55 protein-coding genes (2 of these 55 only partly in view) are annotated in these 54,864 nt (G+C 72.1%); 23 read left to right on the forward strand and 32 right to left on the reverse strand.

The genetic code is table 11. From position 1 onward, the window contains the following. The 4 genes from ACFQRI_RS15720 to ACFQRI_RS15735 all read left to right on the forward strand — a co-directional run. Positions 1 to 780: the 3' portion of an MFS transporter gene (locus ACFQRI_RS15720; RefSeq protein WP_380669144.1), read on the forward strand. 399 nt of this gene lie to the left of the window's left edge; the window shows 780 of its 1,179 coding nt (coding positions 400–1,179); its start codon lies beyond the left edge, outside the window; the stop codon is at positions 778 to 780. 608 nt (positions 781 to 1,388) lie between these two features. Further along, positions 1,389 to 1,709, forward strand: a complete 321-nt coding sequence (locus ACFQRI_RS27120) for a hypothetical protein (RefSeq protein WP_417750622.1) — start codon at positions 1,389 to 1,391, stop codon at positions 1,707 to 1,709. A 170-nt stretch (positions 1,710 to 1,879) separates the two neighbouring features. Next, positions 1,880 to 2,677: an Rv0361 family membrane protein gene (locus ACFQRI_RS15730; RefSeq protein ID WP_380669148.1), complete on the forward strand. Its 798-nt coding sequence runs from the start codon at positions 1,880 to 1,882 to the stop codon at positions 2,675 to 2,677. An 82-nt stretch (positions 2,678 to 2,759) separates the two neighbouring features. Next, on the forward strand, positions 2,760 to 3,461 hold the full coding sequence (locus ACFQRI_RS15735; protein WP_380669150.1) for a hypothetical protein: 702 nt from the start codon (positions 2,760 to 2,762) through the stop codon (positions 3,459 to 3,461). Positions 3,462 to 3,566: 105 nt separating this feature from the next. Here ACFQRI_RS15735 and ACFQRI_RS15740 read toward each other — a convergent pair whose 3' ends face one another. From ACFQRI_RS15740 to ACFQRI_RS15760, 5 genes are all read right to left on the reverse strand, one after another. Continuing rightward, positions 3,567 to 5,924: an ATP-binding cassette domain-containing protein gene (locus ACFQRI_RS15740; RefSeq protein ID WP_380669152.1), complete on the reverse strand. Its 2,358-nt coding sequence runs from the start codon at positions 5,922 to 5,924 to the stop codon at positions 3,567 to 3,569. Between the two features lie 62 nt (positions 5,925 to 5,986). Further along, the gene (locus ACFQRI_RS15745; protein WP_380669154.1) at positions 5,987 to 6,397 is read right to left on the reverse strand and encodes a VOC family protein; all 411 of its coding nucleotides are present in this window, start codon (positions 6,395 to 6,397) and stop codon (positions 5,987 to 5,989) included. 10 nt (positions 6,398 to 6,407) lie between these two features. Beyond that, positions 6,408 to 6,845: a helix-turn-helix transcriptional regulator gene (locus ACFQRI_RS15750; RefSeq protein ID WP_380669156.1), complete on the reverse strand. Its 438-nt coding sequence runs from the start codon at positions 6,843 to 6,845 to the stop codon at positions 6,408 to 6,410. Between the two features lie 34 nt (positions 6,846 to 6,879). After that, complete coding sequence (locus ACFQRI_RS15755; RefSeq protein ID WP_380669158.1) at positions 6,880 to 7,521, reverse strand: MBL fold metallo-hydrolase; 642 nt, start codon at positions 7,519 to 7,521, stop codon at positions 6,880 to 6,882. A gap of 57 nt (positions 7,522 to 7,578) precedes the next feature. Beyond that, entirely contained in the window at positions 7,579 to 8,247 is a 669-nt protein-coding gene (locus ACFQRI_RS15760) for a haloacid dehalogenase type II (protein WP_380669160.1), read from the reverse strand. A gap of 207 nt (positions 8,248 to 8,454) precedes the next feature. Between ACFQRI_RS15760 and ACFQRI_RS15765 the strand changes: the two genes are divergently transcribed. Then, positions 8,455 to 9,960 carry a long-chain-fatty-acid--CoA ligase gene (locus ACFQRI_RS15765; protein ID WP_380669162.1) on the forward strand — a complete coding sequence of 502 codons (1,506 nt, stop codon included), beginning with the start codon at positions 8,455 to 8,457 and terminating at the stop codon, positions 9,958 to 9,960. Between the two features lie 53 nt (positions 9,961 to 10,013). Here ACFQRI_RS15765 and ACFQRI_RS15770 read toward each other — a convergent pair whose 3' ends face one another. Both ACFQRI_RS15770 and ACFQRI_RS15775 read right to left on the reverse strand, forming a co-directional pair. Then, complete coding sequence (locus tag ACFQRI_RS15770; RefSeq protein ID WP_380669164.1) at positions 10,014 to 10,661, reverse strand: TetR/AcrR family transcriptional regulator; 648 nt, start codon at positions 10,659 to 10,661, stop codon at positions 10,014 to 10,016. Between the two features lie 211 nt (positions 10,662 to 10,872). Next, positions 10,873 to 11,763, reverse strand: a complete 891-nt coding sequence (locus ACFQRI_RS15775) for a CPBP family intramembrane glutamic endopeptidase (RefSeq protein WP_380669166.1) — start codon at positions 11,761 to 11,763, stop codon at positions 10,873 to 10,875. Between the two features lie 205 nt (positions 11,764 to 11,968). On the opposite strand from ACFQRI_RS15775, the gene ACFQRI_RS15780 reads away from it, so the two are divergent. Next, a complete protein-coding gene (locus ACFQRI_RS15780; protein WP_380669168.1) occupies positions 11,969 to 13,201 on the forward strand; it encodes a glycosyltransferase in 1,233 nt (410 codons plus the stop codon). Positions 13,202 to 13,347: 146 nt separating this feature from the next. On the opposite strand, the gene ACFQRI_RS15785 is transcribed toward ACFQRI_RS15780, so the two are convergent. The 6 genes from ACFQRI_RS15785 to ACFQRI_RS15810 all read right to left on the reverse strand — a co-directional run bounded on the left by ACFQRI_RS15785 (position 13,348) and on the right by ACFQRI_RS15810 (position 16,644). Then, positions 13,348 to 13,725, reverse strand: a complete 378-nt coding sequence (locus tag ACFQRI_RS15785; RefSeq protein ID WP_380669170.1) for a hypothetical protein — start codon at positions 13,723 to 13,725, stop codon at positions 13,348 to 13,350. A gap of 56 nt (positions 13,726 to 13,781) precedes the next feature. Beyond that, positions 13,782 to 14,411, reverse strand: coding sequence for a DUF6346 domain-containing protein (locus ACFQRI_RS15790; RefSeq protein ID WP_380669172.1), 630 nt, complete (start codon positions 14,409 to 14,411; stop codon positions 13,782 to 13,784). A 33-nt stretch (positions 14,412 to 14,444) separates the two neighbouring features. Further along, entirely contained in the window at positions 14,445 to 15,518 is a 1,074-nt protein-coding gene (locus ACFQRI_RS15795) for a WXG100 family type VII secretion target (RefSeq protein WP_380669173.1), read from the reverse strand. Beyond that, positions 15,508 to 15,819, reverse strand: coding sequence for a type VII secretion target (locus ACFQRI_RS15800; protein WP_380669174.1), 312 nt, complete (start codon positions 15,817 to 15,819; stop codon positions 15,508 to 15,510). Before ACFQRI_RS15800 ends, ACFQRI_RS15795 begins: the two co-directional genes overlap by 11 nt. Beyond that, a complete protein-coding gene (locus ACFQRI_RS15805) occupies positions 15,816 to 16,277 on the reverse strand; it encodes a YbaB/EbfC family nucleoid-associated protein (RefSeq protein WP_380669176.1) in 462 nt (153 codons plus the stop codon). Before ACFQRI_RS15805 ends, ACFQRI_RS15800 begins: the two co-directional genes overlap by 4 nt. A 94-nt stretch (positions 16,278 to 16,371) precedes the next feature. Continuing rightward, positions 16,372 to 16,644 (reverse strand): hypothetical protein, encoded by a 273-nt coding sequence (locus ACFQRI_RS15810; protein WP_380669178.1) that lies wholly within the window; start codon positions 16,642 to 16,644, stop codon positions 16,372 to 16,374. 396 nt (positions 16,645 to 17,040) lie between these two features. Between ACFQRI_RS15810 and ACFQRI_RS15815 the strand changes: the two genes are divergently transcribed. Beyond that, a complete protein-coding gene (locus tag ACFQRI_RS15815; protein WP_380669180.1) occupies positions 17,041 to 18,201 on the forward strand; it encodes an LLM class flavin-dependent oxidoreductase in 1,161 nt (386 codons plus the stop codon). Positions 18,202 to 18,253: 52 nt separating this feature from the next. On the opposite strand, the gene ACFQRI_RS15820 is transcribed toward ACFQRI_RS15815, so the two are convergent. Then, complete coding sequence (locus tag ACFQRI_RS15820) at positions 18,254 to 18,637, reverse strand: isomerase (RefSeq protein ID WP_380669181.1); 384 nt, start codon at positions 18,635 to 18,637, stop codon at positions 18,254 to 18,256. A 112-nt stretch (positions 18,638 to 18,749) separates the two neighbouring features. Here ACFQRI_RS15820 and ACFQRI_RS15825 point away from each other — a divergent pair, with 112 nt between their 5' ends. Together ACFQRI_RS15825 and ACFQRI_RS15830 are read left to right on the forward strand one after the other, a co-directional pair. Further along, a complete protein-coding gene (locus ACFQRI_RS15825) occupies positions 18,750 to 19,526 on the forward strand; it encodes a helix-turn-helix domain-containing protein (protein ID WP_380669183.1) in 777 nt (258 codons plus the stop codon). 353 nt (positions 19,527 to 19,879) lie between these two features. Beyond that, positions 19,880 to 20,404, forward strand: a complete 525-nt coding sequence (locus ACFQRI_RS15830; protein WP_380669186.1) for an NAD(P)H-dependent oxidoreductase — start codon at positions 19,880 to 19,882, stop codon at positions 20,402 to 20,404. Between the two features lie 10 nt (positions 20,405 to 20,414). On the opposite strand, the gene ACFQRI_RS15835 is transcribed toward ACFQRI_RS15830, so the two are convergent. From ACFQRI_RS15835 to ACFQRI_RS15850, 4 genes are all read right to left on the reverse strand, one after another. Continuing rightward, positions 20,415 to 20,798, reverse strand: coding sequence for an SdpI family protein (locus ACFQRI_RS15835; RefSeq protein ID WP_380669188.1), 384 nt, complete (start codon positions 20,796 to 20,798; stop codon positions 20,415 to 20,417). 282 nt (positions 20,799 to 21,080) lie between these two features. Further along, positions 21,081 to 22,406 carry a wax ester/triacylglycerol synthase domain-containing protein gene (locus ACFQRI_RS15840; protein ID WP_380669190.1) on the reverse strand — a complete coding sequence of 442 codons (1,326 nt, stop codon included), beginning with the start codon at positions 22,404 to 22,406 and terminating at the stop codon, positions 21,081 to 21,083. A 150-nt stretch (positions 22,407 to 22,556) separates the two neighbouring features. Next, positions 22,557 to 22,763, reverse strand: a complete 207-nt coding sequence (locus ACFQRI_RS15845) for a DUF397 domain-containing protein (protein ID WP_380669192.1) — start codon at positions 22,761 to 22,763, stop codon at positions 22,557 to 22,559. A 15-nt stretch (positions 22,764 to 22,778) separates the two neighbouring features. Beyond that, the gene (locus ACFQRI_RS15850) at positions 22,779 to 23,633 is read right to left on the reverse strand and encodes a helix-turn-helix domain-containing protein (protein ID WP_380669194.1); all 855 of its coding nucleotides are present in this window, start codon (positions 23,631 to 23,633) and stop codon (positions 22,779 to 22,781) included. A gap of 206 nt (positions 23,634 to 23,839) precedes the next feature. Between ACFQRI_RS15850 and ACFQRI_RS15855 the strand changes: the two genes are divergently transcribed. Continuing rightward, entirely contained in the window at positions 23,840 to 24,067 is a 228-nt protein-coding gene (locus tag ACFQRI_RS15855) for a hypothetical protein (RefSeq protein ID WP_380669196.1), read from the forward strand. A gap of 82 nt (positions 24,068 to 24,149) precedes the next feature. Here ACFQRI_RS15855 and kynU read toward each other — a convergent pair whose 3' ends face one another. From kynU to ACFQRI_RS15875, 4 genes are all read right to left on the reverse strand, one after another. After that, the gene (gene kynU / locus ACFQRI_RS15860; protein WP_380669198.1) at positions 24,150 to 25,361 is read right to left on the reverse strand and encodes a kynureninase; all 1,212 of its coding nucleotides are present in this window, start codon (positions 25,359 to 25,361) and stop codon (positions 24,150 to 24,152) included. Continuing rightward, entirely contained in the window at positions 25,361 to 26,215 is an 855-nt protein-coding gene (locus tag ACFQRI_RS15865; RefSeq protein WP_380669200.1) for a tryptophan 2,3-dioxygenase, read from the reverse strand. Before ACFQRI_RS15865 ends, kynU begins: the two co-directional genes overlap by 1 nt. Positions 26,216 to 26,304: 89 nt before the next feature. Next, a complete protein-coding gene (locus tag ACFQRI_RS15870) occupies positions 26,305 to 26,691 on the reverse strand; it encodes a YchJ family protein (RefSeq protein WP_380669393.1) in 387 nt (128 codons plus the stop codon). A gap of 55 nt (positions 26,692 to 26,746) precedes the next feature. After that, complete coding sequence (locus ACFQRI_RS15875) at positions 26,747 to 28,282, reverse strand: acyl-CoA synthetase (RefSeq protein ID WP_380669202.1); 1,536 nt, start codon at positions 28,280 to 28,282, stop codon at positions 26,747 to 26,749. A 135-nt stretch (positions 28,283 to 28,417) separates the two neighbouring features. Here ACFQRI_RS15875 and ACFQRI_RS15880 point away from each other — a divergent pair, with 135 nt between their 5' ends. The 8 genes from ACFQRI_RS15880 (at position 28,418) to ACFQRI_RS15915 (ending at position 38,545) form a co-directional block, all read left to right on the forward strand. Beyond that, on the forward strand, positions 28,418 to 29,209 hold the full coding sequence (locus tag ACFQRI_RS15880) for a TIGR03084 family metal-binding protein (RefSeq protein WP_380669204.1): 792 nt from the start codon (positions 28,418 to 28,420) through the stop codon (positions 29,207 to 29,209). Next, entirely contained in the window at positions 29,206 to 30,939 is a 1,734-nt protein-coding gene (locus tag ACFQRI_RS15885) for an acyclic terpene utilization AtuA family protein (protein WP_380669206.1), read from the forward strand. Before ACFQRI_RS15880 ends, ACFQRI_RS15885 begins: the two co-directional genes overlap by 4 nt. Further along, a complete protein-coding gene (locus tag ACFQRI_RS15890; RefSeq protein WP_380669207.1) occupies positions 30,936 to 32,084 on the forward strand; it encodes an acyl-CoA dehydrogenase family protein in 1,149 nt (382 codons plus the stop codon). The genes ACFQRI_RS15885 and ACFQRI_RS15890 overlap by 4 nt, the downstream gene beginning before the upstream one ends. Next, the gene (locus ACFQRI_RS15895) at positions 32,081 to 33,679 is read left to right on the forward strand and encodes an acyl-CoA carboxylase subunit beta (RefSeq protein ID WP_380669209.1); all 1,599 of its coding nucleotides are present in this window, start codon (positions 32,081 to 32,083) and stop codon (positions 33,677 to 33,679) included. Before ACFQRI_RS15890 ends, ACFQRI_RS15895 begins: the two co-directional genes overlap by 4 nt. Positions 33,680 to 33,686: 7 nt before the next feature. After that, entirely contained in the window at positions 33,687 to 35,672 is a 1,986-nt protein-coding gene (locus tag ACFQRI_RS15900; RefSeq protein WP_380669211.1) for an ATP-binding protein, read from the forward strand. A 27-nt stretch (positions 35,673 to 35,699) separates the two neighbouring features. Then, complete coding sequence (locus ACFQRI_RS15905; RefSeq protein ID WP_380669213.1) at positions 35,700 to 36,860, forward strand: acyl-CoA dehydrogenase family protein; 1,161 nt, start codon at positions 35,700 to 35,702, stop codon at positions 36,858 to 36,860. 276 nt (positions 36,861 to 37,136) lie between these two features. Next, complete coding sequence (locus ACFQRI_RS15910; RefSeq protein ID WP_380669215.1) at positions 37,137 to 37,943, forward strand: enoyl-CoA hydratase family protein; 807 nt, start codon at positions 37,137 to 37,139, stop codon at positions 37,941 to 37,943. Next, positions 37,940 to 38,545, forward strand: coding sequence for a TetR/AcrR family transcriptional regulator (locus tag ACFQRI_RS15915; protein WP_380669217.1), 606 nt, complete (start codon positions 37,940 to 37,942; stop codon positions 38,543 to 38,545). Before ACFQRI_RS15910 ends, ACFQRI_RS15915 begins: the two co-directional genes overlap by 4 nt. A gap of 38 nt (positions 38,546 to 38,583) precedes the next feature. On the opposite strand, the gene ACFQRI_RS15920 is transcribed toward ACFQRI_RS15915, so the two are convergent. Continuing rightward, the gene (locus ACFQRI_RS15920) at positions 38,584 to 39,522 is read right to left on the reverse strand and encodes a hypothetical protein (protein ID WP_380669219.1); all 939 of its coding nucleotides are present in this window, start codon (positions 39,520 to 39,522) and stop codon (positions 38,584 to 38,586) included. Between the two features lie 422 nt (positions 39,523 to 39,944). Between ACFQRI_RS15920 and ACFQRI_RS15925 the strand changes: the two genes are divergently transcribed. Continuing rightward, entirely contained in the window at positions 39,945 to 40,535 is a 591-nt protein-coding gene (locus ACFQRI_RS15925) for a class I SAM-dependent methyltransferase (protein ID WP_380669221.1), read from the forward strand. A 42-nt stretch (positions 40,536 to 40,577) separates the two neighbouring features. Here the strand turns inward: ACFQRI_RS15925 and ACFQRI_RS15930 are convergent, their stop codons facing one another. The 5 genes from ACFQRI_RS15930 to ACFQRI_RS15950 form a co-directional block, all read right to left on the reverse strand. Beyond that, complete coding sequence (locus ACFQRI_RS15930; protein ID WP_380669223.1) at positions 40,578 to 40,787, reverse strand: DUF2795 domain-containing protein; 210 nt, start codon at positions 40,785 to 40,787, stop codon at positions 40,578 to 40,580. Between the two features lie 12 nt (positions 40,788 to 40,799). Further along, positions 40,800 to 41,141 (reverse strand): DUF8129 domain-containing protein, encoded by a 342-nt coding sequence (locus ACFQRI_RS15935; RefSeq protein WP_380669225.1) that lies wholly within the window; start codon positions 41,139 to 41,141, stop codon positions 40,800 to 40,802. 147 nt (positions 41,142 to 41,288) lie between these two features. Further along, the gene (locus ACFQRI_RS15940; RefSeq protein ID WP_380669227.1) at positions 41,289 to 42,155 is read right to left on the reverse strand and encodes an SDR family oxidoreductase; all 867 of its coding nucleotides are present in this window, start codon (positions 42,153 to 42,155) and stop codon (positions 41,289 to 41,291) included. A gap of 89 nt (positions 42,156 to 42,244) precedes the next feature. Continuing rightward, complete coding sequence (locus ACFQRI_RS15945) at positions 42,245 to 43,480, reverse strand: family 1 glycosylhydrolase (protein WP_380669229.1); 1,236 nt, start codon at positions 43,478 to 43,480, stop codon at positions 42,245 to 42,247. Positions 43,481 to 43,511: 31 nt separating this feature from the next. Next, complete coding sequence (locus ACFQRI_RS15950; RefSeq protein WP_380669231.1) at positions 43,512 to 44,843, reverse strand: MFS transporter; 1,332 nt, start codon at positions 44,841 to 44,843, stop codon at positions 43,512 to 43,514. Positions 44,844 to 44,949: 106 nt separating this feature from the next. Between ACFQRI_RS15950 and ACFQRI_RS15955 the strand changes: the two genes are divergently transcribed. Beyond that, positions 44,950 to 45,597 (forward strand): TetR family transcriptional regulator, encoded by a 648-nt coding sequence (locus tag ACFQRI_RS15955; protein WP_380669233.1) that lies wholly within the window; start codon positions 44,950 to 44,952, stop codon positions 45,595 to 45,597. Between the two features lie 139 nt (positions 45,598 to 45,736). Here the strand turns inward: ACFQRI_RS15955 and ACFQRI_RS15960 are convergent, their stop codons facing one another. Then, positions 45,737 to 48,307 carry a family 78 glycoside hydrolase catalytic domain gene (locus ACFQRI_RS15960; RefSeq protein WP_380669235.1) on the reverse strand — a complete coding sequence of 857 codons (2,571 nt, stop codon included), beginning with the start codon at positions 48,305 to 48,307 and terminating at the stop codon, positions 45,737 to 45,739. Positions 48,308 to 48,632: 325 nt separating this feature from the next. Here ACFQRI_RS15960 and ACFQRI_RS15965 point away from each other — a divergent pair, with 325 nt between their 5' ends. Next, positions 48,633 to 49,907 carry an MFS transporter gene (locus ACFQRI_RS15965; protein WP_380669237.1) on the forward strand — a complete coding sequence of 425 codons (1,275 nt, stop codon included), beginning with the start codon at positions 48,633 to 48,635 and terminating at the stop codon, positions 49,905 to 49,907. 132 nt (positions 49,908 to 50,039) lie between these two features. Here ACFQRI_RS15965 and ACFQRI_RS15970 read toward each other — a convergent pair whose 3' ends face one another. The 3 genes from ACFQRI_RS15970 to ACFQRI_RS15980 all read right to left on the reverse strand — a co-directional run bounded on the left by ACFQRI_RS15970 (position 50,040) and on the right by ACFQRI_RS15980 (position 52,838). After that, complete coding sequence (locus ACFQRI_RS15970) at positions 50,040 to 50,915, reverse strand: LysR family transcriptional regulator (RefSeq protein WP_380669239.1); 876 nt, start codon at positions 50,913 to 50,915, stop codon at positions 50,040 to 50,042. A gap of 82 nt (positions 50,916 to 50,997) precedes the next feature. Beyond that, the gene (locus tag ACFQRI_RS15975) at positions 50,998 to 51,753 is read right to left on the reverse strand and encodes an SDR family oxidoreductase (RefSeq protein WP_380669241.1); all 756 of its coding nucleotides are present in this window, start codon (positions 51,751 to 51,753) and stop codon (positions 50,998 to 51,000) included. 182 nt (positions 51,754 to 51,935) lie between these two features. Then, positions 51,936 to 52,838 carry a LysR family transcriptional regulator gene (locus ACFQRI_RS15980; RefSeq protein ID WP_380669243.1) on the reverse strand — a complete coding sequence of 301 codons (903 nt, stop codon included), beginning with the start codon at positions 52,836 to 52,838 and terminating at the stop codon, positions 51,936 to 51,938. A gap of 140 nt (positions 52,839 to 52,978) precedes the next feature. Here ACFQRI_RS15980 and ACFQRI_RS15985 point away from each other — a divergent pair, with 140 nt between their 5' ends. Continuing rightward, positions 52,979 to 54,292 (forward strand): MFS transporter, encoded by a 1,314-nt coding sequence (locus ACFQRI_RS15985; protein WP_380669245.1) that lies wholly within the window; start codon positions 52,979 to 52,981, stop codon positions 54,290 to 54,292. 345 nt (positions 54,293 to 54,637) lie between these two features. Beyond that, positions 54,638 to 54,864, forward strand: the start of a protein-coding gene (locus ACFQRI_RS15990) for an MFS transporter (protein WP_380669247.1). It continues 1,018 nt past the right edge of the window; the window shows 227 of its 1,245 coding nt (coding positions 1–227); its start codon is at positions 54,638 to 54,640; the stop codon falls past the right edge of the window.

Consider the following 54,864-nt stretch of genomic DNA (forward strand, 5'->3'; position numbering starts at 1 on the left):
GAGCGCGATCTCGGGCGCACGATCATGCCGCGGTTCCACGCCGGGTTCAGCTTCGGGACGGTGCTCGGAGCGGGCACCGGCGCGGCCGCCGCGGCGGGCGGTCTCCCGCTGCAGCTGCACCTGGCGGCGGTCGCGGTCGTGATCGCGACGGGCCCGGCGCTGGTGTCCTCGGCGCTGCCGCCCGCGCAGGACGCCGAGGAGAAGTCCTCCGGTAGGGCCTGGCGGGCCTGGGCCGAGCCGCGAACCCTGCTCGTGGGGCTGATGGTGCTGGCCATGGCGCTCACCGAGGGCACGGCCAACGACTGGCTCACCGTCGCCCTGGTCGACGGCTACGAGCTCCCGCACTGGCTCGGCGCGGTCGGCTTCGCGGTGTTCCTCAGCGCGATGACCGCGGGGCGGATCGCCGGAACGCACCTGCTGGACCGCTTCGGCCGCGCCAAGGTGCTGTGGACGACGATGGGCACCGCCGGGTGCGGCGTGCTGCTGGTGGTCTTCGGCGGTTGGCCCCTGGCCCTGCTGGGGGCGGCGATCTGGGGAATCGGCGCGTCCCTCGGCTTCCCGGTGGGCATGAGCGCGGCGGCCGACGACGCCGAGCGCGCGGCGGCCAGGGTGAGCGTGGTGTCCACGATCGGTTACACCGCCTTCCTGGCCGGTCCGCCGCTGCTGGGGTACTTGGGCAACCACGTGGGAACCCTGCACGCGCTGCTGGCCGTGGTCGTTCTGCTGGTTCCTTCCGCGCTCGCCGTTCCGGCGGCCAGGCCGGTCGGGACCCGGGAGTGAACAACGCGCGTCTGGGGAGACATGCCGGAACACGTGGTCATCAGCGGGGGCGGCACAGCGGGCACCGCAGCGGCCCTGGCCCTGCGCACCGCCGGGATCCCGGTCGCGGTGCTGGAGAGCAGGCCGCCCGAGCGCGGCGAGGGCTCGGTGATGCGGCTCAACCCGAACGGGATGGACGGGCTGCGGGCGGTGGACGCCCACCAGCCGATCATCGGAGCGTCCTCCCCGCTGGTGCGCCGCCGGATCGACCCGGAGGCGCCGGCGCCCGAGCGCGTCGGCCCCCGCACGGTCCACGGCTTCGCCTCGCGGCCGGGCTGCGAACCCCCGCCGCCGGAGGTGCTGCGCGCCCAGGTGCGGGCGAAGGCGTTCTTCGCCGCGACCCGGGAATCGGTTCCGGCGGGTGCTTCTGGTTCACCAGTCTGCCCGCACCGCAGCGCACCGAGGCGCGCGACGTCGAGCGGCTGCGCGCCGAGCTGGTCGAGCTCTACGCCGGCGACGGCGGGATCGCCGGGAGGGGGTGGCCAACTCCGAGATTCGACGACCACGCCCTGCACAGCCTGCCGCGCTGGCACGACGGGCATCGGATCGTCATCGGTGACGCACTGCACGTGGCGCCGCCGGCCTCCGAGCAGGGCGCGGCGCTGGCGGTGGAGGACGGCGTGGAGCTGGCCCGCTGCCTGCGCGACCTCCCGGCGGGCGAGGCGCTGGCCGCCTTCGAGCGCTTGCGCCGCGAGCGGGTGGAGGCCGTGGTCGCGGCCGGTCGGGCGGGCACCAGCCGCGCGCACCAGCCGGCGCTGGCCAAGCGGCTGCGCGAGCTGCGGAGCAAGGCCGGGCGGCTGATCGACTGGCAGCGCCGTCCCCCGACCGGTGGAGGTTGGACCTGCGATCACCACATCGAGTGGAACGAGAAGGCATCCGAATCGGGATGATCTTCGTCGGACCCTTCGGACATCCCGTTCGAAACCACCCCGCGGCCGAGGTGTTCAGGAGCGATCGAGGAGGTCACAGGCCGGTTGCGGTGTCGGCCTGTCTTGGACGACATGAGAGTGTTCGCGTACACGTGGAACGAACACAGCCGTGTCAACCCAGGAAGGTGTTCATGACCTCTCCGAACGAGCCCGGTCGCGACGACGCTGATCAGCGCGACGGGCAGGACTCCGCCGCCTCGACTCCCGCGGAGGAGCAGGCGCAGGCGCAGCCGGCCGCGGAGACGCCGGAGCAGGCCGAAGGGGCCGAGACGGCCTCCGCGGAGCGGTCCGGGGACACCGAGGCGGCAACCGAGCAGGAGGCGGGCGCGGACGCGACGCAGGGCGAGGAGCCCGCGGAGCAGGACCGGGCGGCCGACGAGGCCGAGACCTCCGCCGAGCAGACCGAGGTCGCGGCCGCCGCGGCGGCCCCCTCCGCCCAGCCCGCCGAGGGCCACGAGCAGGCCTCCGGCCTCGGCGAGGAGCTGGCCAGCGACGCGCCGAAGAAAAAGAAGACCGGCCTGCTCATCGGCGCGATCGCCGCAGGCGTGCTGGTGCTGGCTGCCGCCGGCGTCGGCGCCTACATGCTGTTTGCCGGCCCCTCGGCGCAGAACGTCGCGGAGAGCTACGCCGAGGTGACCAACCGGGAGACCCAGGACCCCGCCAGCGTCAACGTCGACGACTACAAGCCGCTGGTGTGCAACAAGGTCATGCCGCAGATCGAGCAGATCCAGAAGACCAAGGAAGCCTTCCTCAAGCAGGCCAAGCCGCAGGACCTGGAGATGCTCAAGCAGGTCAAGACCTCGGTCAAGAACGTCCAGGCCGACGGGGACAAGGGCAAGGTCGTGCTGGAGCAGACCGTGCCCGGCCAGCAGCCGCAGCAGCTCAACCTGAGCCTGGTCAAGGAGGACGGCTGGAAGCTCTGCGCGTGAGCGATCTCTCGTCGACCCCGGGCGCCGGCTAGAGTTGATCTCCGGTTGGCGCCCGGCGCGACCGTTCTGCAAGCTGGGAGCCATGGTGATGCGACTGCCCGGCCCCGCCGAGGTGCTCGGCGTGGCGAAGTCCGCGGTGGGGTGGGCGACCGGCTCGGCGGCGGCCGCTGCTGCGGTGCCCGGCCGCGTCCTCGGCGTGCTCGACGAGGTCGAGGCGCTGGTCGGCCGGGTCAGCGGGGCCGTTGACCGGGTGGAGGCCGTGGTCGAGCGCGCCGAGCGCGCGGCCGCGGGTGCCGAGTCCACCGTCGCGCAGGCCCGCGCGGTCGCCGACGAGGCCGAGGTCGCCGTGGTCGACGCGCGCAAGGTGGCCGCCGAGGCCGCGGGCGTGGTCGGCGGCGCTCGCGCGATCAGCGACGAGGCGAGCAAGACCGTGGCGAGCGCCCAGCGCACCGCGGGTACCGCCGACGAGCTGCTGGAGACCTACGCACCCACGGCCAAGCGCGCCGCGCCGCTGCTGGAGCGCTTCGTCGAGGAGCTCTCCGAGGCCGAGGTCGACGCGGCGATCAAGCTGGTCGACGAGCTCCCGGTGCTCACCGAGCACGTCCGCACCGACGTGCTGCCGATCCTGCACACCCTGGACCGGGTGGGGCCGGAGATCCACGAGCTGCTCGAGGTCACCTACGACGTGCGGCGGGCGCTGATCGGCATCCCCGGCTTCCAGTACTTCCGCCGCCGCGGCTCGACCCGCGTCGCCGAGCCGCGAGAACCCGAGATCGAGCAGTAGCCGCCCACCCCGGCTCAACCCCAACCGTCCGTTTCGGCGCGGCAGCGGCTGACGCGCGCCCGGTGCCGAAACCGGGATCGACCGGGCGTGGCCGGGGTCGCGGGATCACGCGCCGACGTAGTCGGCCAGGTGCTCGCCGGTGAGGGTGGAGCGCTGGGCCACCAGGTCGGCCGGGGTGCCCTCGAAGACCACCCGGCCGCCGTCGTGGCCGGCGCCGGGGCCGAGGTCGATGATCCAGTCGGCGTGCGCCATGACCGCCTGGTGGTGCTCGACCACGATCACCGACTTCCCGGCGTCCACCAGCCGGTCCAGCAGTCCCAGCAGCTGTTCCACGTCGGCCAGGTGCAGCCCGGTGGTGGGCTCGTCGAGGACGTAGATCCCGCCCTTCTCGCCCATCCGCGTGGCCAGCTTGAGCCGCTGCCGCTCGCCACCGGAGAGCGTGGTCAGCGGCTGGCCCAGGTGCAGGTAGCCCAGCCCGACGTCGTCGAGGTTGCGCAGGACCTTGTGCGCCGCAGGGGTTCTCGCCTCGCCCTCGCCGAAGAACGCCGCGGCCTCGGCCACCGACATCGCCAGCACCTCGCTGATGTCCTGACCGCCGAGCCGGTGCTCCAGCACCTCGGCCTGGAACCGCTTGCCCTCGCACTCCGGGCAGGTGGTGGCCATGCTTTCCATGATCCCCAGGTCGGTGAAGATGACGCCGTTGCCGTTGCAGTTCGGGCAGGCGCCCTCCGAATTGGAGCTGAACAGGGCCGGTTTCACCCCGTTGGCCTTGGCGAACGCCTTGCGGATCGGGTCGAGCAGGCCGGTGTAGGTCGCGGGGTTGCTGCGCCGCGAGCCGCGGATGGCCGACTGGTCGATGGAGACCACGCCCTCGCCGGCGGGGATCGAGCCGTGCACCAGCGAGCTCTTGCCGGAGCCGGCGACGCCGGTGACCACGGTGAGCACGCCCAGCGGCACGTCGACGTCGACGTCGCGCAGGTTGTTCGCGCTCGCCCCGCGGATCTGCAGCGACCCGGTGGCCTCGCGCACCGCGTCCTTGAGCGCGGCCCGGTCGTCGAGGTGCTGGCCGGTGGTGGTGTCGCTGCTGCGCAGTCCGTCCACGGTGCCCTCGAAGCACACCGCACCGCCGTCGGCCCCGGCTCCCGGGCCGAGGTCGACGACGTGGTCGGCGATCGCGATCATCTCCGGCTTGTGCTCCACGACCAGCACCGTGTTGCCCTTGTCGCGCAGCCGCAGCAGCAGGTCGTTCATCCGCTGGATGTCGTGCGGGTGCAACCCGATGGTCGGCTCGTCGAAGACGTAGGTGACGTCGGTCAGCGAGGAGCCCAGGTGCCGGATCATCTTGGTGCGCTGCGCCTCCCCGCCGGAGAGCGTGCCGGCCGGGCGGTCCAGCGACAGGTAGCCCAGGCCGATCTCGACGAAGGAGTCCAGGGTGTGCCGCAACTTGGCCAGCAGCGGCTCCACCTCGGGCTTGTCCAGGCCGCCGACCCACTCGGCGAGGTCGCTGATCTGCATCGCGCAGCAGTCGGCGATGTTGTGCCCGTCGATCTTCGACGAGCGGGCCTCGGCGCTGAGCCGGGTTCCGCCGCACTCGGGGCAGTCGGTGAGCGTGATCGCGCGGTCGACGAAGGCGCGGATGTGCGACTGCATCGACTCGCGGTCCTTCGCCAGCATCGTCTTCTGGACCTTCGGGATGATCCCCTCGTAGGTGAGGTTGATGCCCTCCACCTTGATCTTGGTGGGTTCGCGGTGCAGCAGGTCGTGCAGCTCGCGCTCGGTGAACTCGCGGATCGGCTTGTCCATGTCGAAGTAGCCGGAACCGGCGAAGATCCGGCCGTACCAGCCGTCCATGCTGTAGCCGGGGACCGTCAGCGCGCCCTCGTTGAGCGACTTCGAGTCGTCGTAGAGCGCGCTGAGGTCGAAATCGCTGCTCTGGCCGCGTCCTTCGCACGCGGGGCACATGCCGCCGACGATGCTGAACTCGCGCCGCTCCTTGACCGTCTGCCCGCCCTTCTCGAACTTCACCGCGCCCGCGCCGCTGATCGAGGCCACGTTGAACGAGAACGCCTGCGGCGAGCCGATGTGCGGATCGCCGATCCGGCTGAACAGGATGCGCAGCATCGCGTTGGCGTCGGTGGCGGTTCCCACGGTGGACCGCGCGTCGCCGCCCATCCGCTCCTGGTCGACGATGATCGCGGTGGTCAGCCCGTCGAGCAGGTCGACGTCGGGGCGGGCCAGGTTGGGCATGAAGCCCTGCAGGAAGGCGCTGTAGGTCTCGTTGATCATCCGCTGCGACTCGGCGGCGATCGTGGAGAACACCAGCGAGGACTTCCCGGAGCCGGAGACCCCGGTGAACGCGGTCAGCCGGCGCTTGGGCAGCTCCACGCTGATGTCGGCGAGGTTGTTCTCCCGCGCCCCCTGCACGCGGATCAGGTCGTGGCTGTCGGCGACGTGGGTGGCCATTCGGTTCTCCTCGGCTCGGGGCGCGGTCCGCGCGGTACGTCCCAATCGCAGTCTGCCAGCGCTCACCGACGCTGCTGGACGCGCAGCAGGTTGCCCGCGGGGTCGCGCACCGCGAAGTCCCGAACGCCCCACGGCTGGTCGGCCGGCTCCTGGACCACGTCGGCCCCGTTCCCCTGGACCCGGTCGAACGTGGCGTCGACGTCGGAGGTGGCCAGCAGGAGACCGGCGTAGGTGCCCTTGGCCATCATCTCGGAGATGACGCGGCGCTCCTCGTCGGTGATCCCGGGGTCGGCGGCCGGTGGTTGGAGCACGATCGACGTCTCGGGTTGGCCGGGCGGGCCCACGGTGATCCACCGCATGTCCTCGTGGCCGACGTCGAGCCGGACCTCGAAGCCGAGCACGTCGCGGTAGAACGCCACGGCGGCCTCCGGGTCGTCGTGGGGCAGGAAGCTCGAGCTGATGCTGATGTCCATGCCGTCGAGACTAGGAGCGCTGGCCGGACCGCGCTTCTCGATTCCTGACCGGTCGCGTCGCGGCCTTGACCAGGCACGAGGGCACCCCGGCCAGGTCGCGCGCGCGTTGCCGGTAGGCGCTCGGCGACATGCCGACGAGCTCGCTGAAGCGCGTGGAGAACGTGCCCAGCGAGCCGCACCCGACCTCGAAGCACACCTCGGTGACGCCGAGGTCCCCGCGCCGCAGCAGCGTCATCGCCCGCTCGATGCGCCGGGTCATCAGGTAGGAGTAGGGCGATTCGCCGTAGGCGGCCTTGAACTGCCTGCTCAGGTGCCCGGCGGACATGTGCGCTCCGCGGGCCAGGGCCTCCACGTCCAGCGGTTGCCGGTACTCCCGGTCGATGCGGTCGCGCACCCGGCGCAGGCGGGCGAGCTCGCGCAGCCGCGCGCCCTCCGATGAGCTGGTCACGCCCGCATCCTGCCACGGGATGCGGGCGGGCGGGTCAGTTCGGCGCCGCGCTGAGCAGCTCGTCGAGGGCCTCCTGCGCGCAGTCGGCCCACGGGCGGTCGAGCTCGGTCACCCCGGTCTCGCCGGCGAACGCGCTGGAGATGACCACGTCCGGGGTCAGCGCGGACAGCTGCCGCAACGTGGCGGCCAGCGAGTCCCGGTCGGAGTGCCCGGGCAGGTAGCCGGCGAACCAGTTGCCCTCGGCGGCGCGCACGATCGTGTCGCCGGTGAACAGGTAGGTCTTCCCGTCGGCCGAGGGCACCAGGAAGCAGGCGCTGCCGGGCGTGTGCCCGGGGGTGGGGATCACCTCGAAGCCGTGCTCGCTCTGCTGCCGGTCGAACGTGCCGTCGACCGCGCAGGTCTTCCCGGCGAGCGGCGCCTCGGTCGCGCTGATGTGCAGCGCCGAGCCGAACCGCTCCTTGATCGCGCGCAGCGAGGGCCCGATCTCGTCCTGGTGGCTGAGGTACTGGTGGTCGACCCCGCCGAGCTCGGCCAGCGCGTCGTGCTCGGCGGGCAGCGAGGTGTTGTAGAACAGCACGTTGCCGTCCGGTCCGGACCACAGGTACGCGCGGGTGTTGAGTCCGGGAGCGGGGTGCTCGGCCTCGGTCTCCCAGAGATCTTGCCTGATCTTGCGCATCTTCGACCTCCTCGGGTGGTTGCGGAACCGAGGCTAGGAGTTCGACTTAACTCGAAGTCAAGGCAGCGCCAGCAACCCGCGCGCCACCTCGACGAGGTCGTCGCCGACGACGTCCGCAGGAGCGAAGATCCTGCCGTAGCCGCCTTCGAGGCGGCGCGCCCAGCCGGTGGTCAGGCCCGCCCGCTTGGCGCCGTGGCAGTCCCAGGCGTGCACGGCGACCAGCGCGACGTCCTCGGCGGGGAGCCCGAGCCGGTCCAGGGCGTGCCGGTAGACCCGGGCGGGCGGTTTCCAGCTGGAGACCTCGGCGGTGGCGATGACCTGCTCGACGTGCGAGTCGAGTCCGCTGCGCGCCAGGAAGGCCTCGGTCGTGGCCGCGGCCCCGTTGGTCAGGCACGCCACCCGCACGCCGGACTCGCGCAGCATCCGCATCGCGGGTTCGGCGTCGCGGTGGGAGGGCAGGTCGGCGAACCCGGCGAGCACGTGCGCCACGTCGTCGTCGGAGGCGCGGTGCCCGCTCACCAGGCGCAGCGCCTCGCCGGCCGCGACCGGGAACGGCGCGTAATCGCCCGTGGCCGACAGCGCGAACCCGCACATCAGGGTCCGGGCGAACCACTCCCGCACGGCTCCGGCCGGTAGCCCGACCTCCTCGAAGCGCTCGCCCAGCGGTTCCAGCGAGATCAGCGTCTCGACCACGTCGAAGGCCACGGCGGCGGGGAGCTTGGCCATGCGGGCCCCCTCCGATCGGTCCGGCCGGCCACCGGCCGAGGGTAGCCGCTCGTCAGCGGCGGCTCGACCCGGCGAGCGGTGCGCCGCCGGTGCGGACCGCGCTCGGCTGAACCGGTGCGGTCTTGTGCGCCACGTCACGCGTGCGTACTCTGCCGGAGGCATACCGACTGGTCGGTACCAGATGTTCCCCGAGTTGACGGAGTGGGCATGGGATTCAACCTGGCGACGATGCTGCGGGAATCCGCGACCGAGCAGCCCGAGGCGCCGTTGTTGCACTTCGGCGCGCGCACCTTCGACTACCGGGAGGTCGACGCGCTCAGCGGGCGGGTGGCGGCCGGGTTGCGGGCCGCCGGGCTGCGGCCCGGGGACAAGGTCGCGGTGCAACTGCCCAACGTTCCGGAGTTCGTCTTCGCCTACTTCGGCATCCTCAAGGCCGGGATGGTCATGGTCCCGCTGAACCCGCTGCTGACGGCGCGGGAGATCGCCTACCACCTCGCCGACAGCGAGGCCGAGCTGCTGGTGACCTTCGAGCCCTTCGCCGAGGAAGCCGTCCGGGCGGCCGGCTCGGAGGTGCCCGTGCACGCCGTGCACCAGGGCGCGGAGCCGCCGGAGGGGACGAAGTCCTTCGAGCAGCTGTGCGCCGACGAGGGCACCGGCGAGATCGCCGCGGTGGACGCCGGCGACACCGCGGTGCTGCTCTACACCAGCGGCACGACAGGGCAGCCCAAGGGCGCCGAGCTGACCCACTTCGAGCTGTTCATGGCCTGCACGGTCGGGGGTGAGCGGTTCGGCGTGTCCCGCGAGGACGTCAGCGTCGTGGTGCTGCCGCTGTTCCACGTGTTCGGGCTGGTGACCGTGCTCGGCCCGGTGATCCGGTTCGGCGCTTCGGCGGTGCTGCTGCCCAAGTTCGACGCCGGGGCCGTGCTGGACGCCGTCGAGGCGCACCGCTGCACCATCTTCTCCGGCGTGCCGACGATGTACTTCGCCCTGCTCGGCCAGGAGCTCGACGGCCGCGACCTGTCGTCGCTGCGCGCGGGGATCTCCGGGGGCGCGGCGATGCCGGAGGAGGTGCTGCGGGAGTTCGAGCGGAAGGTGCCCAACATCGTGGTGCTGGAGGGCTACGGCCTGTCCGAGACCGCGGCGGTGGCGACGTTCAACTTCAGCGCCGAGGAGCGCAAGGTCGGCTCGATCGGCCGCCCGCTGTGGGGCGTGGAGGTCAAGATCTTCGACGACGACGACGTCGAGCTGCCACCCGGTCGGGAGCGCATCGGCGAGATCGTGATCCGCGGGCACAACACCATGAAGGGCTACTACCGGCGCCCGGAGGCCACCGAGGAGGCCTTCCGCAACGGGTGGTTCCACACCGGCGACCTCGGCTACCGCGACGAGGAGGGCTACTTCTTCGTGGTCGACCGCAAGAAGGACCTGATCATCCGAAGTGGGTACAACGTCTACCCGCGCGAGGTCGAGGAGGTGCTCTACGCCCACCCCGCCGTCCAGGAGGCGGCGGTCATCGGCCGGGCGGACCCGCGGCTGGGCGAGGAGGTCGTCGCGGTGGTCGCGCTGCAGGACGGTACCGCCCCGGACACCGAGGAGCTGCTGGCCTTCGCCCGCGAGCGGCTCGCGGGCTACAAGTGCCCCAGGGAGGTCCGCGTCCTCGACGAACTGCCGAAGGGGCCGAGCGGGAAGATCCTCAAGAAGTCCCTCCGGTAGCGACCGGACGCCGAGGTGGGCGGGCCGCTGCGGTGGTTCCCGATCGGGAGGGGTCAGCCGCCCGCCGCCCCGTCGAAGCCCAGGGTGCGGCGGAAGACGGTGAGCGCGGCGGCGCGGGCCTGCTGCTCCTCGGCTTCGTCGTGCTCGCGGCTGAAGAGCATGAAGCAGTTGCGCTCGACCAGCCACATCAACGACAGCAGCACCGCCCGCAGCTCGCCCTCGGGCAGCGAGACCCGCCCGCGCTCCCGGTCGCGGGTCAGCGCTTCTTCGAGCATGTCGACGTTGCGCTCCATGTACCCGCTCCAGAGCTCGCGGAAGGTCGCGTTGCTGGAGGCGAGCTCGGCCATGGCGCACAGCAGCCCGGTGTGCTCGCGCCACAGTTCGAAGGTGTGGTCGATCGCGGCTTCGGCACCGGCGACGAACCCGTCGCGGTAGAGCTCGCGCTGCCGTTCCAGCAGCGGTCCGACGACGCGGTGCGCGGTGGCGGTGAGGATCGATTCCTTGGAGTCGAAGTAGAAGTAGAACGCCGACCGGGACAACCCGGCGGCCGCGGCGATGTCGCCGATGGTCAGCCGGGTGGGGGAGTCGGCCTGGAGCAGGCGCTCGGTGGCGTCCAGCAGCGCCTTCTCCTGCAGGTCTCCCTGCCGGGGGCGCCGCCGCCCGTGCGGGGACGCGCTCTCGGCCGATTCGGTGGATGCCACGCAGGCGAGCATAGCCGCTGGTGGCTTGAATCAGTTTGCGGAATCGACACCGTGTCGAATAATGTCGACGCGTTGTGTTCCGGTTTTCTCGGCGGAGGGTCGGGAAAGGTGTGAGTCCGCGTTCACCTTGGTCCGGTTTTCTGGGGGTCCGGACCAAGGTGAAATGCACGTCGATTCCGCGTCCGCGGCGGCGCCGGGATCCCGGCCGCTGCTAGCGCACCGGTTCGCTCTCCCGGACCGGGTGCAGGCGCAGCGCGGTCGCGGCGACCACGACCAGCAGCGCCCAGCCGACCAGGCCGGTGATCCCGGCGATCGCCGGGTTGGGCGGTGCGGTCGCGTCGCCGAGCAGGAAGATCGCGCCCGCGGTGGCGTTGAGCGCGCCGTGGGCGATCGTCGCGGGCCACACGCTGCCCGAGCGCAGCCGCAGCCAGCCGAGGAGCACGCCGAAGAGCGCGCAGAACCCGACGAACATCGCGGCGGCCCACGCCCCGAGGCTCGGGTAGTTGTAGCCGAGCAGGGTCAGCGGGGCGTGCCAGGCGCCCCAGATCAGCCCGGAGAGCAGCAGGGCCGGCCAGACCCCGAGCTCGGTGAGCCGGGGGAGCAACCAGCCCCGCCAGCCCCACTCCTCGCCGAAGGCGGGAACGGCGTTGATCAGCGGTGCGATCAGCGGGCCCGCGACGAGCTGGATCAGCGCCAACGTCCCGGCGTCCGGCGTCGGTCCGGGCGCGGCGGCCAGCTGCTGCCGGAACAGGCTCAGTCCGGCCAGGTCCAGCGAGAGCAGGCCGAGCCCGGCGCTGAGCGCGATCGCGGCGGCCACGAGCAGCGGAACACCCAGCCAGGCGGCGGCGATGAGGGCGAACGTGCGTCCGCTGCGGGGTCCGAGACCGAGCCCGGTCTCGCGCGCCCACTCCCGCGCCGGGGTGCGCCGCACGGCCCACACGACCAGCACGCCGAGGGTCGGCGTGAACATCATCGCCGTGGCGACGAGCCCGGTCAGCGGCGTGTCCAGCGACCCGCCGGCGGCCCACAGCGGGGAGGCGGCCGCCCAGGCCGCGCCCAGGGCGACGACGAGGAAGACGGTGACCTCGCTCCGGAACCCCACGAATCCTCCTGCCAGCGCGCTCGCTCCCGGACATCCTGGCATCCGCGGGCGCTCGGGGTGGGCAGATCGAGCGGAAAAGAAGAAGAACGAGATTCGTCCATCCCGTTCTCACTTTATAGCAGGGGCTTTTGCTTGCGGTCCCGCCGGGGGTGGGGCGCACAATCAGCGCGCCGGTCGGTGAACCGGGTATCTGGGGAGTGGTGGAATGCGATTCTTGCTGTCGACGTACGGTTCGCGCGGGGACGTCGAGCCCTTCGTGGCGCTGTCGGCGCGCCTGACCGAGCTCGGTTCGGAGGTCCGGGTGTGCGCGCCGCCGGACGAGGAGTTCGAGGAACGACTGGCCGCGGTGGGGGCGACCGCGCTGCCGCTGGGGAGGTCCGCCAGGGAGGTGGTGGCCGAGGGGAAACCGTCCTCCGTGGACATCCGGGCGCGGGCGGCCGAGTTCGTCGCCACGCACACCGCGCAGCTGCGGCAGGTGCTGGAGGCGCGCGGATGCGACCTGGTGCTGGCCACCGGTCTGATCACCAACGCCGCCGGTGCTCGCTCGGTGGCCGATAAGCTCGGCATCCCCGCGGCCTACGCGACCTTCCAGCAGGTCACGCTGCCCTCGCCGCACCGAGGCCCGCTCGCCTACCCGGGCAAGCCGCTGCCCGAGAACGCCGACAACCAGCAGCTCTGGGAGCACGACGCGGCGAGCCAGGACGAGATCTTCGGCGAACCGCTCAACGCCGAGCGCGCCGAGCTCGGCCTGCCGCCGGTTGGCGACATCCGCTCCTACTACATCGGCGAACGCCCGCTGCTGGCAACCGATCCGGTGCTCGACCCGTGGGTGGAACCGAACCCGCAGGAGGTCGTGCAGACCGGCCAGTGGGTGCTGGAGGACCGGCGCCCGCTGCCCGCCGATCTGGAGGCGTTCCTGAACTCCGGCGAACCGCCGGTCTACGTCGGCTTCGGCAGCATGGGGATGCACGACTCGCCGGAGCTGTCGCGGGTGGTCGTCGAGTCGGTGCGCGCGCAGGGCAGGCGCGCGGTGCTCGGGCGCGGCTGGGTCGGCATGCGCGCCATCGACGACGCCGACGACGTGCTCGCGGTCGGCGAGGTCAACCACTCGGCGCTGTTCCCGCGCGTGGCAGCGGTGGTGCACCACGGAGGCGCGGGCACCACCCACGCGGCCGCCCGGGCGGCCGCACCGCAGGTGATCGTCCCGCAGCTGGCCGATCAGCCCTACTGGTCCCGACGCGTCGCGGACCTGGGCATCGGAGCGGCTCACGACGGTGCGGCCCCGACCGCGGAGTCCCTGTCGGCGGCGCTGCGCGAGGCGCTGGCTCCCGAGACGGCGCTGCGGGCGCGCTCGATCGCGGACCGGATGCGCACCGACGGCGCCAAGCTCGCGGCCGAGCACCTCGTCGAGCGAGCCGCGGGCGGATCGGCCCGCTAGGAGCTGCTCGGGAACGCGGCGCAGCCGCGGTTTCAGGCGCGGTGCCTTTTCATCGAAAGTCCCAGAGCGCGCCGCGCGCTCTGGGACTTTCGATGAAAAGGGCGAGTCGGCTCGCACGGCCGCGCACCGTGACACCGAAGCAGCCTCTAGCGCAGCAGCTGCGGTCGCACGGCGGAGATCGCCGCGACCGCGCGGTCCACGGCCCGCTTGCTGGGCAGGAGGAGCTCGGGGAGCTCTGGGTCGTCGTGCTCGAGGATTCGCGGATGCCGGTCGGTGAATCCCCGGTCAGCGGGTCGCAGCAGCAGCGCCGGGGGCTTCGACCTGGTCTCCGGGTCGTCCTTCGGCTTGGGTCGGGGCTCCTGACCGCGAACGGCCCGCAGCTCCGACCAGCCGATGAGATCGGTGTGGCCGTGCACCTGCAGCCACATGCCGCGCTCGTCGATGTGCACCCGGTGCACCCGGCGGAGCATCACCGCGGCCGCGATCATCCCGCCCAGTCCGGGCAGTCCGGAGAAGACGGCCAACTTCTCGAGGTCCGATGCGTCGCGGTGGTCGAGAAGGATCGACTGGGTCTGTCGTGCTACTGATCGGACTTGCGCGCTTCCTTGGCCTGCCGCCGTGCTTCCTTGTTCCGCCGGTTGGCTTCGGCGATTCGAGCCTTCTTCTGCTGCCACTCCTCGTCTTCTGCCTTGTCGCGTTGCTTCTTCGCCGCTCGTTCCTCCGGGGTTCCGAGGCTCTTCTCCAACAGCGTGCGGCGGCCCTGCCGGGTGAGAGCCGCCAGGACGGAGCCGGTGAGCAACAGGACGGCGGCGAAACCGCCGATCAGGTAGCTCAAGCTCAAGAGGAGCACGTAAGTGGCCTGGCCGTACCCGTCGGGTGAGGAGTACACGCGCTTGTCCGAGATCACCGCGCGGCCTCGCTGATGACCCCAGCTGATGGGCATCTTCTTGCCGATGTCCTCGGGAGTGAGGGAGCGGATGTCGACGACATCAGTCCACCTCTTGCCGGACTTGGTGTCGGTCATGGTGGCGTTGCACGCCCAGTAGGTTCCGAATCCTCGACGACTGATCGGCCCGTAGGCTTCGCAGCTGGTCGCCACGGCAGTGGCGTTGGCTGTAGTCCGCCGGGGAATTGCTGAGGTCACCGTGAGGGTCGTCAGCAGGATCGCGGTTACGCCGACGAGTCCGACGAGCAATCGCAACGTTCGCATGAACGGATTGTCTGATTTGAACACTCTTGCCGCCTACGCGTTGCCGTTTGGTTTCTGTTCGGATCCGTCATCGAGCTTCGCCGTTTCCTTGGCTGCTTCGAAGCCGAACTTGCTGACTCCCTTGTCGTCCCAACCTGCGGTGACCGGGCTGTAGCCGGGTTCTGCGAGATCTCCCTTGAACGCCGGTTTGAACGGGTTGGGCGGCGCGACGGAGTCCGGCGCAGCGGCGATCTTGGCGTCGGCGGCTTTGCTGACGTTGGACCAGGTGACCTTCTCCTGGTTCGGGTTGAGTCCGGGAGTTTCACCGAGGTTCCGGAAGAACCTATCAATTCCCTGCCGCATTGCCGTCGCAGCGGACCCGAGCTCGTCGAGCTTGCTCCAGAGGCTGTGCAGCACGTTGCCCAGCTTCTTCATCCACTCGGAAATCTTGTCCGCCCATTTGAGGGCGATCCGGATGACGTCAGCTATGGCGCCACCTGCAGCTACGCCCGCAGTGCAGACGGTTGCGATTCCCCACTTGAGCAAGCAGCTGATGATTTCGCTGATCGCGCCTGTGATGATGTCTCGAACGATCCCTCGCACCGCGGAGACCACGGCGCCGGCTCCTTGAACCGCCGACTCCATGCTCTTGCCGGCAGCCGAGAGCGCCGCGATCTTTTCGGTTATGTCGTTGCTGAGAGTCCGATAGCTGTCAGCTGCCTGGCCCTCCCATCCGGTCGTTCCGCGGGCCGCCTTGGCGTAGTCGTCTCCGGTCTTCTGCAGTTCCTGGCCGATGTTGGACCACGTGCTGGCCATGCCGCTGATGGCATCTGGGTTCCCCATCAGCGCGTCGAACGGCTCCCGGAGAAACGAGATGTTCTCGATAGCCCAGCCGAAGCCCCAGCTGATGAGTGTGCCGAGCGGATCTGCGGCGAGGCCGATGACGTCGACTCCAGCTCCGAGCGCGTTGAGCCCGAACGTGTCCCAGTCCTTGTTCTCGAACGACTGCTGGAGGGTGAAGAAGCTCTCAGCTGCGCCGCCGCCGCTCGCGGGGTTGGCGGTGTTGTTGTTCTCCGCTGCTGCTACCGATTCGTCGGCCGTGACGAGCAGGTCGCTCTCAGAAGTCAAGATCGACCCCCCTGATGATCGAGACGTTCTCCTGGTCGACCCGCTCGTACTCCGCGGCTGTGTCATCGAGGGCCGTCTTGAGCTCCTTCAGCGCCTCGTGGCCGGACTCGATGCCGTCCTTGACCAGCTCCGCCTGGGCCATGCACTGGGCGGCGAGGAATTGGCCGAAGATGCCGAAGGCGTTGGAGTCGAGGGTGGTCTCGGCTGCTCCGTGGGCGGCGTTGACGCGGTCGGCGAAGCCCTGCACCTGGTTGCTGTGCTGCTTGATGACCGGGACGTCCGCGCGGAAACCGTCGGTCATCGCAGGAAGCTCCCGTTCGAGAAGTCGTCGTCGAAGCCGTCCTCGTCCGGGCGGCGCCGCTGCTGGGGCTGCGACGCGGTTCCGGGGGCCTGCTCCTCGTCGGTGCCGTCGCCGGCGTAGCCGTTGGGCAGGCTGCTCTTGACGAAGTCCAGCGCCGCGCCGTCGCCGACGAACTGCTGCATGACCTCCACCATCTGGCCCGCGGCCTGGCGCTGGGCCTGGCGGACGGTCTGCATGATGCCGGCCGCGACCTGCTCGGGCTTGGGGTGCTGGAAGCCGTTGCCGAAGCTGATGTCCTCCAGCGCGCCGCTGCTGTTGACCCGCACCGTGATCTGGCCGTCGGCGGAGGTGGCGGAGGCGCCGACCTGGGTGAGCTCCTGCTGGGCCCGGTCGGTGTCGTCCTTGATGCGCTGGAGCTTCGAGTTGTAGTCGGCCAGCCAGTCGTCAGGTGTGGTCATCGAGCATCCGTCGGTCGTGGAATGGGACGGACCGCACGTTAATGGATCTTGTCGGACGTGTCCGGCGAATGACGGTGTTTCGGGTCACAGGTGGTCAGTGCAGGTCGCGCGGTCGCAGCGCGAGGGTGGCGGCCAGCCCCGCGATTCCGGTGGACACCAGGTACCCGCAGGCCAGCCAGGGGTTCCGCCGCCCGCGGCGAGCAGGGTGGTGATGATCAGCGGGGTGAGCCGGGACGGTGGACACCGCCGGGTTTCCGGTGGGGAAGAACAGCTCGTCGAACACCGGGCTCGCGGCGGCGCTGTCGAGGAAGAAGTCGCACCACTCGACGCTGGTGCCGATCAGGCTCGACGTGATCGCGGTGCGCACGTCGGCACGGGTGATCTCGCGCGCCTCGGGCGCTCGTGCAGGGCCGCGGGCGTTGGGTGTCTCCGGGAAAGCGTTGTGCGGGCACGGTTCTCAGCTGCCCCGACACGCTGCGGAGGCGATCAGCAGCAGGGCGACGTGCTGGCGGGTGGTCAGCGGGGCGGAAGGCGGCACGCGGGCAACGCACCGACCGCACGCCATGCTGTGAAATAACGTCCCATATAGTGAAAACATGCCGAGCGGTGATTGACCCCCTGCAACCGCCGGTGCTGCGCTGTCCTGCGTGAGGGGAACCGAACTGACCGAGCGCCGACACGTGGATCTCCAGCGCGTCGTGGCGCAGGGCTGTCGCCCGCCCGCCGCAGCCCGTTCCGCCCGAACTCGTCCGCTGGAGACCCCATGTCGTTGACCTTCCACTGGTTCCTGCCCACCTACGGCGACAGCCGCTACCTGGTCGGCGGCGGCCACGGCGTCGCCACCCACACCGCAGGCGGTGCGCGCCCGGCCACGCTGGCCTACCTCGGCCAGATCGCTCGCAGCGCCGAGCAGCTCGGCTTCGAGGGCGCGCTGACGCCCACCGGCGCCTGGTGCGAGGACGCCTGGCTGTCCACGGCGATGCTCGCCGAGGTCACCGAGCGGCTGAAGTTCCTGGTGGCCTTCCGGCCCGGTCTGCTCTCGCCGACGCTGGGCGCCCAGATGGCGGCGACCTACCAGCGGCACTCAGGCGGGCGGCTGCTGCTCAACGTCGTCACCGGCGGCGAGAGCCACGAGCAGCGCGCCTACGGCGACTTCCTGGACAAGAACGCCCGCTACGCCCGCGGCGACGAGTTCCTGCAGGTCGTGCGCTCCCTGTGGCGCGGAGAGCGGGTCGACTTCCGCGGCGAGCACGTGCGCGTCGAGGGAGCGGAGCTGACCCGGCTGCCCGACCCGGTGCCCGCGATCTACTTCGGCGGCTCCTCGCCCGCGGCGGGCGACGTGGCGGCCGAGCACGCCGACGTCTACCTGACCTGGGGCGAACCGCCGCAGCAGGTGGCCGAGAAGGTCTCCTGGATCCGCGAGCTCGCCGTCGCGCGGGGTCGCACCCCGCGCTTCGGCATCCGACTGCACGTGATCAGCCGCGACACCGCCGAGCAGGCCTGGGCCGAGGCGCGCCGCCTGCTCGACGCGCTGGACCCGGCGAGCATCGAGCGCGTGCAGCGGGGCCTGTCGCGCAGCGAGTCCACCGGCCAGCAGCGGATGCTGGAGCTGCACCAGGGCTCCACCGACGACCTGGAGATCTACCCGAACCTGTGGGCCGGGGTGGGTCTGGTGCGCGGGGGAGCGGGCACGGCGCTGGTCGGCAGCCACGCCGAGGTCGCCGAGCGCATCGAGGAGTACCACGCGCTGGGCATCGACGAGTTCGTGCTCTCCGGGCACCCGCACCTGGAGGAGGCCTACTGGTTCGGCGAGGGGGTGCTGCCGATCCTGGAGCGGCAGGGCCTGTGGCGGCACCCGGCCCGCGCGGAGGAGCCCGCTCCGGCGGCCGTCCCGTTCGCCGGGACCCCGCAACCGGCCTCTTGACCGCCGGGCTCGTGCGCGGGGTGTCCCGCGGAACACCCCGCGCACGGGTCGATCACGCGTCGTGCTCGGCTTCGAAGCCTTCCGGTGGCTGGTCGAGGAACACCGTCACCGCGCGGATCCGGTCGTCCTGGTCGAGCTCGATCACGTCGGTCCCGGTCGCGAAGGGAGCGTCGGCGTCGGTGAGGATCTGCCACTTGAGCCGGGCGTGCCGGTCGTTGACCTGCGGTTGTTCGCGCAGGCGCAGCGACACCTCGCCCACGTGCGCGACTAACTCCTCGCGGAAGTCCATCAGTGCCTGCGCTCCGGTGCGGGTCCCGAACAGCGCGCGGTACTCGACGCCCTCGGCGAAGACCTCGTCGGCGAGCGCGCGCTGCTCCTCGGCTCCGGTGTTCCAGAACCGCACGTACTGCTGAAGTCGATCCGGTGCTCGGGTCATGGTCGCTCTCCTTCGTCCGATGTCGTGCCCACGACCCTGCGCCTCGTCCTGCGGCGCGTCGATGACCTGCGAGGTCATTGCCCGGCGCAGCGCGCGGGGGCAGGCTGGGCGGATGACGACCACGGTTGAGCCGGTCGGTGCGCTGCTGCGGGGCTGGCGCGAGCGCAGGCGGCGCTCGCAGCTCGACGTCTCGCTGGCCGCCGACCTCTCGACCAGGCACTTGAGCTACGTCGAGACCGGGCGGGCGAACCCGAGCCGGGACCTGATCCGCAGGCTCTGCGACGAGCTGGACGTGCCGCTGCGCGAGCGCAACGCCGTCTACCTCGCCGCGGGGTTCGCCCCGGCGCACCCGGAACGCCCGCTGGCCGACCTGGGCGCGGCCCGCGATGCGGTGGAGGCCGTGCTCGCCGGTCACGAGCCGAATCCGGCGCTGGCGGTCAACGTGCGCTGGGAGCTGCTGGCGGCCAACCGGGCGATGCGCGGCTTCCTCGGCGACCTCCCGGCGGGCCTGCTGGAACCGCCGGTCAACGTCCTCGAAGCGACCCTGCACCCCGACGGCATGGCCGGGCGCATCCGCAACCTCGCGCAGTGGCGCGCCCACGTGCTGCGCCGGGTCCGACGCCAGCTGCAGCGCACCGCTGCCGAAGGCCTGGCCGAGCTGCTGGCGCGGCTGGAGAGCTACCCGGCCGGCGCGGAACGCGCGGCGGACGCCGCCAACGACCTGGTGGTCCCGCTGCGGCTGGCGTCCGACGACGGGGAGCTCGCGCTGCTGTACACCACGACGGTGTTCGGGTCGCCGCGCGACGTCACGCTGGACGAGATCGCCATCGAGACCTTCTTCCCCGCCGACCGGGCCACCGCCGAACTCCTCCGCGCCCGGAGCTCCTGAACCGGCCCGAACTGCCCCGGTGCGAGATGTTCTCGGCCGCGCGACGTCCACGGTCCGAGACGGGTGGACAGCGCTCGGCCGCTTTGATGGCATTGCGGCGTGCCGCTCGAAACCAGGCTGACCCGACGCCGCCACGTCGATCTGCGACGCGTCGGCGCGCAGGCCTGTCGCTGAGCTCTCCCGCGATCGGCGGTTGATCCCGCCGCATCCGCCAGGCGCGTCAGCGCCCGAACCCTCCCTCTCTCGGTGTTCCGCGCGGTTTCGCGCGTCCCGCGGCGGAAGCGCGCGTCACGGAATCGTTTCCGGCGGCGATAGACCTCGCGCACCGAGCAGCGACCGGCCCAGGAGGCACCATGAGGACGACCCTGATCACCAGCACCCAGCATCCCCGGCTCCGCCTCGGCGAGATCGCCCGCGCCGCCCGCAGGCACCTGAGCGCCACCGGCGCCGCGGTCACCACCGTCGAGACCGACGCCCTGCCGCACTCCGCCCTGCTGGCCGGCACCCGGCACCCGGCCGTGCGCCGCGCCGAGGCGGCGGTCGCGGGGGCGGAAGCCCTGGTCATCGTCACCCCGCGCTACGAGCCCTCGGGCAGCGACCCGCTCCGCACCTTGCTCGCCGACCTCCCGGCCCGCGCCCTGCGCGGCAAACCCGTCCTCCCCGTCGGCCTGGGAGCCCACCGCGCCCACGCCGCCGGCCTGACCCGGATCGCCGGTCCGCCCGGGCGCGCCCTGCCCGGCTGCTTCCTCCACGACACCTGGCTGGAGAAGCGCCTCGGTCGCTGGCAGCTGACCGCCGACGCCGACGACCGGCTCGCCGAAGCCCTGGCGGCCCTCCGCGCGGGGAGCAGCGCGGAACCCCAGCGCTTGGCGTCCTGATCTCCGCGGCTCAGCCGTCGACGGCGGCCCGCGCGGCCCGGTCGGCCCGCCGAGCGGCGGCGAGGAGCAGGCCGATGACCGCGGCCGTCCCGACGGCGGGAACCGCGAAGAACCAGGCGGGGGACGATCCTGACGCGGCGCCGAGCAGCCCGAGACCGATGGTCGCGCCGCCGAGGGCGTAGCCGGTCCTGGCGGCGACCATCATCCGCGCGCTCGCCGCCAGGTGCCCGGCCCGCCACGCCGCATCGGACGCTCTGGTGGCCCTGGTGCGGATGCCGATGGCGGCGTTGCGCCCCAGGTTCCCGCTCGCGATGGAGCGCGTGACGGCGTGCAGGACCACGGCGAGGAGCAGCAGCTCCGCGGCGAATAGGAACAGCCCACCGCTGGCTTCCACTCCTCGACCTCCTCGCGACCGCTTCTCGCGCAGCGGAGTTTGCCAGCCGGAGGTCGATGTCGTGAAGCGGCCCGGCCGACCGGGGATTGCTTGGGAATTGCTTTGCTCGGCGGTGCGGGTGGCAGAACCTCCAGCGGCTCCGTGGCTGCGGGTGCCGCTCCTCGTGCAGCGACCTGCGCGGCGTCGCGGCCGTCCGCACCACGAAGCCGCTGGAGAACCTGCGGAGGTGCGGGCTGGGTCCCACACCTGAAACAGCGGCTCCGCCGCATTCCCAAACAGCCCCTAGGCGACCCGCTCGACGTCGCCGACGAAGCGGTGCAGGGCCTGGTCGACCGCGGCTTCCAGGTGGGCGGGCGCGGTGATGATGCCGGGGTCGATGGAGGCGGCGAGCACGACTTCGTCGCCGGAGGTGAACGTCGTGAACGCCACGGGGCAGCCGACCGCGGGCGACACGGCGGTGAAGGTGGTGACCTCGGCCCGGCCGACCCGCAGCCGACCGCCGCGGCCCACGTTGCTGGCGACCAGGTCCGACCGGGCGAACAGCCGCAGGTGGAGCCGGCGGCGGATCTTCGCCGGGAGCAGGTGCATCAGCTCGGGCACGACCGGTCGACGCGCCGAGCTCGTCGCGCTCTCCCGCGCTGCTCGCGCGGTTTCGCCGATGGCGGGCAGGTTCCCGGTCCGCAGGTCGTCGCGGTCGAGCACCACCACGCCGCTGGTGAGGGCGATCGACCCGTCCTGCTCGGCGTCGGGCGAGCTCGGGCGGGTGCTGATCGGCATGATCAGCACCGAGGGCTCCTCCGGCCAGCCCAGGTGCTCCGATTCGGCGTGCGAGACGATCAGCAGGAAGAGGTCGTTGTGCCGCCCGCGGTGCGCCCGCGCGGACCGCGCCCAGGACTCGGCCGGGACCTTCCAGATCGCGATGCGCTGACCGCTGCGGGTGCGCCCGAGGTGGCCCGGTGGCGGCGGGGCGGACCAGATCTGCAGCTCGTCGCGCAGCGCAGCGCGTCCGCTCCGGGTGAGCGCAGCGGCGGCAGCGCGGCCCGCGGCGGACGCGGTGCGGCGCGACCACGTCAGCAGCGCGCGAGCGGCGTGACCGGCACCGCTGCTGCGGTCCTCGACTTCTTCCATCGAAGGGGAACCGGGCCGCGCGCCGAAGGCCTGCTGGAACGCGGTCAGGTAGGTCAGGCCGTCGCCCATGCAGTGGTGCAGTCGCAGCACCAGCACGCTGCGACCGCCGGACAGGCCGCGGAAGTACAGCGCCTGCCACGGCGGCCGGCCGCGCTCGAACGGCCGCTCCAGGTGGTCGGGGAGGCGGGCGAACGCCGCGTCGAGACCACCGCTGACCGAGACCTCGGTGAGGTGGTCGTCGATGCGCACTTCCTCGGCGAGCGACCAGTGCACCGCCCACGGCGCCCGCCGCACGACCCGCTGGCGGAACCGCGGCACCGCGGCGACGAGCTCGCGCAGCGCCCCGCGCAACTCCTGCGGATCGAGCTCGGCATCCAGCACCAGCGGGAACACCATCGAGACGTTGACCTGTCGCGCGGCACCGACCGTCAGGTAGGTCAGGTCCGCCACGCCCATCTCGCGGCGGAACGTCAAGCGCAAACCGGAAGCTCCTCGGCAGATCGATGTCGGCAGCGGCTCCGGCGCCCCGCGATGGTCAGCTCCGCTGCTGGGGCGCTTTTTTCATCGAAGGGAACCACCACCGGCTCCCTCGCGTGCGCACCGGTGGTCCCGGGCCGGGTGCGAAGGTGGTCAGCCGAGGTCGCCGGAGCGGAGGCGAGCGGTGAAGGCCCGCCACTGGCTGGGGTCGAAGGCGAGAACGGGACTCTCGTCTCCTAACTTGCTGTCCCGGACTAATCGCCGGTCAGCCGCGAAAGCCGCCTCGACGCACTGGGTGTTCGCCGCGCTGTAGCTGCTCTTGAACCATTGGGCATTCGTGTGTTCCGGGTTGGTGCTCACCGGTTTCCCTCCGCTCTAGCCGAGATCGGCTGCGACCTTGGCGATGAAGTCGCGGGACTCGACGGGGCACAAGGCCGCCGCCTGCAGACGTCCCCATAGCCGAGAATAGGTCGCGATCGCGTCGTTGTCTTCGAGATAACGAGCGTCGTCGAACGATTCGACGTAGACGAAGTCCAGCGGTGCGACTCCCTGAGCGGGGATGTTGAGCATGGTGAACCGGAAGATGATGCGACCGGCGAACGTCTTGGCGTCGAAGGGGAGCACCTGCAGCTGCACGTTGGGCAGGCGCGAGACCTCGACGAGGTGGTCGAGCTGGTCGCGCATCACCTCGGAGCTCCCGACGATCCGCCGCAGGCACGACTCCGACAAGATGAACGACACGTCGGGCGGATCGGTCCGGCCGAGGACCGATTGGCGTTCCTGCCGCGCGTGCACCGGATCATCCAGCTCGTCGGTTCCAGACGGCTCCTCCTCGTGGATGGCCCTGATGTAGTCCTCGGTCTGGAGCAACCCCGGGATGATCTCGACCTCGACGGACCTTATGGCAGCGGCATCGCGTTCGAGGTCGACGAACATCCGGAACCAGTCGGGAAACGTCGACCGGTATCCCGACCAGCGGGCTCGCTGGTTCTGGCCGCGGGCCAGGTCCAGCAGCACCTCGGTGCGCTCGGGGTCGACGCCGTAGAGATCGCTGAGCAGCTTGACGTCGCCGGCTTGGATGCTGTTCTGGGCGAGTTCGATCCGGCTGATCTTGCTGACCCGACAGCCGAGGTGCTGGGCGGCGCGCTCGGGTCCGACGCCTGCTCCGCTGCGCAGCCGCTTGAGCTCGTTGGACAGCAGCAGGCGGCGGACGGTCGGGGTGGTGGCCATCGGGCGGCTCCTCCAAGCAGCGGATCGATCGCGAACAGTATCGATCAATCGACGCGCCTTGGAGATCACTCAATTTAGCGATTCGGGTGTAGGAATCCTACATTCGCCGCCGCTGCGGCCGATGTTGTTGGTGCCCGGCGGGCAACCCTCCGTCCCCTGCGCCGCCCGCCGGGCTTCCCGATTTCGCAGCGAAGGGACGATGTCCGGTGCACGACGAGGTTCAACGGCACTTCTGGCTCCCGGTCGCCGACCCCGGTGGTCGCGGCGGCACCCGCCACGCCTTCCCGGGCAGGCGCTGGGAGGGCGAGCGCACCCGCGAGGCCATCTGCGGCGAGCAGCTGCCCCTGGCCAACCCGTCCGAGATGGACTGGATCTGCCACCCCACCTGCACAACCTGCTGGAACACACTGCGCAACAAGCAGTTTGGCCGCTAACTGCACGCCCCGAGGCGTGCAGTTGGCGGCCAAGCTGCTTGTCACCCCGAGCCCCTCGAAGATTGGTGGTGTCGCGGCTGGGTTACTCGAGGAGGTTGGTGAGGGTGCGGAGGCCTTGGTGGAGTTCGGTGTAGGTGGTGGTCAGGGGGGAGAGGCCGATGCGGAGGCCGTCCGGGGCGCGGAAGTCGGGGATGACTCCGCGGGTCCAGAGCTCGTCCTTGATCCCGGCGAAGTCCGGGCGGCGGAGGGTGATGTGGCCGCCTCGGCGGCGCGGGTCGCGCGGGGACGCCAGCTGCACGCCTCGGTCCAGCAGCCAGGTGTCGGCGAGCTCCAGGGCGAAGTCGGTGAGCTGCAGGGACTTCTCGCGGATCGCGTCCATGCCCGCTTCTTCGAGCAGGTCCAGGGCGGTGATCAGCGGGAGCATCGCCAGGATCGGGGGTGTGCCGCTGAGCGCGGAGCGGACGCCCTCGGCCGGGTGGTAGCCCGGGCCCATGGTGAACGGGTCGGCGTGGCCCATCCAGCCCCAGATCGGTTGCTGCGTGTGGTCCTGGTGGGTTCGGTTGACGTAGCCGAAGGCGGGGGAGCCGGGGCCCGCGTTGAGGTACTTGTAGGTGCAGCCGACCGCGAAGTCGACCTGCCAGGCGTCGAGGTCGACCGGGACGGCGCCTGCCGAGTGGCATAGGTCCCACAGCACCAGGGCTCCCGCTGCGTGGGCGGTGCGGGTGATGGCGGCGGCGTCGGCGACGTGGCCCGAGCGGTAGGCGGTGTGGCTGAACACCACCAGGGCCGTGTCCTCGCCGACCGCTTCGGCGACCTGCTCGTCGGTGATGCCCGCCGCGGGGTCGGTGGTGATCCAGCGCAGGTTCAGGCCGCGCTCGGCGGCGATGCCCTCCAGGACGTAGCGGTCGGTGGGGAAGTTGTCGGTGTCCAGCACGATCTCGCCGCGGTCCGGGCGGGCCTGCAGCGCCGCGCGGGCCAGCTTGTAGAGCAGGACGCTGGTGGAGTCGGCCACCACGACCTGGCCCGGGGCCGCGCCGAGGGCGAGCTCGCCGAGGCGGTCGCCGATCCGCAGCGGCCAGTCGAGCCAGCCCTCGCCCCAGCCGCGGATGAGCCTGCCGCCCCAGTCCTGGCGGACGAACTCGTCCATCCGCTCGGCGGTCGCGCGGGGCGGGCGGCCCAGCGAGTTGCCGTCCAGGTAGGCGACCACGTCCGGGGACTCGACAAAGCGGTCCCGGAAGTCGCGCAGCGGGTCGGCTTCGTCCAGCGCGCGGGCCTTCGCCAGCAGGTCGTCCATCACTCTCCGATCTCGGTGCGAACCTCGTACAGCTCGGGGAAGAACGTCAGGTCCAGCGCTCGCCGCAGGAAGTCCACGCCGCTGGACCCGCCCGTCCCGCGCTTGTGGCCGATCACCCGCTCCACGGTCTTGAGGTGGCGGAACCGCCAGACCTGGAAGTTCTCCTCCAGGTCGACCAGCTCCTCGCAGGTCTCGTAGGCGTCCCAGTTCTCCCGGCGGTTCTCGTAGATGCCGCGCAGCACCGGCACCAGCTCCGGGGTGAAGGTGTGCGCGAGGCGCACGTCGCGCTGCAGCAGCGAATCCGGGATCGGATGGCCGCGGCGGGCGAGGTAGCGCAGGAACTCGTCGTAAACGCTGGGCTGCTCGCGCAGCTCGGTCAGCAGCGCGAGCGCGTCCTCGTCGTGCGCGAAGACCTCCAGCATCTCGGCGTTCTTGTTGCCCAGCACGAACTCCACCGCGCGGTACTGCACCGACTGGAAGCCCGAGGAGCGCCCCAGGAACCCGCGGAACTCCATGTACTCCGAGGGGGTGAGCGTGGCCAGCACCGACCACTGCTCGGTCAGCGTGCGCTGGATGTGCTTGACCCGGGCCAGCGCCTTGAGCGCCGGCTTGAGCCGGTCGCCCGCCAGGTGGTCGTGGGCGGCGCGCAGCTCGTGCAGCACCAGCTTCAGCCACAGCTCGGTGGTCTGGTGCTGCACGATGAACAGCATCTCGTCGTGGTGCTCGGGATCGCTGATCGGCTGCTGCGCCGACAGCAGCAGGTCCAGGCGCAGGTAGTCGCCGTACGTCAGCTCGTCGCGCAGGTCGCGGACGACCTCGTCCTCGATCAGCCGGGTGTTGGCGGAGTCAGCCATGCGGTGAAGCCTCCCCCGTGCCGGGCGCGTGCGTCGACCCGCTGACGTTAACGCGAAGCGAGCCCCGGCGCGGGGTTTCGACCAGGACCTCAGTCGTGGTCGCCGTCGACGTAGAGCCACTGGCCGTCGACGCGGGTGAAGCGGCTGCGCTCGGTGAGCTCGCCGGTCTTGCCGTGCAGGCGGTAGCGGGCGCGGAAGCGCACCTCGCCCTCGGCGTCGAACGGGCCGCCGCCGGTGCGGTCGAGGACTTCCAGGCCGGTCCAGCGCTGCTGCGGGTCGAGGTCGAGCTCGGCGGGGCGGGTCGAGGGGTGCCATGTGGCCAGCAGGTAGTCGGCGTCGCCGACGGCGAAGGCCGCGTAGCGCGAGCGCATCAGCTGCTCGGCGGTGGCCGCCCGCTGGCCGGCGTGCAGCCGACCGCAGCACCGGTCGAAGGGCTCGCCGAGCCCGCACGGGCAAGGACGCGAAGTGCTCACCAGGCGATTCTCGCACCGCCGGTGGGCCGGTGGGCGACCCGCCCACCGGCCCGCTCGGTCACTCCGCGGCGGGCAGCTGCTCGCGCAGCCGGTACTTGAGGATCTTGCCGGTGGGGTTGCGGGGCAGGGCGTCGGTGAACTCCAGCCGCAGCGGGATCTTGAAGCCGGCCAGCTTGTCCCGGCAGAACTCGCGCAGCTCGTCGAGGGTGAGCCTGCCGCCGGGCTGCAGCGCGACCACCGCGGTGACCGCCTCGCCCCAGCGCTCGTGCGGCGTGCCCAGCACCGCGACCTCGGCGATGGCCGGGTGGTGGTAGAGCACGTCCTCGACCTCGGCGGGGTAGACGTTCTCGCCGCCGCTGATGACCATGTCCTTGACCCGGTCGACCACCCACACGTAACCGTCCTCGTCGGCCACGCCGACGTCGCCGGTGTGGAACCAGTCCTCCTCGTCGAGGACCGCCTCGGTGGCCTCGGGGTTGTTCCAGTAGCCCTTCATCACCTGCGGGCCGCGCACGCAGATCTCGCCGCGCTCACCCGGCGGGACCGGGCTGTTCTCGGCGTCCACCAGCCGCACGTCCGACAGCGGCAGCACTTCGTGCCCGGCCGCGCCGACCTTCACGTCCACCTCGTCGGTGCGCAGGATCAGCGCCAGCGGGGCGGTTTCGGTCAGCCCGTAGCCCTGGGCGAACGGGACGCCGCGGTCGCCGTAGGCCTTGATCAGGGCTTCCGGGACCGGGGCGCCGCCGCAGATCAGGTAGCGCAGACTGCTCAGGTCGGCGGCCTCGAACTCCGGCAGCTGGCTCATGAACAGGAACATCGCGGGGACGCCGAACATCGTGGTCACCCGGTACTCGGGGATGAGCTTGAGCACCGCCGACGGGTCGAAGCCCGGCATCAGCACCACGTGACCGCCCTTCTGCAGGGTGATCAGCGTGGTGACGTTGAGGCCGCCGATGTGGAACAGCGGGGCGCACACCAGCGTCACGTCGTCCTGGCTGGGGTCGAAGGCCAGCATGGAGCCGACGTTGTTCCAGAACAGGTTGCCGTGGGTGAGCATGGCGCCCTTCGGGCGGCCCGTGGTGCCCGAGGTGTACATGATCACCGCGACGTCCTCGGACCCCGGGAAGACCGGTTCGACCAGGGGTTCCCGATCGGCGACGAGCGCGTCGAGGTGCTCCCAGCCCTCGACCGGGCTCAGCGCGATCGCCCGGCGCACCCCGGAGCTGGCGCGGACCGCGTCGCCGGTGGGGGTGTGCTCGGCGTCGGCGACCAGGGTGTGCACCCCGGCATCGGTGAGGATGAACTCGAGCTCGGCGGAGGTCAGCCGGTTGTTCAGCGGCACGAAGATGCCACCGGCGCGGACGGTGGCGAACAAGGTCACCAGGAAGTCCGGGTGGTTGAGGCCCACGTAGCCGACCCGGTCGCCGGTGCGCAGGCCACCGGCGGCGAGCTCGGCGGCGAAGCGGTCGATGCGGTCGGCGAACTCCCGGTAGGTCTGCGTGCGTCCGTCGAAGGTCAGGGCGGGCAGGTTCGGCGTGGCGGCGGCGCGGCGGGCGATCCAAGAACCGAGATCCATCGGCGGCGTCACGGTCATGCGCTGGCTCCCTTGCCTCGGCGATGAGCAGAAAGTGTGTTCCACATCATACTTTCGTCGATGGTAAGCCAGGCGCAAGCCCAAAACAATCAATCGTGCTTGATTTATTTTGGGGGCCTTGCCATGCTGAGCCGCATGCCGAAAAACGACGCCGTTCTCGGCGATCTCGCCGCCGAAGGCGAGGAGCTCGACGCCCTGGTGGCCGGCCTGGCCGAGGACCGCTGGGGCATCGCGACCCCGGCCGAGGGCTGGACGATCGCCCACCAGATCGCGCACCTGGCCTGGACCGACGACGTGGCGCTGCTGTCGGCGACCGACCCGCCGCGCTTCGCCGAGGTCCTCGACCGGGCCGCCCGGGATCCGCACGGGTTCGTCGACGAGGCCGCCGAGGAGCGCGCGCGCACCCGCCCCGCCGAGCTGCTCGCGGGCTGGCGCGCCGGACGCGCCCGGCTGCTCGACGCGCTGCGCGCCGTCCCCGACGGGCACAAGCTCGACTGGTTCGGCCCGCCGATGAGCGCCACCTCCATGGCCACGGCGAGGCTGATGGAGACCTGGGCGCACGGCCAGGACGTCGCCGATACCCTCGGCGTCACCCGCCCGTCCACCGCGCGGCTGCGCAACGTCTGCCACATCGGAGCGCGCACCCGCGACTTCGCCTACGCCGTGCACGGGCAGGACCCGCCCGCCGAGCCCTTCCGCGTCGAGCTCACCGCGCCGGACGGCAGCACCTGGAGCTGGGGACCCGAGGACGCCGCGCAGCGCGTGAGCGGCCCGGCGCTGGACTTCTGCCTGCTGGTCACCCAGCGCCGCCACCCCGACGACCTCGCCGTGGCGGCGACCGGAACCGACGCCGCGCACTGGCTGACCATCGCCCAGGCATTCGCCGGGTTGCCGGGCACCGGCAGGAAGGCGGGGCAGTTCGCGTGACGACCCGACCGCTGGCCGCCGATCCCGAACTCATCCGGATCGGCAACTGCTCCGGTTTCTACGGCGACCGCTTCAGCGCGATGCGCGAGATGCTCACCGGCGGGGAGCTGGACGTGCTCACCGGCGACTACCTCGCCGAGCTGACCATGCTCATCCTCGGCCGCGACCGGATGAAGGACCCCGCCCGCGGCTACGCCAAGACCTTCCTGCGCCAGATGCGCGAGTGCCTGGCGCTCGCGCTGGAGCGCGACGTGCGGATCGTGGTCAACGCGGGCGGGCTCAACCCCGCCGGGCTGGCCGCGGAGCTGCGCGAGCTGGCCGGTGAGCTCGGGGTGAGCCCCAAGATCGCCCACGTGGAGGGCGACGACCTCACCTCGCGGGCCGCCGAGCTCGGCCTCGGCCAGCCGCTGACCGCCAACGCCTACCTGGGCGCCTGGGGCATCGTCGAATGCCTGCGCGCCGACGCCGACGTGGTGGTCACCGGGCGGGTCACCGACGCCTCGCTGGCCGCGGGGCCCGCCGCCGCGCACTTCGGCTGGGGCCGCGAGGACCACGACCGGCTGGCCGGGGCGGTCGTGGCCGGGCACGTCGTCGAGTGCGGCGCGCAGGCCACCGGCGGCAACTACTCGTTCTTCACCGAGATCGACGACCTCACCCACCCCGGATTCCCGATCGCCGAGATCCGCCGCGACGGCAGCTCGGTCATCACCAAGCACCCCGGGACGGGGGGAGCGGTCACCCCGGACACCGTGACCGCGCAGCTGGTCTACGAGATCCAGGACGCCCGCTACGCCGGGCCGGACGTCACCACGAGGCTGGACACCGTCGAACTGGCCCAGGAAGGGCCCGACCGGGTGCGCATCAGCGGCGTCGCGGGCGAGCCGCCGCCGTCGACGCTCAAGGTCGGGCTCAACACCCTCGGCGGGCACCGCAACGAGATGTCCTTCGTGCTCACGGGTCTGGACGTCGAGGCCAAGGCGGAGCTGGCCCGCGAGCAGCTCGAATCGCACCTGGCCGAGCGTCCCGCGGAGCTGACCTGGACGCTGGCGCGGCTGGACCGGCCCGACGCGGAGACCCAGGAGGAGGCCAGCGCGATCCTGCGCTGCGTGGTCCGCGACGACGACCCGGACGTGGTCGGGCGCGCGTTCTCCGGCATCGCCGTCGAGCTGGCCCTGGCCAGCTATCCCGGGTTCAGCCTCACCTCGGTGCCCGGGAACGCCTCGCCCTACGGCGATTTCAGCTCCGGCCAGGTGGACGCGGGGCAGGTGCCGCACGTGGCGGTGCTGCCCGACGGCACCCGCGTCGGCATCCCGCCGGCCGCGCGCACCCGCGAGCTCGAAGAGCTCCCCGAGCCCGAACTGCCCGCACCGCCGCCGGACGGGCCCACCGCGCGCAGACCGCTGGGCGAGGTGGTCGCCGCGCGCAGCGGCGACAAGGGCGGCGACGCCAACATCGGCGTGTGGGTGCGCACCGACGAGCAGTGGCGCTGGCTGGTGCACGCGCTCACCTCGACCACGGTGCGCGAGATGCTGCCCGAGGCCGCCGAGTTGCCCATCACCCGAACCGCGCTGCCGAAGCTGCGGGCGGTCAACTTCGTGATCGGGGGAATCCTCGGGCGCGGTGCGGCCTACCGGGCGCGGTTCGACCCGCAGGCCAAGGGGCTGGGCGAGTGGCTGCGCTCGCGCGGCATCGACCTGCCCGAAGCGCTCGTCGAGGAGGAGTCGCGGTGAACCCCTGGGAGACCGACGAGCGGCGCGAGCTGCGCGCCACCGTGCGCAGGTTCGTCGAAACCGACGTGCTGCCGCACCTCGACGAGTGGGAGCGGGCCGGCGAGCTGCCCCGCAGCCTGCACGAGCGGGCGGGCGAGCTCGGGCTGCTGGGCGCGGGCTTCCCGGCCGAGGTCGGCGGCGGTGGCGGCGACCTCATCGATGTCTCGGTGATCACCGAGGAGATGCACCAAGCCGGTGCTTCCGGCGGGCTGTTCGCCTCGCTGTTCACCTGCGGCATCGCCGTGCCGCACCTGGTCTGGGCCGGTGATCCCGAGCAGATCGAGCGCTGGGTGCGCCCGACGCTGGCCGGGACGAAGATCGGTTCGCTGGCCATCACCGAACCCGACGGCGGCTCCGACGTCGGGCACCTCAGGACGCGCGCCGAGCGCGACGGCGATCACTACGTGGTCAACGGCGCCAAGACCTTCATCACCTCCGGCTGCCGCGCCGACTTCGTGGTCGCGGCGGTTCGCACCGGAGGCCCCGGGGCCGAGGGCATTTCGCTGCTGGTGATCGAGAAGGGCACGCCCGGGTTCACCGTCACCCGCAAGCTGGAGAAGATGGGCTGGCACGCCTCGGACACCGCCGAGCTGTCCTTCGCCGACGCCCGCGTGCCGGTGGCGAACCTGGTGGGTCCGGAGAACTCCGGCTTCCTGCAGATCGCGCAGGCCTTCCTCGCCGAACGGCTCTCGCTGGCGGTGCAGGCCTGCGCCAGCGCGCAGCGCTGCCTGGAGCTCACCGAGCGGTGGTGCCGCGACCGGGAGACCTTCGGGCGTCCGCTGATCAGCAGGCAGTCGGTGCAGAACACGCTCACCGAGATGGCCCGCAAGATCGACGTCGCCCGCGTCTACACCAGGCGGCTGGCCGAGCGCTCGGTGGCGGGCGAGACCGACCTGGTGGTGGAGACCTGCTTCGCCAAGAACACCGCCGTCGAGGTCGGCGAGTGGGTCGTGCACCAGGCGGTGCAGCTCTTCGGCGGGCTCGGCTACATGCGCGAGAGCGAGATCGAGCGCCAGTACCGGGACATGCGCATCCTGGGCATCGGCGGCGGAACCACCGAGATCATGACGGGGCTGGCGGCCAGCAGGTTGGGGTATCGAGCATGACGCAGCTGCGATCTACTTTGGACACCAGTTCGCCGGAGTACCGCGAGGCGGTCGAGGCGATGAGCGGCAAGATCGCCGAGATCCAGGACGAGCACGCCAAGGCCGTCGCCGGCGGCGGACCGGAGAAGGTCGAGCGGCACCGCGAGCGCGGCAAGCTCACCGCGCGCGAGCGCATCGAGCTGCTCGTCGACGAGGACTCGCCGTTCCTGGAGCTGTGCCCGCTGGCAGCGTGGGGCAGCGACTTCCAGGTCGGCGCCTCGATGGTCACCGGGATCGGGGTCGTCGAGGGCGTCGAGTGCATGATCATCGCCAACGACCCGACCGTGGCCGGCGGCACGAGCAACCCGTGGACGCTCAAGAAGTCCTTCCGCGCCCACGAGATCATCGAGCAGAACCGGCTGCCGGTGATCTGCCTGGTCGAATCCGGCGGCGCCGACCTGCGCACGCAGAAGGAGGTGTTCATCCCCGGCGGCAAGATGTTCCGCGAGCTCACCCGCGCCTCGGCCGCCGGGATCCCCACCATCTCCCTGGTCTTCGGCAACTCCACCGCCGGCGGCGCCTACATCCCCGGCATGTCCGACCACGTGGTGATGGTCAAGGAGCGCTCGAAGGTCTTCCTCGGCGGGCCGCCGCTGGTGAAGATGGCCACCGGCGAGGACTCCGACGACGAATCGCTCGGCGGCGCCGAGATGCACGCGCGCACCTCCGGGCTGGCCGACCACCTCGCCGAGGACGAGCCCGACGCGCTGCGCATCGGCCGCAACGTCATCAGGCGGCTCAACTGGAAGAAGCGGGGGCCCGCGCCGCGCGCGGAGGTCGCGCCGCCGCGCCACGACCCCGAGGAGCTGCTGGGCGTGGTGCCCTCCGACCTCAAGGTGCCCTTCGACCCGCGCGAGGTCATCGCGCGCGTCGTCGACGGGTCGGACTTCGACGAGTTCAAACCGCTGTACGGCAACAGCCTGGTCACCGGCTGGGCGGAGCTGCACGGCTACCCGATCGGCGTGCTCGCCAACGCCCGCGGCGTGCTGTTCAGCGAGGAGTCGCAGAAGGCCACCCAGTTCATCCAGCTGGCCAACCAGTCCGACACGCCGCTGCTGTTCCTGCACAACACCACCGGCTACATGGTCGGCAAGGAGTACGAGCAGGGCGGCATCATCAAGCACGGCGCGATGATGATCAACGCGGTGTCCAACTCCACCGTGCCGCACCTGTCGGTGCTCATGGGCGCCTCCTACGGCGCCGGGCACTACGGCATGTGCGGGCGCGCCTACGACCCGAGGTTCCTGTTCGCCTGGCCCAGCGCGAAGTCCGCCGTGATGGGGCCGGCCCAGCTGGCCGGCGTCATCTCGATCGTGAGCCGCGCCGCCGCCGAGGCCAAGGGCAAGCCGTTCGACGAGGACTCCGACGAGGCGATGCGGGCGATGGTCGAGCAGCAGGTCGAGTCCGAGTCGCTGCCGATGTTCCTGTCCGGCCTGCTCTACGACGACGGCGTCATCGACCCGCGCGACACCCGCGAGGTGCTCGGCATGTGCCTGTCGGCGATCCACAACGCCCCCGTCGCCGGCGCCGAGCGCTTCGGCGTCTTCCGGATGTGAGGCTGCGATGAACTCTCCGATCACCAACGTGCTCGTCGCCAACCGCGGCGAGATCGCCCGACGGGTGTTCGCCACCGCCCGCCGGATGGGCCTGGGCACCACCGCGGTGTTCTCCGACGCCGACGCGGCCGCCCCGCACGCGCTCGAAGCCGACGCGGCCGTGCGGCTGCCCGGGCGGACCCCGGCGGAGACCTACCTGCGCGCCGACGCGGTGATCGCCGCCGCCCGGGCCGCCGGGGCCGACGCGGTGCACCCCGGCTACGGGTTCCTGTCCGAGAACGCCGCCTTCGCCCGCGCCGCGACCGAAGCCGGGCTGACGTGGATCGGCCCGCCCGCCGCGGCCATCGAGTCGATGGGATCGAAGGTCGAGGCCAAGAAGCTCATGGCCGAGGCCGGGGTGCCGGTGCTCGGCGAGCTCGACCCCGGTGCGGTGAGCCAGGAGCAGCTGCCGGTGCTGATCAAGGCCTCCGCCGGTGGCGGCGGCCGCGGCATGCGCGTGGTGCGCTCGCTGGCCGAGCTGCCCGAGCAGCTGGAAGCCGCGCGGCGCGAGGCGGAGTCCGCCTTCGCGGACCCCACGGTGTTCTGCGAGCGGTACCTGGAGACCGGCAGGCACGTCGAGGTGCAGGTGCTCGCCGACCGCCGCGGCGCGGTGTGGGCGCTCGGCGAGCGCGAGTGCTCCATCCAGCGGCGCCACCAGAAGGTGGTCGAGGAAGCGCCCTCGCCGCTGGTCGAGCGGGTGGACGGGATGCGGGAGCGGCTGTTCGAAGCCGCCCGGCTGGCCGCCGCGGCCATCGGCTACGAAGGAGCCGGGACCGTGGAGTTCCTGGCCGACGAGCGCGGCGAGTTCTTCTTCCTGGAGATGAACACCCGCCTGCAGGTCGAGCACCCGGTCACCGAGAACACCACCGGACTGGACCTGGTGCGCCACCAGCTGCGCATCGCCGGCGGCCACCCGCTCCCGGACTCGCCACCGCCGACCCGCGGGCACTCCATCGAGGTCCGCCTCTACGCCGAGGACCCGGCGCGGGACTGGCAGCCGCAGAGCGGAACCCTGCGGCGCATCGAAATCCCCGGCGCCGCTGCGGATTTCGCCGTGCTGGACGAGCCCGGCGTGCGCGTCGACACCGGTGTGGTCGGCGGCAGCGAGGTCAGCGTGCACTACGACCCGATGCTGGGCAAGGTCATCTCCTTCGGGGAGACCCGCGCCGAGGCCGCGCACCTGCTCGCGGCCGCGCTCGGCCGCGCGCGCATCCACGGGCTGGTCACCAACCGCGACCTGCTGGTGCGGGTGCTGCGCCACGATGCCTTCCTGGCGGGGGAGACCGACACCGCGTTCTTCGACCGGCACGGCCTGGACGCCCTCGCGCGCCCGCTGGCCGACGAGACCGCCACCGAGCTGTCGGCGGTGGCCGCCGCGCTCGCCGAGTCCGCGGCCAACCGCCGCGGCGCGCGGGTCAACTCCGCGATCACCGCGGGATGGCGCAACGTCGCGGCCGAACCGCAGCGCAAGACCTTCAGCACCGCCTCGGGCGCCGACGTCGAGGTGCGCTACCGGCCCACCCGCGCCGGCGTCGAGGTCGACGACCACCCCGGCCTGGTCGTCGTGCGGGCCGAGCCGGAGCGCGTGGTGCTCGACGTGCCCGGCGAGCACGGACCGGTGCGCCGGACCTTCGACATCGCCCGCTACGGCGAGCTGGCCTGCGTCGACTCCCCGCTGGGACCGGTGGCCCTGGTCCGCAAGCCGCGATTCGTCGACCCGGCCGCCCTGGTCGCCGCGGGATCGCTGCTGGCGCCCATGCCCGGCAGCGTGCTGCGGGTCGCCGCCGAGGTCGGGGACCAGGTCGAGCGGGGACAGCCGATCCTGTGGCTGGAGGCGATGAAGATGGAGCACACCATCGCGGCCCCGACCGACGGGGTGCTCACCGAGATCGGCGTGACCGCCGGTCAGCAGGTCGACGTCGGCGCCGTGCTCGCCGTCGTCGAGGAAGGGTAACCGAGCGCGCCCACCGGAGGGGAACGGATGAGCTTCGTCGAAACCACCGAGCAGAAGGAGCTGCGCGCAGCCGTCGCCAAGCTGGCCCAGCGCTACAACTACCTCGACTACGCGCTGCCCAAAGCCAGAGCGGGCGAACCGCTGACCGAGCTGTGGCACGAAGCCGGCGAGCTCGGCTTCCTCGGCGTCAACCTGCCCGAGGAGCACGGCGGGGGAGGCGCGGGCATCTACGAGCTGGCGCTGGTGCAGGAGGAGCTCGCCGCGCAGGGCGCCGGGCTGCTGCTGGTCGTCGTCTCGCCGGCCATCTGCGGCACCATCATCGCCAAGTACGGCACCCGCGAGCAGCAGACCCGTTGGCTGCCGCGGCTCTCCGACGGTTCGGCGAAGATGGCCTTCGCCATCACCGAACCCGACGCGGGCTCCAACTCGCACCAGATCACCACCACCGCCCGGCGCGACGGGACCGAGTGGCTGCTCAACGGGCAGAAGGTGTTCATCTCCGGGGTCGACCAGGCCGACGCGGTGCTGGTCGTGGCCCGCACCGAGGACGCCAGCACCGGCAAGCTCAAGCCCGCGCTGTTCATCGTGCCCACCGACGCGGCCAACTTCACCGCGCAGCGCATGGAGATGGACATCGTCGAACCGGACCACCAGTTCACCCTGTTCCTCGACGAGGTGCGGCTGCCCGCCGAAGCGCTGGTCGGCGAGGAGGACGCGGCGATCGCGCAGCTGTTCTCCGGGCTCAACCCCGAGCGCATCCTCGGCGCCGCGATGGCCGTCGGGATGGGTCGCTACGCCCTGGACCGGGCCGTTGAGTACGCCGGGACCCGGCAGGTCTGGAAGACCCCGATCGGCGCGCACCAGGGCATCGCGCACCCGCTGGCGCAGCTCAAGGTCGAACTCGAACTGGCCAAGCTGATGATGCAGAAGGCCGCCGCGCTCTACGACAGCGGTGACGACGCCAACGCCGCAGAAGCCGCCAACATGGCCAAGTACGCCGCCGCCGAGGCCAGCATCGGTGCGCTCGACCGCGCGATCCAGACCCACGGCGGTTCCGGGCTGAGCAGCGACCACGGCCTGGGCGCGATGCTCGGCGCGGCGCGCATCGCCCGGATCGCCCCGGTCAGCCGGGAGATGGTGCTCAACTTCGTGGCCCAGCACTCCCTCGGCCTCCCCAAGTCGTATTGATTCGCCGTTGGGCTCTCGGCTCGCGTCGCGGTGCGGGTGGCGGAACCTCAGCGGCCCTCCGGCTGCGGGATCCGCTCCTCGATCAGCCGACGTGCGCCGCGTCGCGGCTGTCCTCGCCGGAGGGCCGCTGAGAACCCGCGGCGGTGCCGGTTGCTCGGGCGGGCGCTTCGGCTCGCGGCTTCGCCGCTTGCGACTCGGGGAGCAGATCGGGGTTGGGGGTTGCGGTCGGGGTGTCTTCTTTCGGTTCTGGAAGTTCTCCTTTTCGGAGGGATTGGTATGACCGAGCCGTTGGTGCGGTGTTCCGTCGGCGGGGGTGCTGCCACGGTCGTGCTGGACTCGCCGCACAACCGCAACGCGCTGTCCAACCGGCTGGTGGCCGAACTGCACCAGGGCCTGGCCGACGCGGCCGAGGACCCGGAGGTGCGGGCGGTCGTGCTCACCCACACCGGCGGGACCTTCTGCGCGGGCGCCGACCTCTCCGACGCGGGGCAGAGCACCACCGAGGAGTGCTCGCGCGCGATGGCCGAGCTGCTGCGCGCGATCGTCGAGCTGCCCAAGCCGGTGCTCGGCCGCGTCGACGGGCACGTCCGGGCGGGCGGCATGGGGCTGGTCGGAGCTTGCGACGTGGTGGCGGCGGGGAAGCGGTCGACCTTCTCGCTCACCGAGGCGCGGCTGGGTCTCGCGCCCTCGATCATCTCGTTGACGGTGCTGCCCCGGCTGACCTCGCGGGCCGCGAGCCGCTACTTCCTCACGGGCGAGACGTTCGGCCCCGCGCAGGCCGAGCGGCTCGGCCTGATCACCGAGGCGGCCGAGGCCCCGGACGCCGCGGTCGGAGCGGTGCTGGCCCAGGTGCGCGAGTGCTCGCCGCAGGGGCTGGCCGAGTCCAAGCGGTTGACCACCGCCGAGGTGCTCGCGGGCTTCGACGAGTCCGCCGAGCTGCTGGCCTCGCGGTCCGCTAGCCTGTTCGAAACCCCCGAGGCGATGGAGGGCATGACGGCGTTCCTGGAGAAGCGGGCCCCGCCTGGGCGCAGTGATCGAGCCGTGGTGATCGACGTGATCACGTGGGCGAGGAGCAGCACATGACCTCACGAGAACCCAAGCAGGACCGCAGCCGGGCGACCCGTCAGCGCCTGCTCGAATCGACCGTCGACTGCCTCGCCGAGCACGGCTGGGCCGCCACCACGGTCACCGTCGCCGCCGAGAAGGCGGGGGTCTCGCGGGGCGCGGCGCAGCACCACTTCCCGACCCGCGAGGAGCTGATCACCGCGGCCCTGGAGCACATGTTCGACACCCGCATGGCCGAGGTGCGCGAGGAGGTCGACGAGGTGCCGGTCGGGCCCGGCCGCACCGAGGCCGTGATCACGCGGATGGTCGACTACTTCACCGGGACGCTGTTCAAGGCCGCTCTGCAGGTGTGGACCGCGGCGGCGGCCGACGAGGCGCTCAAGGCGCGGATCGTGCCGCTGGAGGCCAGGTTCGGCCGGGCGGTGCACCGCGTCACCGTCGAACTGCTCGGCGCCGACGACACCGACCCGGCCACCCACCGCCTCGTGCAGGCCACCCTCGACATGGCCCGCGGCCTGGGGCTGGCCGACGTCCTCACCGACGACTCGGCGCGCCGCAAGGGCATCGTCGAGCAGTGGGCGGCGACCCTCGACGCGGCCCTGCGCCGCGCCCCGAGCTGACCTTCGCGGGGGGCGCGCTGCGCGACCGGGCCGCGGGCTCACTCCTGGGAGGTCGCCGCGTCCACCTGGGCGTGCAGGACCGCGACCGCCTGGTCGAGCGTGAGCCCGGTGTCCGCGGCGTGGTCGAGGTAGGCGAGGATGCGCTGCCCGTCCTCGTCGAGGACGGTGTTGGTCGCGTCCGCGGTGGCCGCGTCGAGGGTGCCGAGGCTGGCGCGCTGCTGCGCACCGCGCACCGCCCGGCGCAGGATGGCCGTCTCCTGCGCGTTCGGGCGCCGCCGCTCCTCGGCGAGCCGCGCGAGGACGCGCCGCACGGTCGGGTCGTGCTTGACCGTCGCGGTCCGCGCCGCGTAGGCGGCCACGAGCTGGGACTCGTGCTGATCGTGCCGGGCGTCGGCGGCGCTGTCCTCGGCGTGCACCAGCGGTAGCTCGGCGTGCAGCGAGTCCAGCGCCTCGCGCATCCGCGCATCGCGCGCGCGGGCCCTGGCGACCGGGTCCGGGCGCCGCTCGCGGGCCTGCTCCTGCGCCTGCTCGCGGGCCTGCTGCCCGGCGGCGGTCAGCGGTCGGCGCGAGGGTCCCAGGCCGTCGTTGAGCTGCTGCTGGCGCTTGAGCCGCAGGTGCATGTCCAGCGACTGGCCGGCCCGCGGCGGGGCCAAGCGAGCGTTGCGCTCCGAGTCGACGTCCTCGTCGGCGTCGCGGAACCACTTCCGCAGCCGCCGCACCAGGAAGTCCTCCGGCGACTCCTGATCGCCCCGCCGGGGCTGGAAGCCCTCCTGGCCCTGCGGGAGGTTGTCGAGGGCGACCTTGATCGCGTCGACGCACCACCCCGCGTCGTACCAGCGATCGAGGATGGCCTTGGCCTCCGAGGTCACCGGGTGCCCGGGGAACACCTCGAGGAAGAGCTTCCGCGTGGCCAGCTCGGCCTGCTCCTCGTCGCCGGGGATCACCCGCCCCGGCCACGTCTTCGGCGTGAATGCCATCCGCGCTGCTCCCTGAGCGAACCGCTACCTGCGAGGTCCGCTCGCGCGGACCCCGCACCAGGGTATCCGCACGCGGGGCGAGCCACGGGCGGCGGCGCGGGGCCCGCGGCCCCCGTTCTTGCGCATCCGCGCCCCGGGCGGCCGAGGTGATCAGCGGACGGCTTCGTCCGAAGTCCTGCGCAGCTTCGATCGCCGCGCGCGGACGTCGAACGTCCGGGCGTTCCCGTTCGAAGACCTCCAGCGCGGAGCGCGCGCACGACGCGGCGAATCCGGCGACCCCCGGAGGTCGTCCCGGCTGAGCTCGATCGCTTCCTCGCCCACGTGGTCCATCGTCGCCTCCGGCGGCGCGTCAGGTGTTGCCCCGAGGGATGACCGGGGCGTTCCCGGATGCCGGGTGCGGCGGGTCGTGGTGGGCTCGGGGGATGAGCAGGTTGACCGGGGTTCTGGAGCGCGCCTTCGGGCGTCCGCGAGGCGCGTTGGGCAGGTTCGGCGGGACGGTGATGGCGCGCGGGAACGCCGAGCAGGAGCGGCGGGCCGTGGCGGAGGCCGGGATCGAACCCGGTCAACGCGTGCTGGTGATCGGCCCCGGACCCGGGGTGGGGTTGCAGCTCGCCGCGGCGGCGGTGGTGCCCGGCGGGCACGTGATCGGAGTCGATCCCTCCGCGGAGATGCGCGGCATGGCGCAGGCCCGGTGCGCCGCCGAGATCATCGACCGGGTCGTCGCGCTGCGCGCGGGCGGAGCCGAGGACACCGGTTGCGCGGACGGTTCGATCGACGTCGCGATCTCGGTGAACAACGTGATGATGTGGGATCGCCCGCGCGGGTTCGCCGAGCTGCACCGGGTGCTGCGGCCCGGTGGGCGGCTGCTGATCAGCGTGCACCGGCACGTCCTGGGCGTCTCGGCGGAGGAGCTGCGCGAGGACGCGATCAGCGCCGGGTTCCAGCGCGCGGAGATCGACCTGCGCCCCCGCCGGTTCAGCAGTCCCGCCGTCGAGCTGAACGCCCGGCGCTGAGGTCCGCGCAGGGGTGCTTCGCCGGGCAGCACCCGCGGAGCATCACCCGGTGGCCTTGTCGGGTTCCTGCGGGACGGCTCGTTCGACCTCGTCGCTGTTGGCGTAGGTCGCATCGGGCAGCGCCTGCAGGGCCTGCAGCGTCTTCGGGCCCGCGCCGCGCTCCTCGGCGTAGTCGATCAGGTACTCCTTGTCGGCGGGGAACTGCGCTCCCTGCAGCGCCTTGGCCACGCGACGTTCGTCGGAGTCGGTCATCGGCTCGCTCCTTCACTGCTTGCGGGGACGATCCGCCTTGGGCTTGCCCGGCAGCTCTCCCGTGCCGTGGCGGGGCGGGTGCATCGGCTGCGGGGAGCCGCTGGGGTCGACCGGCGAGCCGTGCGAGGTGCCCTCGGTCTCCACCGGGTCGTCGAGCTGCCTGCCCTGCGAGGGCACCGCGCCGTTGTGCAGCTCCTCCAGGCGCTGGGACAGGATCGTCACGACTTGGGGCCGATCGTTGTGCTCCTGCTCGTAGTCCAGCAGCTGCTGCACCTCGTCGGTGGTCAGCGAGCGGATGCGGTGCTGCAGCGAGCCGACCGGCAGGTTGTCGTAGTCGGGCAGCGGGAGGGACATGTCGCTCTCCTCGGATAGCGGATTCGCCCCAGAGCCATACCCGCGGGCGCCACCACCAATCACATCCCCGCCGCGCGCGGACCTCCTTCGAGCGGCGTCCGCGGCGCCGAGGTGTGCTCGGCCGCCGCCCCGGGTACCCGTGGCGGTTCAGCCGGGGTGGGTCTCGCCGCCGACCGGCGCCAGGACCTCGCCGGTGTAGTAGCTGGAGAGGCGATCGGACGCGAAGAACACGTAGGAGGGCGCGATCTCGTCGGGATGCGCCGCGCGCTGCATCGGCACCTGCTCGCCGAAGCCCTCGACCTTCTCCTCGGGCAGCGTCGCCGGGATCAGCGGTGTCCACACCGGACCCGGGGCCACGCAGTTCACCCGGATCCCGCTGGTGGCCAGGGACTGCGCGAGCGACTGGGTGAGCGCGTGCACCGCGCCCTTGCTCGCCGAGTAGTCCATCAGGTCCTTGTTGCCGCGCAGCCCGTTGACCGATCCGGTGTTGATGATCGCCCCGCCCGCGCCGAGGTGTTCGAGCGCGGCCCGGCACATCCAGAACACCGCGTAGACGTTGACCTTGAAGGTCCGGTCGAACTGCTCGGTGTCGATGTCGGCGAAGTCCGGCTGCACCGACTGCACGCCGGCGTGGTTGACCAGGACGTCCAGCCCGCCCAGCGCCTCGGCCGCCGAGCGCACCAGCTCCTGGCAGTACTCCGGGTCGGCCACGTCGCCCCGGAACAGGTGGCACCGGCGTCCCTGCTCGCGGACCAGCGCCCGGGTGCGCTCGGCGTCGGAGTCCTCGGACGCGCCGAAGTAGTTGATCGCCACGTCCGCGCCCTCCTTGGCGAAGGCCACCGCGACCGCGCGCCCGATGCCCGAGTCGCCACCGGTGATCAGCGCGCGCTCGCCCTCCAGGTGCCCGCTGCCGCGGTACTCGCGCATCTCGTCGCGGGGGTGCGGAACCATCGGCTCGGTGGTGCCCGGCGGCGACTGCTGCTGCGCGGGGACACCGGTGGACCTCTCGCTCATCGAAGCTCCCCTCTTCGGCGGGTTCCCGGAACACCCAAGCTTGGTTCCCCGTCCGCCCCCGCGCGAAACCCCGCCCGCCGGGGCCGCGGTCACCGGCCCCGGTGGTGCCGGACCGCAGCCGCGTAGGCCTTCGCGCTGGGCTTCGGCGTGCGGTCGAAGGTCTCGCGGTCGACGGCCAGCAGGCCGAGCTTCGGCCCGTAGCCGAAGATCCACTCGAAGTTGTCCATCAGGGTCCAGTGCAGGTAGCCGAGAACCGGTGTGCCAGCACCGACCTCATCGCCCAGCAGGTCGAGAGCGGCCGGGATGAACTCCGCGCGCTGCGCGTCGTCCTCGGTCTGCAGGCCGTGCTCGGTGACCAGCACCGGAACGCCCGCGACCCGGTGGGCGTAGCGGACCGCACCGGCCAGCGACGCCGGGTCGATCACCGAGTTCATCCCGTTGCGCGGTCCTTCGGGCACGACCTCGCCATCGGGTCCGTGGAAGATGCGCTCGTAGTTCTGCACGCCGATGAAGTCGTCCTCGCGGGCGACGGCCAGCCAGTGGTCGTAGACCGCCGCGCGCCGCGCGTCGCGGTGCTGCTCGCCACCGGGCAGCGCGACCTCGTCGGCCATCGCGATCGACACGCCGACCGGCAGGTCGCCGCGGCGGGCCTTGATCGCCGACTTCGCGGCGCGGTGCGCCCGGGTGAACGCCGCCTGGAAATCGGGCTGCGCGTCCGAGGGGATGACGTTGGAGGCGAAGTAGCGCTCGGTGCCCGCGGCGCGCGCCGCCGCGGCGAGCATCTCGCGCTTGGTCGTCTCGGCCTCGGCGGGGAGCTTCCCACCGGCCTGCAGCAGCTGCTCCAGGTTCGGCTCGTTGATGGTCACGCCCGCGGCGATCCGGTCGCCGAAGCGCGCCGTCACGCGATCGCACTGCGCGGCGAAGCGCTCCGCGGCGTCCGCCGCGAGCCAGGACCCGGCGGCCGAGAACCAGTGCGGCGCGGCGAAGTGGTTGAACGTCACCACGGGTGCCAGGCCGCGCTCCAGCGCGCCGTCGACCACCTGCTCGTAGTGGTCCAGCGCCTCGGCGGACACCTCGCCGCGCTCGGGCTCGACCCTGGCCCACTCCACCGAGAACCGGAACGCGTTGAGCCCCAGCCCGGCGACGGTGTCCAGGTCCTCGGGCCAGCGCTGGTAGCCCCGGCAGGCCGGTCCGCTGGGCTCCTGGAAGAGCGTGGGCGCGGTGCGCTCCAGGAACCAGATGTCGCTGCGCTCGTTGTCGCCCTCGTTCTGGTGCCCGGCCAGGGCCACGCCCCACAGGAAGTCCGCGGGGAAGGTGCCAGACATGCGATGTGCTCCTTCTGAGTCGGCGGCGCGCTCAGCGCGCGCCGCGGATGAACAGGATCAGCGAACCGCCGGCGAACGCCGCGACCGCTCCGGCGACGAACAGCGCTGCGAAGTTCTCCCCGCCCGACGCGCCGATGGCCAGCAGGGCCGGGGCCACCGCGGCCACGAGGGCCACCGGCAGGTTGTCGGCGATCTTGAGCAGGCCGAGGTCCTTGGCCGGGTTGTCCGGGTCGGGCAGCACCCGGGTGGCCAGCACCAGCTCGACGGCGAAGTACACGCCCTGGCCGAGCCCGACCACGCCGCAGGCGAACAGGTAGACGCCGAGCCCGGGGGCCGCGGCGGCGATCAGCAGGCCGGCGCCGAGGATCATCGCGGCGGCCAGGACGAAGGGCTTGCGCACGTTCAGCGCGTCGGTGAGCCTGCCCACGGCGGGCGCGGTCAGCATCGTGACGCCCGCGTTGATCACCACGGTCAGCAGGATCGTCCCGCCGAGCTGCGCGGGGGAGAGGTCCAGCTCGCGCAGCAGGAAGATCGCCTGGTAGCCGTTGAGCGCGGCGACCCCGGAGAACACCAGCAGGCGGCTGGCGAACACGAGGGCGAAGTCCGGGAAGCGCAGCGGGTTCACCCAGAACACGCCGAGGAGCTCGCGCCAGTCGAGGCGGGCGGGCGCCCGGTCGGCGCGCGGGTCGTGGATCACCGCGGCGAGCAGCAGCATCGCCACCACCGCGATCGCGGTCGGGATGCCCACCAGCGGGACCAGGCGGTCCCCGAAGGGCGTGCCCACGGCCATGCCGACGAGCGCGCCCAGCGGCGTGCCCATGCTCAGCATCGCGGTGACCGGGCCGCGCTCGTCCGGTGGGAGCTGGTCGGCGACCAGCGCGGTGGTCGTCACGCCCGCGGTCACGAACCCCGCCGTGATCAGCAGGTGCGCCAGGACGAGGACCGGCACGGCGGGCGCGGTGATCAGCAGCAGCCCGCCGAGCGCGAAGGCCGCGGCGGCCGCGAGCAGGTAGGGGCGCCTGCGCCCGAGGCGCGAGCGGGTGCGGTCGCTGAGCGCGCCCACGGTCGGCAGTGCGATGAGGGTGAACGCCCCGGCGATGCCGCTGGACAGGGAGATGGTCGCGGTGGCAGCCGTCGAGTCCAGCTCGGTGGCCTTGAGGGTCAGGGTGAGCAGCGCGGCCGACATCTGCGCCGCTCCCGCTCCGATCGCCGCGAACGCGACGAGGAGCGTGAAACCCCTTGGTGCTGAGCGCGATTCGGTGCTCGCAGCGGATGTCGGCGCTGTCGCGGGTGCGGTGGGCTCGATGGGGTTGGTCATGGTGGCTTCCTTGCCGTGAGGGGCCGTCGCGGACGGCCCGGCCATCGTCGTCGTCGAGCGATGCGCCCCACCGGTGGGCGTGCGTCAGGCAACCTAACACGAAAACCTAATGGGTTGAAGGTTTTCGTTCGGGCCGGATAAAATCCCTGGTGTGGCCGGTTCCAGGGGCGAGTACCGCAAGAGCGCGCAGCGGCGCGAGCAGATCGTCGAAGCGGCCTTCGCGGTGTTCGCGAAGGCCGGTTACACCGCGAGCTCGGTCAGCCAGATCGCCCGCGAGGTCGGCATGACCCAGGCCGGCGTGCTGCACCACTTCGCCGGCGGCAAGACTGCGCTGCTCGAGGCCGTGCTGGAGCGGCGCGACGAGCGCGCCGAACAGGTGCTGGAAGGGCGTCGCGGCACCGGTTTCCTGGCCGGGCTGGTGGAGATCTCGCGGGAGCAGGCGGGTCTGCGCGGTGCGGTGCAGCTCTACACGATCCTGTCGGCCGAGGCCACCGATCCCGACCACCCCGCCCACGAGCGCTTCCGCGACCGCGTGGAGCGGATCGCCTCAGCGGTCGCCAACGCCTACGCCGAGGCGCGTGCGGACGGCGCCCTGCGCGAGGGCGTCGAGCCCCGCGCGGCGGCGCTGAGCACGTTGGCGATGACCGAAGGCCTCGAACTCCTCTGGCTCAACGGCCAGGACGTCGACATGGCCGAGGCGATCCGCGCGCACATCAACACCTTCCTCGCCGAACCGCTCCAACCTGCTCTCCCGGGGGCTCGGCAAACCGCCGATCAGCCCACCCCCACGGCTCGGTGACCATCACCCGCCCCACCCGGAACCCCGCGAGACCCCGCCGGGTGGACTCGAAGAACCCTTGAACTCGACCCGCGAAATTCAAGGGTTCTTCGAGTGCCAGCCGATCGTGGGCGGGTGTGTCGGGTTCGGAGGGGTGGGGTCAGATCGCGCAGGTGTGCGTGGCGCGGCCCGAGGTGAGGTCGTGGCCGGTGCCGTCGGGGAGGTCGAGGCGGGCCGTGCAGTTGGCGGGCACCTCGGTGCGCACCGTGAGCGTCCCGTCGTCGATGGACCAGTCGATGGCGACCTGGCCGTAGGGCCCGTCGTAGGCTCCGCGGGCCCAGGTCAGCCCACCGCCGGGTCGCGGGGCGAAGTGGATGCGCCGCCAGCCCGGGGTCGCGGGGGCCAGGCCCGCGATCGTGCTGTGCATCCAGTTCGCCACCGCACCGAGGGCGTAGTGGTTGAACGAGGTCATCTCGCCCGGGTTGACCGTGCCGTCGGGCAGCATCGAGTCCCAGCGCTCCCAGATGGTCGTCGCGCCCATCGTGACCGGGTAGAGCCAGGACGGGCAGCCGCGCTCCCGCAGCTGGCGGTAGGCGACGTCGAGCCCGCCGGTCGACGAGAGCGCCTGGGAGACCAGCGGAGTGCCCACGAAGCCGGTCGAGATCCGGTAGTCGGCCTCGACCACCAGGTCGCGAAGCCGCTCGCCGGCGCGCTCCCGCGACGCGGCGTCCTCCAGGATCTCGAAGGTCAGCAGCAGCGCGTAGCCGCACTGGGACTCCTCGGCGAGGCGACCTCCGCCGTCGGTCCACCGGTCGCGGATGGCCGCGCGGACCTCGGCGGCGAGCGCGCCGTAGTGCTCGGCGTCGGCGTCGCGGCCGATCGCGGTCGCGATGTCGGCGAGCCTGCGGGCGGAGTGCGCGAAGTAGGCGCTGGCGACCAGCTCGCGGTCGGTGGTGGCGCGGGCCGGGTCGTCCGGCGGGGCCGCGGGGTCCAGCCAGTCGCCGAGCTGGGTGTCGCCGGTCCACAGCCGGTCCGCCCCGGCGCGGCGGGCGAGCAGGTCGACCCACGCCTTGGCGCTGTCCCACTGCCGCCGCAGCAGCTCGGTGTCCCCGGAGGCCACGTAGAGGTCCCACGGCGTGAGCACCCCGGCGTCGCCCCAGGCGGCGATCGGGTCGCTCATGTCCCACGATCCCGCGTCGCGCAGCGTCGGGACGAACACCGGCACGGAGCCCTCCTCGGTCTGCTCGATCGCGAGGTCCCGCAGCCAGGAGGACAGCATCCCGGTCACGTCGTGCAGGAAGCTGGCGGTGCGGGCGAAGACCTGGATGTCGCCGGTCCAGCCGAGCCGTTCGTCGCGCTGCGGGCAGTCGGTGGGCAGGTCCACGAAGTTGCCGCGCATCGACCACACCACGTTGTCGTGCAGGGCGTTGAGGTCGGCGTCGGAGCAGGAGAACCAGCCGGTGCGGCGCAGATCGCTGTGCAGCACGCGCGCTTCCAGCTCCAGGTGGTCGAGAACCGCTGGCGGAGCTGTGACCTCGACGTAGCGGAACCCGTGGAAGGTGAACCTGGGCTCCCACTCCTCCTCGCCGGAACCCGCGAGCACGTAGCGGTCGGTCTGCGCGGCCTGGCGCAGCGGGCGGGTGCACAGCTCGCCGTCCTGCAGCACCTCGGCGTGCCGCAGCACGACCTCCTGGCCGCGCAGACCGCGGGTCCGCAGCGCCATCCGCCCCACCAGGTTCTGCCCGAGGTCCACCAGGAGCCGGTCGGGAGCGCGCCGTTCGGTGCGGGCCGGGCGCACCGAGCGGGTGCGCCGCACCGGCGGGCCGTCCGGGGCGACCAGGGTGGCCGGATCGCGCTCGAAGACGTGCACCGGGGACCAGCCGGTGTCGTCGAAGCCGGGCTCGGACCACCCGTGCGGGACCTCGCGGGCGTCGAAGGTCTCGCCGTCGTAGATCGAGGAGGTCAGGATCGGGCTGTCCGCGGCGCGCCAGTCCGGTCCGGTGGCGATCGTCTCCCGACCGCCGTCGGCGTAGCGGACTTCGAGCTGCGCGATGAGCGACTGGTCGGTCCCGTAGCGGTCGCGGGCTCCGCCGTGGAAGCCGATCCGCCCGCGGTACCACCCGTCGGCCAACCACGCGCCGATCGCGTTGGCGCCCTCGCCGAGCAGGTCGGTCACGTCGTGGGTGCGGTAGCGCAGCCGCCGGGAGTACGCGCTCCAGCCGGGGGAGAGCACGTCCTCGCCGACGCGTCGCCCGTTGATCTCGACCTCGGCGAGGCCGTGCGCGCTGACCCGCAACCGCGCCGAGGCGATCGGGCCGCGCAGCGCGAACCCGCGGCGCACCAGCGCCGGGCGCCGTTCCGTCCCGGGTTCGCCGGGATCTCCGCCGACCGGCAGGGCGACCCAGTCCTCGGCGGCCAGACCGCGCTCGACGACGGCGGGTTCGCTCCACTCCGAAACCCCGTCCGCGCCGTGCACGCGCACGCGCACGCGCGCCGCTTCCCCCGGTGCCAGCGGCGACTCCGGCCACGGCCGGTAGCGGGAGTCGTCGTCGGTGACGGGCCCGTGCACGGCGACCTGGTCGCCGCGGGCGATCTCCAGCTCGTAGGCGCGCTGGGTCCACCCGTCCGGGGCGGAGGTGGTCCAGGACAGCCTCGGCGAATCCGCGCCGATGCCGAGCGGTTCCCGGTGGTTCTCGGCGGTCGGTGCGTGGGGGATGGCGCTGTCGGTCATGGCGTCGAAGTCCTTGTCGTGTCGGCTCTGACGGCGGAGGCGCTCCGGAACGATTGAAAGCTTTCAGCAAGGACCGTACGGGCTCGGCATGCGGTGGACAAGATTCGGTTCGGGCCGGAACGGGCGATCTCGGAGCGGACGACGGCTGCGCCGAATCAGCTGGACGCTTTCGTTGAGCGAGAGCGGTTCGTCCGAGTTGTTGACATCGCCCCGACCGCACCGCACCATCTCGTGAAACGATTCAAGAGTTGCTTCGGCGGCCGTGGCCGATGACCACGGGAAGCGGAGCGCCGCTCTGGTCTGGCACGTCAAAGGAGATACGCCGATGACCGCACCTTCGCTCACCGCTCGCGACTGGACCCGGTCCGCCGTCGCGGGAATGGCGTCCTACTTGGACGCGGCAGCGATCGTCTCCACCGGCACCGCGCTGGTGCTCTTCCAGGACGCCCTCGGACTCGACCCGATGCAGATCGGCGTGCTGTCGTCGCTGCTGACCATCTCGATCGCCGCCGGTGCGCTCACCGGCGGCAGGCTCGGCGACCGCTTCGGACGCCGCAGGGTCTTCTCGCTGACCATGCTGCTGCTGGCGATCGGCGCCGGCCTGCTCGCCGCGGCGGCCGGGCCGGTGATGCTCTACGTCGGCGTGGTGCTCATCGGCTACGCCTCCGGAGCCGACCTGCCGGTCTCGCTCGCCCTGATCGCCGAGGAGGCGCCACCGGGCCAGGCGGGCAAGCTCGTCGGGCTCTCCCAGGTGCTGTGGTTCTGCGGCATCATCGCCACCCAGCTGCTGAGCATCGTCGTCGGCGGCATGGCCAGCACCGGTGGGCGCATCCTGTACGGGCACGTCGCCGTCGTCGCGGTGGTCGTGCTGCTGCTGCGGTTGCGGATCCCGGAGTCGGCGAAGTGGGCGGCCTCGCGCGAGCACCTCGGCGAGCCCGGCTCGAAGGCCGGCGCGCCCGGTGTGCGCGAACTGCTCACCGGACCCCACCTGCTGCCGCTGCTCGGGCTGATCACCTTCTACTCGCTGGTCAACGTCGTGGCCAACACCAAGGGCCAGTTCGGCACCTTCCTGTTCGTCAACGTCGCGGGATCCTCGGTTTCCACGGCCGCGGCGATCGGCGCGATCACGATGGGTCTCGGCGTCATCGTCGCCCTGTGGTTCATGAAGGTCGTCGACGGGCGGAACCGCTTGCGCTGGTACCTGGTCGGTGCCGCCTGCTACTTGACCGCCATGGGGATCGTCGTGGTCTTCGGCGTCTCGCAGTGGACCCTGATCGCCTCCTCGGTCTTCGGCGCGCTGGGCGGCTCCCTGGCCTTCGAGGGCATGCTCAAGATCTGGTGCCAGGAGGCGTTCCCGACGCTGCTGCGCGCCACCGCGCAGGGCACCGTGGTCGGCGTGGCGCGCGTGGTGGCCGCCATGGCCGCGGCCGTGACGCCTTCGCTGATGACCAACGCGCCGCGGGAGACCTTCGCGGGGCTGCTCGGCGTGGTGGCCGTCGGTTTGCTCGCGGGGCTGCTCGTCGGCCGAAGCGTCCAGCGCCACAACCACTTGCGCGACGACGACGCCGCCGAGCCCGAGCTCGCCGAGGAGGGCGCCTAGGGGTTTCCGGGAGTGCGTTGTGGGGCGGTGCGGGCAGGGGGTCGTGAGACGTCCTCTGATGTAGGCCGATGCGCGGCGTCGCGGCCTACTCACAACCCGCCGCGGCGCCGGCTGGGCACTCCTGGAGAACTCCTAGTCGGTCGCGGCGCGCAGGAACGCGTCGCGCGCCTCGGACGCGGTGTGCTGCGGCCACAGCGCGTGCAGCGGGACGTGCACGGCCGGGTCCAGCTCGACCACGCGGACCCGGCCGCCCGCCGCGATCCCGGGGGAGGCGGTGACGAAGGCGACGTGCCCGGTGCCGATCACCGCGGTCACCGGCGGGGTGCCCTGGATCGGGTTGCGGTGCAGCTCGGGCTCGAAACCGGCGTTGCGGCAGTGCTCGACGAGCAGGTCGGTGTAGCCGGACCGCCCCGGATGCCCCCACACCGCGATCGGCTCGTCGGCCAGCTCGGCCAAGCTCAGCGAGTCCTGCTCGGCGAGGCGGTGCTCGGCGGCCACGGCCACGCGCAACCGCTGCCGGGTCAGCGCGCCGCGGGCCAGCCCGCGCGCCGGGGACATCGCGCGGCACAGCCCCAGATCGAGCTCGCCGGACTGCAGCTGCCCGGTGAGCTCGTCCGGGTAGCGCTGGTTGACCTGCGTGCTCAGCTGCGGGTCGGCGGCGTGCACCTGGCGCAGCAGGGCGGTGACCTCGTCGCCGGTGACGGCCGGGGTGTGCCCGATGCGCAGCGTCTCGGCCTCCCCGCGACCGATGCGCCGGGCGCGCTGCAGCGCCGAGCGGGCCACGCCGTTCAGCACGCGCGCGTCGGCGATCAGCGCTCGACCGGCGGGCAGCACCGTCACGGCGCCCCCGCTGCGGTCGAGCAGGTCCACGCCCACCTCGCGCTCCAGCGCGCGGATCGAGCTGGACAGGGCCTGCTGCGAGAGGTGCACCCGCTTGGCGGCGGCGGTGAAGGTGCCCTCCTCGGCGACGGCCACCAGGTGTTCGAGCTTGTGCAGGTCCAGGCCCACGACGTCCCTCCCGTCGACTGCTGCCGAGCCTACGCACGGGCGGGAGCGCGTGCGCGCCGCGCTCCCGCCCGATCCCCCTCCCTCAGCGGGTGGTGTAGCCGCCGTTGGGGAACATGGTCTGCCCGGTGAACCACCAGCCCTCGGTGGCCAGGAACCGGATGATCGGCGCGATGTCCTCGATCTGGGTGAGCTGGTCGCCCATCGCCTGGGACTTGTGGAACTCCACGCGCTCCGGGGTTTCCTGCGGGTAGAAGAACGGGGTGTCCATCGGGCCGGGCGCCACGGTGTTGACCGAGATGCCGCGGTCGGCGAACTCCTTGGCCGCCGCCCGGGTGAAGTGCTCCAGCGGTGCCTTGCCGCCCGCGTAGGTGGAGTACCCGTCGGTGAACGCGGCGAGCAGCGAGGTGCCCAGGCTGATGATCTTGCCGTCGTCGTTGAGCCGCCGTCCGGCCTCCTGGATGAAGAAGTAGGCCGCCTTGGCGTTGATGCCGAACATGCGGTCGTACTCCTCCTCGGTGGTCTCGAGGATCGGCTTGCGCAGCACCATCCCGGTGGTGTTGACCGCGACGTCGGCGCCGCCGAAGGAGTCGATGGCCGCGTCGAAGACCTGCCGCACGTCGGCCACCCGGGTCAGGTCGCCCTGAACCGCGATGGCCTCCGAACCGGCCTCCTTGACCGCGTTGACCGTGCTCTCGGCGGCCTCCGCCGACGCGTCGCCGTGGTAGTGCACCACGATCTTGGCGCCCTCGGCGGCGAAGGTCGTCGACAGCAGGCCGCCCAGGTTCTTGGCGCCCCCGCCGATGACCGCGACCTTGTTCTGCAACGTCTGCTGTGGCATCCCTAGCTCCTGATGGAAGTCCTCGGCGGCCGTTCCTCGACCGCACCGACGACGCTAGGAGCGGATCTCGCGCGCCGGGAAACGCGAAGGCCGAGTAGGTCCACAAGCGTGACCGATACCCGCAGGTGAGGCCCCTGAAAGGGGCGCGGCGCCGCTGCGCGGATCGTCCGCGCGGGCGACCCTCAAGTCGTTCCCGGCGACTCCAGGTCGCCGGGCGCGTGCTCCTGCAGCAGCTGGAGGAAAGCGCCTGCGGCGGGCGTGATCCCGGAGGACGACCAGAGCGCCTGGACCGTTCGCGGCGGAACCCCGGTGGTGGCCACGCTGCGCACGCCGGGCATCCGCGCGGCGGTGGCGGAGGAGACGAGGCCGACCGCGAGGCCGCGCGCGACGAGCTGCTCCAGCAGGGCCATGCTGTCGGCCTCGAAGGCGACCGTGCGCGTCGCGCCGGCCGCGGCGAAGGCCGCGTCGTTGTGCGGGCGGATTCCCGAGCCGCGCGGCATGTCGACCATGTCCTCCTCGGCCAGCATCGCCGGGTCGACCCGTGCGACGTCGGCCAGCGGGTGGCCGTGCGCGACGATGGCGACCAGCTCGTCCTGGGTGAGCACCCGACCGGCCAGCCCTCGGGGGAGCTCGCCGGGCCGCGCGTCGACGAAGACGACGTCGCAGGAGTGCTCGCGCACCTGTTGCAGCAGGTCCCGCACCAGCCGGTTGCGGAGCGTGACCCGCACCCGCGGGTACCGGTCCCGGTAGCCGGCGAGGATCGCGGAAAGGTCCACCGCGGTCAGCGGGGTGATCGTGCCGATGACCAGCTCGCCGCGCACTTCGCTGCCCGAGGCCACCGCGTTGCCGGCGGCTCGCTCGGCGGCGGCGAGCGCTTCGCGGGCCGGGCCGAGGAAGCCCTCGCCGGCGGGCGTGACCTGAACCCGGCGGCTGGTGCGCTCGAACAGCCGCACGCCCAGCTCCTTCTCCAGGCGGGCGATCTGCTCGCTGAGCGCCGATTGGACGACGAAGCAGCGGTGCGCCGCCTTGGTGAAGCTGCCGGTCTCGGCGACCGCGACGGCGTAGGCGAGCTGGCGCAGTTCCATCCGACCATCGTGATCGCCGATCGCTGTCATGGCAACAAACTGTTGGACCGATCGATCGGGAGCGCAGGAGCATCGGGGAAGGCCTGTTCACCGGTGCGCGACCGGACGCGCGAGAAATCCTGGGAAGAAGGGAAGAGGACGTGGCTTCCTCCTCGATCGAGCAACCCGCGGCGGCGCCGAGTTCGGACGTCGCGAACGGGCCCGGCCGCGGCGCGGTGCTGCTCCTGGCCGCGGCCGTCGGGCTCTGCGTGGCGAACAACTACTACGCGCAGCCGCTGCTGGCCACCATCGCCGCCGACCTGCGGTTGTCGGCCACGACCGCGGCGCTGGTGGTGACCGCGGCCCAGATCGGCTACGGCCTGGGCCTGGTCTTCCTGCTGCCGCTGGGCGACCTGCTGGAACGGCGTCGGCTGGTGTGCGGGCTGACCGCCGCCACCGCCCTGTCGCTGGCGCTGACCGCGGTCGCGCCGAACGGCGGGCTGCTGCTGCTCGGCACCGCCCTGACCGGGCTGCTGTCGGTGGCGGCGCAGGTCCTGGTGCCGTTCGCCGCGGATCTGGCCGCGCCGCACCAGCGCGGGAAGATCGTCGGCACGGTGATGAGCGGCCTGGTGCTGGGAATGCTGCTGGCGCGCACGGCTTCCGGTGCGCTGGCCGAGCTCGGCGGGTGGCGGACGGCGTACTGGGCAGCGGCTCTGGCGATGCTCGCGCTGGCCGTCGCGCTGCACCGCCGGTTGCCGCGGTACCGCGGATCCGCCGCGATGGGCTACTTCGCGCTGCTGGGCTCCACCGCGAGGCTGTTCGCCGAGGAGCCGGTGCTGCGCACCCGGTCGGCGATCGGGTTCTTCGCCTTCGCGTGCTTCGGCGCGCTGTGGAGCTCGCTGGCCTTCCTGCTCTCCGACCCCGGTCACGGCTGGTCGGACGCCCAGATCGGGCTGCTCGGCCTGGTCGGGGCGGCGGGGGCGGTGGCCGCCCACCTGGCCGGGCGGCTGGCCGACCTCGGGTGGGCCGGCCGGACCACGCTGATCGGCGGCGCGCTGCTGCTGGCCTCGTGGGGGCCGCTGTTGTGGGGAGCGCACGACCTCGCCCTGCTCCTGGCCGGGATCGTGCTGCTGGACCTGGCGCACCAGGGAGTGCACATCACCAACCAGTCGCTGATCTACGCGGTGCGCCCGGAAGCGCGGGGGCGAATCACCTCCGCGTACATGACCTGCTACTTCGCCGGTGGTGCGCTGGGGTCGACGCTGGTGGGGCTGATCTACCCGCAGCACGGCTGGCGCGGTGTGTGCCTGCTCGGGGCAGCGCTGGCGCTCGCGCTGTGCCTGGTGGGGGCGGGCGGTGCCGGAGCGGGAGGTCGAGGGCCTCGACCGCGCCCGCTGCCCGCGGTGGGGGCGGCCGTGCTGCTCGGCTGGGGCTGGCTGATGGTCGTCGCGGTGGTGCTCCGGCTGCTCCTGTGATTCGGGAACGCGCCAGGGAGATCGTCGGGGTCCGCGACGACGGGCTGCTGCGCCGTCGAACGCCCGCGCGCCACGCGGTTTCGCGCTCGACTCCGCTCGGCGGGATCGACCGACCGGTGTTGCCGGCCCCGGCGGTCTCGATCGGTGCACCGCGCCCGATCTGCTCCGGGGGCTTGTCCCGGGCGGCTGGGTGCCCTACGCTCACGCGCACCCTAAAACGTTTCAATCGGTTTCCGCGGAACTGCCCGAACGCCCCTTCGGGCAAGCCCATGAACAGGAGGACCAATGGCGGTCCGGTTCGGTAGCAAGCGAACGACCGGCTGGCGAGCGACGATCGCGGTCGCGATGTCCAACTACATCGAGGCCGGCTCGATCATCGCGATCGCCACGAGCTTGAGCCTGTGGCAGGAGCGGTTCGGGCTCGACGACCTGGCCGTCGGCCTGCTCGCCGCGTTGAGCGCGAACGCCTTCGGCGCGGCCGCGGGAGCCGCCATCGGCGGCCCGCTCTGCGACCGCTACGGCAGGAAGTTCATCTACACCTACGACCTGCTGCTGTACATGCTCGGCGTGCT

The sequence above is a fragment of the Saccharopolyspora griseoalba genome (assembly GCF_042665275.1).
GTDB classification, from domain to species: domain Bacteria; phylum Actinomycetota; class Actinomycetes; order Mycobacteriales; family Pseudonocardiaceae; genus Saccharopolyspora; species Saccharopolyspora griseoalba.

Bases quoted from the DNA above. Each gene is read 5' to 3' on its own strand.
- ACFQRI_RS15780 (WP_380669168.1), top strand. From the start codon at position 11,969: ATGCGATTCTTGCTGTCGACGTACGGTTCGCGCGGGGACGTCGAGCCC.
- ACFQRI_RS15790 (WP_380669172.1), bottom strand. From the start codon at position 14,411: ATGCGAACGTTGCGATTGCTCGTCGGACTCGTCGGCGTAACCGCGATC.
- ACFQRI_RS15765 (WP_380669162.1), top strand. From the start codon at position 8,455: ATGGGATTCAACCTGGCGACGATGCTGCGGGAATCCGCGACCGAGCAG.
- ACFQRI_RS15925 (WP_380669221.1), top strand. From the start codon at position 39,945: ATGAGCAGGTTGACCGGGGTTCTGGAGCGCGCCTTCGGGCGTCCGCGA.
- ACFQRI_RS15945 (WP_380669229.1), bottom strand. From the start codon at position 43,480: ATGTCTGGCACCTTCCCCGCGGACTTCCTGTGGGGCGTGGCCCTGGCC.
- ACFQRI_RS15740 (WP_380669152.1), bottom strand. From the start codon at position 5,924: ATGGCCACCCACGTCGCCGACAGCCACGACCTGATCCGCGTGCAGGGG.
- ACFQRI_RS15735 (WP_380669150.1), top strand. From the start codon at position 2,760: ATGGTGATGCGACTGCCCGGCCCCGCCGAGGTGCTCGGCGTGGCGAAG.
- ACFQRI_RS15935 (WP_380669225.1), bottom strand. From the start codon at position 41,141: ATGTCCCTCCCGCTGCCCGACTACGACAACCTGCCGGTCGGCTCGCTG.
- ACFQRI_RS15930 (WP_380669223.1), bottom strand. From the start codon at position 40,787: ATGACCGACTCCGACGAACGTCGCGTGGCCAAGGCGCTGCAGGGAGCG.
- ACFQRI_RS15745 (WP_380669154.1), bottom strand. From the start codon at position 6,397: ATGGACATCAGCATCAGCTCGAGCTTCCTGCCCCACGACGACCCGGAG.
- ACFQRI_RS15910 (WP_380669215.1), top strand. From the start codon at position 37,137: ATGACCGAGCCGTTGGTGCGGTGTTCCGTCGGCGGGGGTGCTGCCACG.
- ACFQRI_RS15940 (WP_380669227.1), bottom strand. From the start codon at position 42,155: ATGAGCGAGAGGTCCACCGGTGTCCCCGCGCAGCAGCAGTCGCCGCCG.
- ACFQRI_RS15825 (WP_380669183.1), top strand. From the start codon at position 18,750: ATGACGACCACGGTTGAGCCGGTCGGTGCGCTGCTGCGGGGCTGGCGC.
- ACFQRI_RS15830 (WP_380669186.1), top strand. From the start codon at position 19,880: ATGAGGACGACCCTGATCACCAGCACCCAGCATCCCCGGCTCCGCCTC.
- ACFQRI_RS15980 (WP_380669243.1), bottom strand. From the start codon at position 52,838: ATGGAACTGCGCCAGCTCGCCTACGCCGTCGCGGTCGCCGAGACCGGC.
- ACFQRI_RS15865 (WP_380669200.1), bottom strand. From the start codon at position 26,215: ATGGCTGACTCCGCCAACACCCGGCTGATCGAGGACGAGGTCGTCCGC.
- ACFQRI_RS15915 (WP_380669217.1), top strand. From the start codon at position 37,940: ATGACCTCACGAGAACCCAAGCAGGACCGCAGCCGGGCGACCCGTCAG.
- ACFQRI_RS15975 (WP_380669241.1), bottom strand. From the start codon at position 51,753: ATGCCACAGCAGACGTTGCAGAACAAGGTCGCGGTCATCGGCGGGGGC.
- ACFQRI_RS15730 (WP_380669148.1), top strand. From the start codon at position 1,880: ATGACCTCTCCGAACGAGCCCGGTCGCGACGACGCTGATCAGCGCGAC.
- ACFQRI_RS15965 (WP_380669237.1), top strand. From the start codon at position 48,633: ATGACCGCACCTTCGCTCACCGCTCGCGACTGGACCCGGTCCGCCGTC.
- kynU (WP_380669198.1), bottom strand. From the start codon at position 25,361: ATGGACGACCTGCTGGCGAAGGCCCGCGCGCTGGACGAAGCCGACCCG.
- ACFQRI_RS15905 (WP_380669213.1), top strand. From the start codon at position 35,700: ATGAGCTTCGTCGAAACCACCGAGCAGAAGGAGCTGCGCGCAGCCGTC.
- ACFQRI_RS15820 (WP_380669181.1), bottom strand. From the start codon at position 18,637: ATGACCCGAGCACCGGATCGACTTCAGCAGTACGTGCGGTTCTGGAAC.
- ACFQRI_RS15960 (WP_380669235.1), bottom strand. From the start codon at position 48,307: ATGACCGACAGCGCCATCCCCCACGCACCGACCGCCGAGAACCACCGG.
- ACFQRI_RS15950 (WP_380669231.1), bottom strand. From the start codon at position 44,843: ATGGCCGGGCCGTCCGCGACGGCCCCTCACGGCAAGGAAGCCACCATG.
- ACFQRI_RS15895 (WP_380669209.1), top strand. From the start codon at position 32,081: ATGACGCAGCTGCGATCTACTTTGGACACCAGTTCGCCGGAGTACCGC.
- ACFQRI_RS15760 (WP_380669160.1), bottom strand. From the start codon at position 8,247: ATGGCCAAGCTCCCCGCCGCCGTGGCCTTCGACGTGGTCGAGACGCTG.
- ACFQRI_RS15815 (WP_380669180.1), top strand. From the start codon at position 17,041: ATGTCGTTGACCTTCCACTGGTTCCTGCCCACCTACGGCGACAGCCGC.
- ACFQRI_RS15900 (WP_380669211.1), top strand. From the start codon at position 33,687: ATGAACTCTCCGATCACCAACGTGCTCGTCGCCAACCGCGGCGAGATC.
- ACFQRI_RS15850 (WP_380669194.1), bottom strand. From the start codon at position 23,633: ATGGCCACCACCCCGACCGTCCGCCGCCTGCTGCTGTCCAACGAGCTC.
- ACFQRI_RS15875 (WP_380669202.1), bottom strand. From the start codon at position 28,282: ATGACCGTGACGCCGCCGATGGATCTCGGTTCTTGGATCGCCCGCCGC.
- ACFQRI_RS15920 (WP_380669219.1), bottom strand. From the start codon at position 39,522: ATGGCATTCACGCCGAAGACGTGGCCGGGGCGGGTGATCCCCGGCGAC.
- ACFQRI_RS15805 (WP_380669176.1), bottom strand. From the start codon at position 16,277: ATGACCACACCTGACGACTGGCTGGCCGACTACAACTCGAAGCTCCAG.
- ACFQRI_RS15880 (WP_380669204.1), top strand. From the start codon at position 28,418: ATGCCGAAAAACGACGCCGTTCTCGGCGATCTCGCCGCCGAAGGCGAG.
- ACFQRI_RS15800 (WP_380669174.1), bottom strand. From the start codon at position 15,819: ATGACCGACGGTTTCCGCGCGGACGTCCCGGTCATCAAGCAGCACAGC.
- ACFQRI_RS15755 (WP_380669158.1), bottom strand. From the start codon at position 7,521: ATGCGCAAGATCAGGCAAGATCTCTGGGAGACCGAGGCCGAGCACCCC.